This window comes from Mycobacterium liflandii (assembly GCF_022354805.1).
Taxonomy (GTDB): domain Bacteria; phylum Actinomycetota; class Actinomycetes; order Mycobacteriales; family Mycobacteriaceae; genus Mycobacterium; species Mycobacterium marinum.
In genome coordinates this window covers 4,265,144-4,322,814 of the sequence record NZ_CP023138.1, presented here as the reverse complement: position 1 = coordinate 4,322,814, position 57,671 = coordinate 4,265,144, and the positions used below count along the sequence as shown (strand labels likewise).

At 65.9% G+C, this 57,671-nt stretch carries 41 protein-coding genes and 6 pseudogenes (2 of these 47 running past the window's edge); 21 read left to right on the top strand and 26 right to left on the bottom strand.

Annotated elements, in window-relative coordinates:
- The 3 genes in view from CKW46_RS19215 to CKW46_RS19205 are tightly spaced (at most 13 nt apart) and all read left to right on the top strand, a layout consistent with a single transcriptional unit that may run on beyond the window.
- Positions 1–2,153, top strand: the 3' portion of a protein-coding gene (locus CKW46_RS19215; protein ID WP_015356201.1) for a bifunctional [glutamine synthetase] adenylyltransferase/[glutamine synthetase]-adenylyl-L-tyrosine phosphorylase. Its footprint begins 835 nt before the window's first position; the window shows 2,153 of its 2,988 coding nt (coding positions 836–2,988); its start codon lies off the left edge, out of view; it ends in the stop codon at positions 2,151–2,153.
- A 13-nt stretch (positions 2,154–2,166) separates the two neighbouring features.
- Positions 2,167–2,805 carry a PaaI family thioesterase gene (locus tag CKW46_RS19210; protein ID WP_015356200.1) on the top strand — a complete coding sequence of 213 codons (639 nt, stop codon included), beginning with the start codon at positions 2,167–2,169 and terminating at the stop codon, positions 2,803–2,805.
- Complete coding sequence (locus tag CKW46_RS19205; protein ID WP_015356199.1) at positions 2,802–3,662, top strand: TIGR03619 family F420-dependent LLM class oxidoreductase; 861 nt, start codon at positions 2,802–2,804, stop codon at positions 3,660–3,662. Before CKW46_RS19210 ends, CKW46_RS19205 begins: the two co-directional genes overlap by 4 nt.
- Before the next feature lie 44 nt (positions 3,663–3,706).
- Here CKW46_RS19205 and CKW46_RS19200 read toward each other — a convergent pair whose 3' ends face one another.
- Together CKW46_RS19200 and glnA are read right to left on the bottom strand one after the other, a co-directional pair.
- Positions 3,707–5,533 carry a PE family protein gene (locus tag CKW46_RS19200; protein ID WP_482052272.1) on the bottom strand — a complete coding sequence of 609 codons (1,827 nt, stop codon included), beginning with the start codon at positions 5,531–5,533 and terminating at the stop codon, positions 3,707–3,709.
- A gap of 262 nt (positions 5,534–5,795) precedes the next feature.
- A complete protein-coding gene (gene glnA, locus CKW46_RS19195) occupies positions 5,796–7,232 on the bottom strand; it encodes a type I glutamate--ammonia ligase (RefSeq protein WP_482052271.1) in 1,437 nt (478 codons plus the stop codon).
- Between the two features lie 242 nt (positions 7,233–7,474).
- Here glnA and CKW46_RS19190 point away from each other — a divergent pair, with 242 nt between their 5' ends.
- Positions 7,475–7,897 carry an RDD family protein gene (locus CKW46_RS19190; RefSeq protein ID WP_482052270.1) on the top strand — a complete coding sequence of 141 codons (423 nt, stop codon included), beginning with the start codon at positions 7,475–7,477 and terminating at the stop codon, positions 7,895–7,897.
- 50 nt (positions 7,898–7,947) lie between these two features.
- Here CKW46_RS19190 and CKW46_RS19185 read toward each other — a convergent pair whose 3' ends face one another.
- Genes CKW46_RS19185 through lipB form a run of 3 tightly spaced genes read right to left on the bottom strand, consistent with a single transcriptional unit; the run spans position 7,948 to position 10,423 of the window.
- Positions 7,948–8,700, bottom strand: a complete 753-nt coding sequence (locus CKW46_RS19185) for a DUF4191 domain-containing protein (RefSeq protein WP_117436611.1) — start codon at positions 8,698–8,700, stop codon at positions 7,948–7,950.
- Positions 8,701–8,726: 26 nt separating this feature from the next.
- A complete protein-coding gene (gene lipA, locus CKW46_RS19180; protein WP_011739517.1) occupies positions 8,727–9,701 on the bottom strand; it encodes a lipoyl synthase in 975 nt (324 codons plus the stop codon).
- On the bottom strand, positions 9,698–10,423 hold the full coding sequence (lipB, locus tag CKW46_RS19175) for a lipoyl(octanoyl) transferase LipB (protein WP_134428947.1): 726 nt from the start codon (positions 10,421–10,423) through the stop codon (positions 9,698–9,700). Before lipB ends, lipA begins: the two co-directional genes overlap by 4 nt.
- 160 nt (positions 10,424–10,583) lie before the next feature.
- On the opposite strand from lipB, the gene CKW46_RS19170 reads away from it, so the two are divergent.
- The 3 genes from CKW46_RS19170 (at position 10,584) to CKW46_RS19160 (ending at position 15,185) form a co-directional block, all read left to right on the top strand.
- Positions 10,584–12,425, top strand: coding sequence for an ABC transporter ATP-binding protein (locus CKW46_RS19170; RefSeq protein ID WP_482052269.1), 1,842 nt, complete (start codon positions 10,584–10,586; stop codon positions 12,423–12,425).
- A gap of 179 nt (positions 12,426–12,604) precedes the next feature.
- Entirely contained in the window at positions 12,605–14,680 is a 2,076-nt protein-coding gene (locus tag CKW46_RS19165; protein WP_482053447.1) for an ABC transporter ATP-binding protein, read from the top strand.
- A 112-nt stretch (positions 14,681–14,792) separates the two neighbouring features.
- Entirely contained in the window at positions 14,793–15,185 is a 393-nt protein-coding gene (locus tag CKW46_RS19160; protein ID WP_482052268.1) for a DUF1622 domain-containing protein, read from the top strand.
- A 24-nt stretch (positions 15,186–15,209) separates the two neighbouring features.
- Here the strand turns inward: CKW46_RS19160 and CKW46_RS19155 are convergent, their stop codons facing one another.
- The 6 genes from CKW46_RS19155 to CKW46_RS19130 form a co-directional block, all read right to left on the bottom strand.
- On the bottom strand, positions 15,210–16,886 hold the full coding sequence (locus CKW46_RS19155) for an acetolactate synthase large subunit family protein (RefSeq protein WP_499018096.1): 1,677 nt from the start codon (positions 16,884–16,886) through the stop codon (positions 15,210–15,212).
- Positions 16,886–17,545: an RraA family protein gene (locus CKW46_RS19150; protein WP_499018092.1), complete on the bottom strand. Its 660-nt coding sequence runs from the start codon at positions 17,543–17,545 to the stop codon at positions 16,886–16,888. Before CKW46_RS19150 ends, CKW46_RS19155 begins: the two co-directional genes overlap by 1 nt.
- A gap of 120 nt (positions 17,546–17,665) precedes the next feature.
- A complete protein-coding gene (locus CKW46_RS19145) occupies positions 17,666–18,415 on the bottom strand; it encodes a hypothetical protein (protein ID WP_499018091.1) in 750 nt (249 codons plus the stop codon).
- 32 nt (positions 18,416–18,447) lie between these two features.
- Positions 18,448–19,200 (bottom strand): flavodoxin family protein, encoded by a 753-nt coding sequence (locus CKW46_RS19140; protein ID WP_499018089.1) that lies wholly within the window; start codon positions 19,198–19,200, stop codon positions 18,448–18,450.
- Between the two features lie 525 nt (positions 19,201–19,725).
- Positions 19,726–20,010: a zf-HC2 domain-containing protein gene (locus CKW46_RS19135; protein WP_015356190.1), complete on the bottom strand. Its 285-nt coding sequence runs from the start codon at positions 20,008–20,010 to the stop codon at positions 19,726–19,728.
- Complete coding sequence (locus CKW46_RS19130) at positions 20,000–20,617, bottom strand: RNA polymerase sigma factor (protein ID WP_252872475.1); 618 nt, start codon at positions 20,615–20,617, stop codon at positions 20,000–20,002. Before CKW46_RS19130 ends, CKW46_RS19135 begins: the two co-directional genes overlap by 11 nt.
- A 187-nt stretch (positions 20,618–20,804) precedes the next feature.
- Between CKW46_RS19130 and CKW46_RS19125 the strand changes: the two genes are divergently transcribed.
- On the top strand, positions 20,805–21,323 hold the full coding sequence (locus tag CKW46_RS19125) for a carboxymuconolactone decarboxylase family protein (RefSeq protein ID WP_117436604.1): 519 nt from the start codon (positions 20,805–20,807) through the stop codon (positions 21,321–21,323).
- 137 nt (positions 21,324–21,460) lie between these two features.
- On the opposite strand, the pseudogene CKW46_RS19120 reads toward CKW46_RS19125, so the two are convergent.
- Positions 21,461–21,658, bottom strand: a pseudogene (locus tag CKW46_RS19120) (NAD-dependent epimerase/dehydratase family protein); the annotation flags it as partial.
- 439 nt (positions 21,659–22,097) lie between these two features.
- On the opposite strand from CKW46_RS19120, the pseudogene CKW46_RS19115 reads away from it, so the two are divergent.
- A pseudogene (locus CKW46_RS19115) lies at positions 22,098–23,300 on the top strand (ISAs1-like element IS2404/ISMul1 family transposase).
- Positions 23,301–23,321: 21 nt separating this feature from the next.
- Positions 23,322–29,969: pseudogene (locus CKW46_RS19110) on the top strand (amino acid adenylation domain-containing protein); the annotation flags it as partial.
- Between the two features lie 155 nt (positions 29,970–30,124).
- Here the strand turns inward: CKW46_RS19110 and CKW46_RS19105 are convergent.
- Complete coding sequence (locus CKW46_RS19105) at positions 30,125–31,699, bottom strand: fatty acyl-AMP ligase (protein WP_240275105.1); 1,575 nt, start codon at positions 31,697–31,699, stop codon at positions 30,125–30,127.
- 17 nt (positions 31,700–31,716) lie between these two features.
- A pseudogene (locus tag CKW46_RS19100) lies at positions 31,717–32,920 on the bottom strand (ISAs1-like element IS2404/ISMul1 family transposase).
- Between the two features lie 185 nt (positions 32,921–33,105).
- Here CKW46_RS19100 and CKW46_RS19095 point away from each other — a divergent pair.
- Positions 33,106–33,675, top strand: coding sequence for an ABC transporter permease (locus CKW46_RS19095; protein WP_499018085.1), 570 nt, complete (start codon positions 33,106–33,108; stop codon positions 33,673–33,675).
- Positions 33,676–33,821: 146 nt separating this feature from the next.
- On the opposite strand, the gene CKW46_RS19090 is transcribed toward CKW46_RS19095, so the two are convergent.
- Positions 33,822–34,733 (bottom strand): TIGR01777 family oxidoreductase, encoded by a 912-nt coding sequence (locus CKW46_RS19090; RefSeq protein WP_117436117.1) that lies wholly within the window; start codon positions 34,731–34,733, stop codon positions 33,822–33,824.
- 4 nt (positions 34,734–34,737) lie between these two features.
- Positions 34,738–36,486 carry a 2-oxoglutarate dehydrogenase, E2 component, dihydrolipoamide succinyltransferase gene (gene sucB, locus CKW46_RS19085; RefSeq protein ID WP_482052266.1) on the bottom strand — a complete coding sequence of 583 codons (1,749 nt, stop codon included), beginning with the start codon at positions 36,484–36,486 and terminating at the stop codon, positions 34,738–34,740.
- A gap of 228 nt (positions 36,487–36,714) precedes the next feature.
- On the opposite strand from sucB, the gene CKW46_RS19080 reads away from it, so the two are divergent.
- Positions 36,715–38,499 carry an SDR family oxidoreductase gene (locus tag CKW46_RS19080; RefSeq protein WP_482052265.1) on the top strand — a complete coding sequence of 595 codons (1,785 nt, stop codon included), beginning with the start codon at positions 36,715–36,717 and terminating at the stop codon, positions 38,497–38,499.
- A gap of 4 nt (positions 38,500–38,503) precedes the next feature.
- On the opposite strand, the pseudogene CKW46_RS19075 reads toward CKW46_RS19080, so the two are convergent.
- The 3 genes and pseudogenes from CKW46_RS19075 to CKW46_RS19065 form a co-directional block, all read right to left on the bottom strand.
- Positions 38,504–38,847 (bottom strand): annotated as a pseudogene (locus CKW46_RS19075) (aminopeptidase).
- A gap of 114 nt (positions 38,848–38,961) precedes the next feature.
- A complete protein-coding gene (locus tag CKW46_RS19070) occupies positions 38,962–40,521 on the bottom strand; it encodes a leucyl aminopeptidase (protein ID WP_482052264.1) in 1,560 nt (519 codons plus the stop codon).
- A gap of 11 nt (positions 40,522–40,532) precedes the next feature.
- A pseudogene (locus CKW46_RS19065) lies at positions 40,533–41,678 on the bottom strand (adenylate/guanylate cyclase domain-containing protein).
- Between the two features lie 44 nt (positions 41,679–41,722).
- On the opposite strand from CKW46_RS19065, the gene gcvT reads away from it, so the two are divergent.
- Together gcvT and CKW46_RS19055 are read left to right on the top strand one after the other, a co-directional pair.
- Complete coding sequence (gcvT, locus tag CKW46_RS19060) at positions 41,723–42,826, top strand: glycine cleavage system aminomethyltransferase GcvT (RefSeq protein WP_015356180.1); 1,104 nt, start codon at positions 41,723–41,725, stop codon at positions 42,824–42,826.
- Positions 42,827–42,880: 54 nt separating this feature from the next.
- On the top strand, positions 42,881–43,987 hold the full coding sequence (locus CKW46_RS19055) for a branched-chain amino acid aminotransferase (RefSeq protein WP_482052263.1): 1,107 nt from the start codon (positions 42,881–42,883) through the stop codon (positions 43,985–43,987).
- Here CKW46_RS19055 and CKW46_RS19050 read toward each other — a convergent pair.
- The 5 genes from CKW46_RS19050 to CKW46_RS19030 form a co-directional block, all read right to left on the bottom strand.
- Entirely contained in the window at positions 43,979–45,475 is a 1,497-nt protein-coding gene (locus tag CKW46_RS19050) for an MFS transporter (RefSeq protein WP_482052262.1), read from the bottom strand. The genes CKW46_RS19055 and CKW46_RS19050 overlap by 9 nt on opposite strands.
- 189 nt (positions 45,476–45,664) lie before the next feature.
- On the bottom strand, positions 45,665–46,423 hold the full coding sequence (locus tag CKW46_RS19045) for an adenosylcobinamide-GDP ribazoletransferase (protein WP_482052261.1): 759 nt from the start codon (positions 46,421–46,423) through the stop codon (positions 45,665–45,667).
- Positions 46,420–47,496 carry a nicotinate-nucleotide--dimethylbenzimidazole phosphoribosyltransferase gene (gene cobT, locus CKW46_RS19040; protein ID WP_012394910.1) on the bottom strand — a complete coding sequence of 359 codons (1,077 nt, stop codon included), beginning with the start codon at positions 47,494–47,496 and terminating at the stop codon, positions 46,420–46,422. Before cobT ends, CKW46_RS19045 begins: the two co-directional genes overlap by 4 nt.
- Complete coding sequence (locus CKW46_RS19035) at positions 47,493–48,053, bottom strand: bifunctional adenosylcobinamide kinase/adenosylcobinamide-phosphate guanylyltransferase (protein WP_117436108.1); 561 nt, start codon at positions 48,051–48,053, stop codon at positions 47,493–47,495. The genes cobT and CKW46_RS19035 overlap by 4 nt, the downstream gene beginning before the upstream one ends.
- Positions 48,054–48,081: 28 nt before the next feature.
- Positions 48,082–48,750: a DUF3043 domain-containing protein gene (locus CKW46_RS19030; RefSeq protein ID WP_482053445.1), complete on the bottom strand. Its 669-nt coding sequence runs from the start codon at positions 48,748–48,750 to the stop codon at positions 48,082–48,084.
- Between the two features lie 206 nt (positions 48,751–48,956).
- Here CKW46_RS19030 and CKW46_RS19025 point away from each other — a divergent pair, with 206 nt between their 5' ends.
- Together CKW46_RS19025 and CKW46_RS19020 are read left to right on the top strand one after the other, a co-directional pair.
- Positions 48,957–50,033 carry a glycerate kinase family protein gene (locus CKW46_RS19025; protein ID WP_085981928.1) on the top strand — a complete coding sequence of 359 codons (1,077 nt, stop codon included), beginning with the start codon at positions 48,957–48,959 and terminating at the stop codon, positions 50,031–50,033.
- Positions 50,034–50,118: 85 nt separating this feature from the next.
- On the top strand, positions 50,119–50,475 hold the full coding sequence (locus CKW46_RS19020) for an iron-sulfur cluster assembly accessory protein (protein WP_011741313.1): 357 nt from the start codon (positions 50,119–50,121) through the stop codon (positions 50,473–50,475).
- A gap of 40 nt (positions 50,476–50,515) precedes the next feature.
- On the opposite strand, the gene CKW46_RS19015 is transcribed toward CKW46_RS19020, so the two are convergent.
- Entirely contained in the window at positions 50,516–51,205 is a 690-nt protein-coding gene (locus CKW46_RS19015) for an Rv0361 family membrane protein (RefSeq protein WP_482052260.1), read from the bottom strand.
- A gap of 191 nt (positions 51,206–51,396) precedes the next feature.
- On the opposite strand from CKW46_RS19015, the gene CKW46_RS19010 reads away from it, so the two are divergent.
- Positions 51,397–52,371 (top strand): carbohydrate kinase family protein, encoded by a 975-nt coding sequence (locus tag CKW46_RS19010; protein WP_012394904.1) that lies wholly within the window; start codon positions 51,397–51,399, stop codon positions 52,369–52,371.
- Positions 52,372–52,383: 12 nt separating this feature from the next.
- Here CKW46_RS19010 and asnB read toward each other — a convergent pair whose 3' ends face one another.
- Positions 52,384–54,378, bottom strand: a complete 1,995-nt coding sequence (asnB, locus tag CKW46_RS19005) for an asparagine synthase (glutamine-hydrolyzing) (protein ID WP_020787102.1) — start codon at positions 54,376–54,378, stop codon at positions 52,384–52,386.
- Positions 54,379–54,774: 396 nt separating this feature from the next.
- Here asnB and ctaC point away from each other — a divergent pair, with 396 nt between their 5' ends.
- The 4 genes from ctaC to CKW46_RS18985 all read left to right on the top strand — a co-directional run.
- On the top strand, positions 54,775–55,878 hold the full coding sequence (gene ctaC, locus CKW46_RS19000; RefSeq protein WP_012394902.1) for an aa3-type cytochrome oxidase subunit II: 1,104 nt from the start codon (positions 54,775–54,777) through the stop codon (positions 55,876–55,878).
- Between the two features lie 8 nt (positions 55,879–55,886).
- The gene (locus CKW46_RS18995; protein ID WP_117436104.1) at positions 55,887–56,306 is read left to right on the top strand and encodes a cytochrome c oxidase subunit 4; all 420 of its coding nucleotides are present in this window, start codon (positions 55,887–55,889) and stop codon (positions 56,304–56,306) included.
- A 181-nt stretch (positions 56,307–56,487) separates the two neighbouring features.
- On the top strand, positions 56,488–57,435 hold the full coding sequence (locus CKW46_RS18990; protein ID WP_020787104.1) for an MmpS family transport accessory protein: 948 nt from the start codon (positions 56,488–56,490) through the stop codon (positions 57,433–57,435).
- On the top strand, positions 57,435–57,671 hold the start of the coding sequence (locus tag CKW46_RS18985) for a DUF2561 family protein (RefSeq protein WP_015356172.1). Its footprint extends 402 nt past the window's final position; the window shows 237 of its 639 coding nt (coding positions 1–237); its start codon is at positions 57,435–57,437; its stop codon lies beyond the right edge, outside the window. The genes CKW46_RS18990 and CKW46_RS18985 overlap by 1 nt, the downstream gene beginning before the upstream one ends.

Genomic DNA, 57,671 nt, shown 5'->3' with positions numbered 1-57,671 from the left:
TCGAATCGCACATCGCCTACTACCAGCGTTGGGCCAAGACCTGGGAGTTCCAGGCACTGCTGAAAGCCCGGGCGGCGGTCGGCGACGCGGAACTGGGCCAGCGCTACCTGGCCGCGCTGATGCCGATGGTGTGGACCGCCTGTGAACGTGACGACTTCGTGGCCGAGGTGCAGGCCATGCGCCGCCGGGTGGAACAGCTGGTGCCCGCCGATATCCGCGGGCGCGAGCTCAAGCTGGGGACCGGCGGGCTGCGCGACGTGGAATTCGTCGCGCAATTGCTGCAGCTCGTGCATGGCCGCAGCGACGAGTCGCTGCATGTCGCCTCTACCGTGGACGCGCTGTCGGCGCTCGGCGAAGGCGGCTACATCGGGCGCGAGGACGCGGCGAACATGATCGCCTCCTACGAATTCCTGCGCCTGCTCGAGCATCGCCTGCAGCTGCAGCGACTCAAACGCACCCACCTGCTCCCCGAATTCGACGACGAAGAGGCGGTGCGCTGGCTGGCGCGGGCGGCTCACATCCGGCCCGACGGCCGTCACGACGCGGCCGGGATGCTGCGCGAGGAACTCAAGCATCAGAACGTGCGAGTGTCGCGGCTGCACGCGAAGCTCTTCTATCAGCCGCTGCTGGAGTCGATTGCCCCGGCCGGGCTGGAAATCGCCGGGCGGGGCATGACGTCGGAGGCGGCTGAGCGCCAGCTGGCGGCGCTGGGCTACGAGGGCCCGCAGACTGCGTTGAAGCATATGGCGGCGCTGGTCAATCACAGCGGCCGGCGCGCGCGTGTGCAGTCGGTGCTGTTGCCCAGGCTGTTGGACTGGCTGTCCTATGCCCCAGACCCCGACGGCGGGCTGTTGGCCTACCGCCGGCTCAGCGAGGCGCTGGCCCCGCAAAGCTGGTATCTGTCGACCCTGCGCGACAAGCCGACCGTGGGTAGGCGGCTGATGCACGTGCTGGGCACCTCGGCTTTCGTGCCAGATCTTTTGATGCGCGCACCCGAGGTGATTCAGAACTACGGTGACGGCCGGACCGGACCCAAGCTGCTCGAGACGGAGCCCGCGGCGGTTGCCCGGGCACTGATCGCCTCGGCGGGCCGATACTCCGATCCGTTGCGCGCCATCGCCGCCGCCCGCACGCTACGACGCCGCGAGCTCGCCCGCATCGGTTCCGCGGACCTGCTGGGCCTGCTCGAAGTCACCGAGGTGTGCCGTGCGCTGACCTCGGTGTGGGTGGCGGTCCTGCAATCCGCGCTGGAGGCGATGATCCGGGCCAACACCCCCGAGGGGGGACGGCCCCTGGCCCGCATCGCGGTCATCGGCATGGGCAGACTGGGCGGCTCCGAACTGAGCTACGGATCAGATGCCGATGTCATGTACGTCTGTGAACCGGCCAGCGGTGTGACCGATGCGCAGGCGGTGAAATGGTCCACCGCGGTGGCCGAGCAGGTTCGAGCAAAACTGGGCACCCCCAGCGTCGATCCACCGCTGGAGGTGGATGCCAACCTTCGGCCGGAAGGCCGCAACGGTCCACTGGTTCGCACGTTGGCGTCCTATGAGGCCTACTACGCACAGTGGGCGCAGGCCTGGGAGATTCAGGCGTTACTGCGCGCGCACGCGGTCGCCGGCGATGCGGAGCTGGGCCAGCGGTTCTTGCTGCTGGTAGACCACACCCGCTATCCGCCCGACGGCGTCTCCGCCGAGGCGGTGCATGAAATCCGCCGCATCAAGGCGCGGGTCGAGTCCGAACGGCTGCCGCGCGGCGCCGACCCCAATACGCACACCAAGCTGGGCCGCGGCGGGCTGGTCGACATCGAATGGACCGTGCAGCTGCTGCAACTGCAAAACGCGCACGAGATCGAGGCCTTGCACAACACCTCGACGTTGGAATCACTGGATGCGATAGCCGAGGCGAAACTGGTCGCCGAGGACGAGGTGAAGCTGCTGCGGCAGGCTTGGTTGACTGCGACCCGGGCGCGCAACGCCTTGGTGCTGGTGCGTGGCAAGCCCACCGACCAGCTGCCGGGACCGGGACGTCAGCTCAACGCGGTGGCGGTGGCCGCCGGCTGGCACAACGACGACGGTGGCGAGTTCCTGGACAACTATCTGCGGGTAACCCGGCGCGCGAAAGCCGTCGTGCGCAAGGTGTTCGGAAGTTAGGGGCTGGTCCGGGTTGGGCGCCGCGTTCGAGGGCTCGAGCGACGACGCTGAGCTGGATCGGGTCGAGGCGACCTACGCACCCCTGGCCGAGGCCGTGCGCGATCTCATCGACGCCACCATCCAAACCCGGGCAGACGAAGAGGGGATCCTGCAAGCGAGGGCCGTGATCGAGGCGGTGACACAATCGCTGCGCCGCGAGCAGAGCCGGCCCTGCGAGGTCAGCTACCGCGGTGACGCGCGCCCGATTCCGCTGGCAAATGCGGTAATCGGCCAGTGCAATCCGATAGCACCGCCGGTGGTTGTCCATCACGATCCCGACGCCGCAGACGGCCGGTGCTGGGCCGAGTTCGTGCTGGGCGCGGCCTACGAGGGTCCGCCCGGCCTGGTGCACGGCGGGGTGTGCGCACTGGTGCTGGATCATCTGCTTGGCGAGGCGGCCAGCCAGGGACGGACCCAGCCCCTGTTCACCGGCACCATCACGGTGAAATACCTGCGCGGCACCCCACTGGGGCCGCTGCGCTGCGAAGCCTGGGTGGACCGGACCGAAGGGGTCAAAGCCTTTGCACGCGGATTTCTGTCCGACGCCGAGGGAGTCACGGCGCAGGCCGAGGGGGTCTTCATCAAACCGGCTTGGGCGCGGGAGGTCCCGTGAAGTTCTACGTCAGCAGCGCCTTCCTCAACACCCCGGAGATCATCGAGATCGCCAAGGCCGCCGACGAGCTGGGCTATGACGGCATCGGGATCCCGGACCACGTGGTCAACCTGGAGACCTTGCAGACCCCCTACCCCTATACCAAGGACGGGCAGCGGCGATGGCAGCCGTTCACCGACTGGCCCGACCCCTGGGTCCTCGTGGGTGCGCTTGCGCAGGTGACGCGGCGGCTGAAGTTCGTCACCACCGTGTACATTCCCGCGATGCGCAACCCCTATTCGGCGGCGAAAGCCATTGGCACTGGCGCACTTCTGGCGTCGGGACGGGTCGAGCTGGGCGTCGGCGTCGGCTGGTGCGCCGAGGAATTCGCTCTGATGGGGGAGCAGTTCGCGGCCCGCGGCAAACGTACCGACGAAATGCTCGCCCTGATGAAGCGGCTGTGGGAACCGGGCTGGACGGAATTCGAGGGTCGGTTCTACCAAACTCCGCGCCTGGAGATGCAGCCAACTCCGCCGCCCATTCCGATCTACGTCGGGGGGCTCAGCGACATCGCATTGCGCCGCGCCGCCCGCTACGACGGCTGGATCGGAGACTTGATCAAGACCGAACGGGCCATCGAGGCGGTGGGCAGGTTACGCGAACTGCGTGCCGAAAACGGCTTGCCGGTAGATGATTTCACCATCCTGACGCCGCTGACCGATGCCTTCACCCCCGCCGACTACCAGCGTGCCGAGGATGCCGGCATCACCGGGATCATCACCATGCCGTGGATGTTCTACACCGGGCCGGACGCCGGGTTGGACGCGAAGATCGACGGCATGGCGCGATTCCGCAAGGACCTTTCGCTCGACGGCTAGCCCTGGCGCGGACGGCCAATCCGGCTTTTTGGGTCGGTCGCCGGTCAGGGCAGCCCAGCCACCCCATCCGAGCCGAACACCGCGCCGCCGGCGCCACCCGTGCCGCCGGCGGCCGGCGTCGCGCTGAATCCGCCGTTGCCGCCGTTCCCACCACTGCCGACCAGCCGGGCGTCGCCGCTGCCGGCGTCGCCGCCGGCGCCACCGCTTCCGCCGTCACCGATCAAAGCCGCGTTGCCGCCGTTGCCGCCATTGCCGCCGTCGCCGGTGTTGCCGCCCAGGCCGCCCTGGCCCCCCGCGCCGCCGGCCCCCAGCAGCAACCCGGCGCCGCCACCGTCGCCGCCGGCCCCGCCGTTGTTGCCGTCGGCGCTGACGATTAGCCCGCCCTGGCCCCCGGCGCCGCCGGCCCCGCCATTGCCGACCAGCCCGGCGCTGCCGCCATTGCCGCCGGCCCCGCCGTTGCTGCTAACGATTACGGTATCGAGAAAGCTGGTTCCGCCGGCCCCGCCGCTGCCACCGGCTCCGGCATCTCCGAACAGACGCCCGCCGTTGCCGCCGGCCCCACCGGAGCCGCCGTCGTTGATGGCGCCGGCCCCGCCGCCGCCGGAGCCGCCGCTGCCGAACAGCCAGGCGTCGCCGCCGGCCCCGCCGGAGCCGCCTCGTCCACCAGCGCCGAACCCGCCGTTGCCGCCGTCACCGGCCGCGCCGAAGAGCAACCCGCCGGTACCGCCGATGCCGCCGGTACCGCCGCTGGCGAACCCGCTGGCCCCGCCAGCGCCGCCCGCTCCACCGTCACCGAGCAGTCCGGCGGAGCCCCCGGTCCCGCCGGTGCCACCGGCCCCGCCGGCGGTGATGGGGCCACTGAACCCGCCGTTACCCCCGACCCCGCCGTTGCCGTAGAGCCTGCCGCCCTGGCCACCGGCGCCGCCGTGGCCACCGACCCCAGAGTTCCCGACGGCGTTGCCACCGGTGCCGCCGCTGCCACCATTGCCGATCAGCCCGGCCCCGCCGCCGTCGCCGCCGGCCCCGCCTTCGCCGAACCCGCCCACACCGCCCTGGCCCCCGACGCCGCCGGTTCCGGAGATCAGGCCCGCGTTGCCGGCGGCGCCACCGGCCCCGCCGACCCCAAAGAAGCCGGTGCCGCCCAGACCGCCGTCCCCGCCCAAACCACCGATACCGGAGGTCCCCGATCCACCCGCCCCGCCGGCACCGCCGGCCCCGAACAACAACCCGCCGACCCCGCCGGCACCACCGGCACCCCCGTTGAGGCCACCGGAGCCGCCCGGACCGCCGGCGCCACCGTTGCCGAAGAACAGGCCGCCGGCCCCGCCGGCGCCCCCTTGGGTCTGGCCCGTCCCGCCGGCACCGCCGGCGCCACCGTTGCCGAAGAGCCGGGCCCGCCCACCGGCTCCACCGTCTTGACCGCCAGCGCCGGACCCACCGGCTCCGCCGCTGCCGAACAATATTCCGCCGTCGCCGCCGGGTGCCCCGGTTCCTGGAGCGCCATTGCTGCCGTTGCCGATCAGCGGCCGCCCAAACAACGCCTGCGCGGGTGCGTTGACTGCGGCAGGCATGCTCTTGAGCAGGGACGCAGCGGTGAAATCGGTAGTTGTGTAGCTGGCCGCAGCCGCGTTGACGGTCTGCACAAACCGGTCATGAAACGCCGTCGTCTGCTGGCTGATCGACTGATATCCCAAGCCGTGCGAATTGATCAGTGCGGTGATCGCAGCCGACACCGCATCGGCGCCGGGCTGGATGACTTCGGTGGTCGCGAGGATCGCATTGGCGTTGGCGGCGTTGATCGTCACGCCGATATTCGCCAAATTCCTTGCCGCCGAGGCAAACTCTTCTGGTGCCGCAATGACATACGACATGTGCCCCCCGGTTCGGTTAGGAACAGTCAGAATTCAGCAAGCCAGAGTCGACGAGCCGTGCTGAGCAGAGCCTAATCGATGGCGTGGATCCGCAAGCGCGATTGCCGGCTGTCGCCGGCCCTTGCGACGCACGTCTCGCGAGGGTGGCACCGCGCGACTCCGGCGCGAAAAACAGACAACCCGCTTGGCGACCGGTGAGGGTCGCCAAGCGGGTTGCTGTACCCGGTGTGTGTTACACGACTTGGAAGCGCGCTAGACGTCTCTAGCAGTCATAGTAGAGCGCGAACTCGTACGGGTGCGGCCGCAGGTTGACCGGCTCGATCTCGTTCTCGCGCTTGAAGCTGATCCACGTCTCGATCAGGTCGGGGGTGAATACGTCACCCTCCGTGAGGTATTCGTGGTCAGCCTCGAGCCGGTCGATCACCGCAGCCAGCTGGGTCGGGGCCTGCGGGATGTTTGCGGCTTCCTCCGGCGGCAGCTCGTAGAGGTCCTTGTCGACCGGCGCCTGCGGCTCGATCTTGTTCTTGATGCCGTCCAGGCCGGCCATCAACATCGCCGCGAACGCCAGGTACGGGTTGCCCGACGAGTCGGGGCAGCGGAACTCGAGGCGCTTGGCCTTCGGGTTGCTGCCGGTGATCGGGATACGCACACAGGCCGAGCGGTTGCGCTGGCTGTAGACCAGGTTGATCGGGGCCTCGTAGCCGGGCACCAGCCGCTTGTAGGAGTTCACCGTGGGGTTGGTGAAGGCCAGCAGCGAAGGCGCGTGGTGCAACAGGCCACCGATGTAGTGGCGAGCCGTGTCCGACAGGCCGGCGTACCCGGTCTCGTCGTACATCATCGGGGTGCCGTCCTTCCACAGCGACTGGTGGGTGTGCATACCCGATCCGTTGTCACCGAAGAGCGGCTTGGGCATGAAGGTCACGGTCTTGCCGGCCTGCCATGCGGTCTGCTTGACGATGTACTTGTAGAGCTGCATGTCGTCCGCGGCGTGCAGCAGCGTGTTGAACTTGTAGTTGATCTCGGCCTGCCCGCCGGTGCCCACCTCGTGGTGACCCTTTTCCAGGCTGAAGCCGGCGTTGATCAGGTTGGTCAGCATCTTGTCGCGCAGGTCGACGTAGTGGTCGACCGGCGCCACCGGGAAGTACCCGCCCTTGGGGCGGACCTTGTAGCCGAGGTTGGGGCCGCCGTCGGCTTCGTTGGCTGCGCCGGTGTTCCACCACCCGGAGATGGCGTCCACCTCGTAGAACGACCCGTTGGTGCGCGAGTCGAAGGCCACCGAGTCGAAAATGTAGAACTCGGCCTCGGCGCCGAAGTAGGCGGTGTCGGCGATGCCGGTGCTGATCAGGTAGTTCTCGGCCTTGCGGGCGACGTTGCGCGGGTCGCGGGAGTAGGGTTCGAGGGTGAACGGGTCATGCACAAAGAAGTTCAGGTTCAGCGTCTTGGCTTCGCGGAACTGGTCGATGATCGCGGTATCGGGGTCCGGGAGCAGGAGCATGTCGGACTCGTGGATCGACTGGAATCCGCGGATCGAGGAGCCGTCGAAGGCCAGGCCCTCCTCGAAAACGGCCTCATCGAAGAAGGAGATCGGAATCGTGAAGTGCTGCATGACACCGGGCAGATCGCAGAACCGCACATCGACAAACTCGACGCCGTCGTCTTTGGCGAGTTTGAAGACGTCGTCGGGCGTCTTATCCGTCACTGAGTGCTCCTTTGCTTAGGTGATTCGCGGCCGACGCTATGGAGGTGTTGTTGCCCGCCAGTCAACCCCGTGTTGCGCGGACGTTACGCGACCATCAGCCCCGGCAACAGCCCCCGGCTTCTGGCCGAGTCCTATTGTGAAGCCATGGCCCGCAAGATCGTAACTGGTCCGTCGATGACAATATCCCCGCCAGCCGTCGGCCGGCTCGCTGGGAAGCACAACCATGCGAGCGGACCGGGCCGATGACCACAGAATCGTCCACCAGCTATCCGGGTAAGACGCTCGGGTTCCCGAGAACCGGGCCGGGATCGCTTGCTGGAACGGGGCGCCGGCTGGCGGCGCTGTGCGTCGACTGGCTGCTGGCCTACGGTCTGGCCCTGCTGGGCGTGGGAGTCGGTGCCTGGCCCCAGGCGATATTGTCGACGGTGGTCCTGGTGATCTGGCTGTTGATGGGTGTATTGGCGGTACGCCTGTTCGGATTCACGCCAGGCCAGTTGATGCTCGGTCTGGCGGTGGTGAGGCTGGATGGGCGGATGCCCGTCGGGGTCGGCCGTCTGGCCGGACGCGGACTGCTGATCGCCCTGGTGGTCCCGCCGCTGTTCACCGATGCCGATGGGCGCGGGATCCACGACCGGCTGACGGCCACGGCGGTGGTGCGGCGCTGAGACCGCGCCCCGGTCCGTGGCGGTCTGGCCCGGGCAGAGCGTGTGTGCAGCTACCTGCGGCGCACCGAGCGCTGGACACCGCGCATCTTGCCGGCGTTGGGCAACGGCCCCTTCGGCAGCGCGCCGGCGCCGGCCCGTGACCCCAGCGCGGCCAGTCGCGACTCCAGCGAGTCCAGCTGCTTGACCGTGATGTTGGCCGGAAGGCGGGTGAGGTGGCGTTCCAACTTGGCCAACGGAATTTCGCCGTCGCCGTTGCCCACGATGATGTCGTAGATCGGTACCTCGCCGACCAGGCGAGCGGTGCGCTTCTTCTCCTGTGCCAGCAGCGGTTTGACCCGGGCCGCGGATCCCTCGCCGACCAGAATCACGCCGGGCCGGCCCAGCACCCGATGTACGGCGTCAAAGTGGCCGGTCGCGGCGACCCCGGGGCTCACGCGCCACTTGCCGCGCAGGTTCTCCAACGCCCAGGCGGCCGCACCGGTCTGGCTTTCAGCTTTGCTGTAGACCGCCCGTTGAGCGCGGCGGCCGAAAATGATGAACGCCACCAGACCGCCCAGCAGCAAGCCGAACGGGATCATCGTGATCATGGTGAGCCCGCCGGCCCACACCCCGACCGCCACCGAGATGCCCACGATCAGGACGAAAGCCCCGATCATGTAGGGCAGCAGTCGCTTGTCTTCCTTGCGCTGCAGGTTGAACGCCTGCCAAAGCTGGGTGCGGCGTTCCCGGGCGGCGGCCTTACGGGCCGCCTTTGCCTCGGCCTTGGCGGCGTTGTTTTCAGCGGAATTTCGGGATCTGGCCATAGTTGTCAAGAATACGTAGGCACTGGCTAGCCTGAGTTCGAGGCTCCCGAGGTGTTGCGGGACCGGGCCTGCTCGTAGAGCCGGCCCGCCCGGTAGGACGAGCGCACCAGCGGACCGGCCAACACCCCGGCGAAGCCCAGCCCCTCGGCGTACTGGGCGAACTCGACGAACTCCTCGGGCCGTACCCAGCGCTCGACCGGGTGGTGGCGCGGCGACGGGCGCAGATATTGGGTGATGGTGATGATGTCGCAGCCGGCATCATGCAGATCGACCAGCGCGGTGCGCACCTCCTCAGGGGTTTCCCCCATACCAAGAATGAGGTTGCTCTTGGTCACCAGGCCGAACTGGCGGGCCGCGGTAAGCACGTCCAGGCTGCGCTGATAGGTGAAGGCGGGCCGGATCCGTTTGAAAACCCGTGGCACGGTTTCGACGTTGTGCGCCAATACCTCCGGGCGGGCCTCGAAGACTTCGCCAAGCTGATCAGCTTTGCCGTTGAAGTCCGGGATCAGCAGCTCGACGCCGGTGGACGGGTTGAGCTCCTTGATGGCGCGCACGGTCTCCGCGTAGAGCCAGGCGCCGCCGTCGGGCAGGTCGTCGCGCGCCACGCCGGTGACGGTGGCGTAGCGCAAGCCCATGGTGTGCACACTCTCGGCGACGCGGCGCGGCTCGTCGCGATCCAGCGGGGCCGGTTTTCCGGTGTCGATCTGGCAGAAGTCACAACGTCGGGTGCACTGGTCCCCGCCGATCAAAAACGTGGCTTCCCGGTCTTCCCAGCATTCGAAGATGTTCGGGCAGCCGGCCTCTTCACACACCGTGTGCAGGCCCTCGCGCCGAACCAGGTTTTTCAGCTCGGTGTATTCGGGCCCCATGCGGGCGCGGGTGCGGATCCACGGGGGTTTGCGTTCGATAGGGGTCTGCGCGTTGCGCACTTCCAGGCGCAGCAGCTTGCGGCCCTGCGGAGCCGCAGCGCCGGCGGCACCGGGCTCCGGAGCGACATTCACGTTGATGATGCTACGCGGGCGCCCGGGTGGTCGCGGACCGGCAGGGCTCCGTCCAACGCATTGCAGACGGCGTCGGCGACCGCGCCGCGGACCTCCTCGACGCCAACGGTGCGGCCAAGCTCGGCCGACAGCGAGGTCACCCCGGCATCGGAGATGCCACACGGCACGATCGCGGTGAACGCGGCCAAGTCGCAATCGCAGTTCAGCGCGAAGCCGTGCAGCGTTGTCGCCCGTGACACCCGGACACCGATGGCGGCGATCTTGCGCTCCGGGCGCCCGGATCCGGCCGGTATCCACACCCCGGACCTGCCCTCGACCCGTCTGGTCTCCAAACCCAAGTCGAGACACACCTTGATCAGCGATTCTTCGAGGCGCCGAACGTAATTGACCACGTCGAGTGGCTGGGCCAAACCGATGATCGGATAGCCGACCAGCTGGCCTGGGCCATGCCAGGTGATCTTTCCGCCGCGGTCTGTGTCTACGACATCTATCGCCTCGTCCCCGGCAGCGCCCGCAAAGACGGGGCCGGGCCGTTCGTGCGGCTCGGTCCGTCGTCCGGCGGTGTAGACCGCGGGGTGTTGCAGCAGCAGCAACGTGTCGGGGCCGCCGGCGACGCGGGCGTCGGCCAGGTCGCGTTGCATCTGCCAGGCGGTCTGGTAATCGACGCTGCCAAGTTGGCGCACGTCGATTCCAGCCGTGCTGGAGCGGATTGACCCGGTCACAGATGCGACGTTACCCGTAGCAGCCGGTCACCCGCGGGCGTGGTGTGCCAGGTCCCGGCCCTGGCTGTCGACCGTCTTGAGAATCCTTTCAGAATCCGCCAGGGCGCGCCGCTGACGCTGTGGTTGACCGCACCACTGGATGCATCGGAAGGACGCCGCAGTGATCGCTGCCCAACCCGGACCGGGCGTGCCAGCCAGCGATACGGCGCTGCGGCGCCTGGTCAGCCACGCCGCGCGGCGCAGTCCTACCGCGACCACCGCGCTGAGGCTGGTGCGGCGGTGCGTCGCTGGTAATCCCCGCCTTTTGGCGGCGGTCACCGCGGTGCAGCTGGTCGGCACCCTGGCGGCGTTGTACTTGCCGGCCGTCGACGCCAGGATCATCGACCGCGGCATCGCCCAGGGGGACACCGCCACAATCATCAGGCTGGGGGCGGTGATGCTGGCCGCCGGCGGAATTCAGCTGCTCTGCTCGGTGGCCGCGGTCTACCTCGGCTCGCTGGTCAGCATGGGGTTCGGGCGTGCCCTGCGCCGGGAGCTGTTTGACCGGGTGACCGGTTGGTCGATGCTCGAGGTGTCCAGGTTCGGAGCCTCCTCGCTGCTGACGCGCACCACCACCGACGTACAAACGATCGAGTCGACGCTGCAGCAGTACATCACGACGCTGATCGCAACCGTGATAACCGGCATCGGCGGGGTCGTGATGGCGGCGCACGAAGACGCCGCCCTGTCCTGGGTGCTGTTGGTGGCGGTTCCGGTGTTGGCGGCGCTCACCTCATGGATCATGTCGCACCTGATCGCCCACGAGCGCGGCCTGCAGAAACTCTTCGATCGAATGAACCAGGTTGTACGCGAACAGCTTTCGGGCACCCGGGTGGTCCGCGCCTGCGCTCGCGACGGGTTCGAACGGGGCCGGTTCGGCCAAGTCAGCGCCAGCTACTCGCGGACCGCGCTGGCCGCCGATCGGTGGCAGGCCCTGCTGGCGCCGGTTGCCACCCTGGTGATCAGCTTGTCCAGCGTTGCGCTGGTCTGGTTCGGCGCGACGGCCATCGACGCCGGCCAGATGCGGGTGGGGCAGCTACTCGCTTTCATGCTGTATGCGATGCAGATCTTGGCCGCGGCGTCGATGCTGTCGAAAATACTGGCCAACATGCCGGCGGCGGCCGCCAGTTTTGAGCGGATCAATGAGGTGCTATCGACCGACGCCGGCCTGGCCTCGACACCGGCCCGAGCCGACCATGGTGGGGGCGCGCCCGCCCGCAATGATGCCGTCATCGGATTGCACAACGTGAGTTTCGGCTATCCCGACGCGGACCGGGCCGTGCTGCGTGACGTGTCGTTCACCGCCGCGCCGGGCAGTGTGACGGCGATTGTCGGCGCCACCGGTTCGGGCAAGTCGACGATGATCTCACTGCTCACCGGGCTCTATGACGTTACCGGTGGATCGGTACGGGTGAACGGAGTCGACGTGCGCGACTGCGATCCCGAACAGCTGCGCTCGATCGCGGTGGTCCCTCAGGGCGGATACTTGTTCGCCGGGTCGGTTGCCGACAATCTGCGCTACGGCAAGCCCGACGCCACGAACGCCGAGATGTGGGAGGCGTTACGCATCGCGGCCGCCGACGGATTCGTGGCCGCCCACCCCGACGGCCTGCAGATGCCGGTTGCGCAGGGCGGTGTCAATCTCTCCGGTGGCCAGCGACAGCGACTGGCCATCGCCCGCGCCGTCATCCGCCGGCCCTCGGTGTATCTGCTCGACGATGCCTTCTCGGCGCTGGATGTGCGCACTCAGCGCGATGTGTGGGCCGCACTGCGCGCCAGTTGCCCCGACGCGGCGGTCATCACGGTGTCGCAGCGAGTTGACGCGGCGGCCGAAGCGGACCAGGTGATTTTCCTGCACGGCGGCTCGGCCACCGGCTCACGCGCCCCAATGGACGCCCACGAGTCGCTGCTGGCCGATTGCCCGCGCTACGCCGAGTTCGTCGCGGCCCAGGCCCCGGCATAACCCGGACACGTCCCTGAACCGTCTTGAACCGGCCTGAACCGGTGTCGAGCCGGTCCAAGGGGATCTGCCACGCGAAACCCGGCGTCTCAAGAATGCATGCAGAAGCCGACAAGGGACACGTTCGACGCTGGTGGCGGCGATAAGCGAATTCGGTCATCGAGCTGGGGAGGGACGTGACAGTGATCGGCCACCAACATTGGCCCCGGTTCCGGCGGGGGTGTGCCGCCGTACCGGCACGGCGCGCCGGGACCGCCGCACTTCTGTGCAAACGGCTGCTGGCCAGTCGGGGCCTGATGGCCGCCGTCGTCGTGCTGGCCATCGCGGGCGCCGCGATCGATGTGATTGCGCCACGGCTGCTCGGGCACGCCACCGATCTGCTGTTCGCCGGGATGATGGGTCGTCAGCTGCCCGCCGGCACGACCAAGGAGCAGGCGGTGTCGGCGGCATACGCGCGGGGCGACGGCACCGTCGCGCACCTGTTGTCCACGATGGACGTGGTGCCGGGCGTGGGTATCGACTTCACCGCCATCGCCCACACCCTGCTGGTGGCCGCGGCCCTGTTCTGCGTTTCCGCATTGCTGGTCTCGGTCCAAGCCCAGCTGCTGAAGATCGCAATCCAGAAAATGATGGAGCGCCTGCGCACCGAGCTCGAGGAGAAGCTACACCGGCTCCCACTGTCCTATGTCGACGCGCACCGGCACGGCGAGCTGCTCAGCCGGGTCACCAACGACATCGATACCGTTCAGATGGCTCTGAAGCAGACCGCGAGCGCGCTGCCCACCACGGTGCTGACCGTGCTGGCGGTACTGGTGATGATGGTGACCATTTCCCCGCTCCTGGCGGTGCTCACGATGGTCACCGTGCCGATATCGGTGCTGGCGAGTCGCTTCCTCCTGCAGCGCTCCAAGCAACTACGGGTGGCCCGGGCCGCCGATATCGGTCGGCTCAACGCGGCGGTCGAAGAGATCTACAGCGGGCTTGCCGTGGTCCAGGCTTTCGGCCATCAGACACCCGTGCGCGAACAATTTGCGCAGATCAACGACGATGTCTACCGCACCAGCTCGGGTGCGCAGTTCATCTCGGGGCTGATCTCTCCGGCCACCACGTTCGTCGGCAATCTGGGCTACCTGGTGGTGGCGGTGGTGGGCGCACTGCAGGTGACGTCGGGCAGCCTCAGCCTCGGCACCATCGAGGCGTTCATCCAGTACGTGCGCCAGTTCAACCAGCCGGTGACCGACGTCGCGACCAGGTACGACGTGTTGCAGGCCGGGTTTGCTTCCGCGGAAAGGGTTTTCGAGCTGCTCGATGCGCCTGAACAGCAAGACGACCCGGGCCTTGAGTTGCCCGCAGTCGGTGCTGGGGGTGGCCGGGTCGAATTCGACCAGGTCAACTTTGGCTACCAGCCGGGCAGGCCGGTGCTCGAGGATCTGTCCCTGGTGGCCGAGGCGGGCAAGACGGTCGCGATCGTTGGGCCCACCGGGGCGGGCAAGAGCACGCTGGTGAATCTGTTGATGCGGTTCTACGAGGTGGACTCCGGACGGATCCTGATCGATGGAGTGGACATCGGCACCGTCGACCGCGATTCGCTGCGCTCTCGGATCGGCATGGTCCTGCAGGACACCTGGCTGCTGGCCGGCGCCATCGCCGAAAACATCGACTACGGACGTCCCGAAGCCAGCCGCGAGGAGATCATCGCGGCGGCCAAGGCGGCACATCTGGACGAGTTCGTCTGTGGCATGCGTGACGGCTACGACACCTGGGTGAGCGAGGACGGCGGCAACCTCAGCGCCGGCGAAAAGCAGCTGATCACCATCGCTCGGGCATTTCTGGCGGGTCCGCAATTTCTCATCCTCGACGAGGCCACCAGTTCGGTCGACCCGGGCACCGAGGCCCTGATTCAGCAAGCGATGACCGAACTTCGGCGTGGCCGAACCTGTTTCGTTATCGCCCACCGTCTGTCGACGATCCGCGACGCCGACGCGATCCTCGTCATGGAGGCAGGGCGGGTCGTCGAACAGGGGACTCACCGACAGCTGGTGGCCCGGCGCGGCAGCTACTTTCAGATGATGCAGGCCGCCGGCATGTGCGTGGCGCCTCGGCCGGGACGGGCCGACGATGGCGGTGCACCGTGTTGCGACGGTGGGCGTCGGCACCCCCGGTCCCGGGTGAGCGAGGCGCATCACCGGCCGGTGAACATACCCCGGACCGCCCTGGGCCCCGGATTGCGTCGCGCACCAAGACGTCACATGTTCTGATCGGCGATTCCGTCAGGTGCCGAACGTGATTCGGCGCGGCAGGAATTCGGCGGACCGCGTGGGTAGTTGATGTGCTGTCACAACACCGGGCTACAGCGATACCCTGCGTGTAATGAGCTTCATCGAAACTGTCAGTCGGATAGGCATGGCCATCGACGGCATGGGCGTCGCGGTGATCATGCTGGGCGCGGTGGTCTCATCGGGGCTCTTCGTCGCCCACCTGCCGCGCAGGCCGGACCGCGCCTATCGGGAGTTCCGGCAAAATCTCGGGCGATCCATCCTGATCGGCCTGGAGCTGCTGGTGGCCGGCGACATCATCAACACGATCCTGGTGACTCCCAACGGGGAAAGCGTTGCCGCGCTAGCCGGTGTCGTGGCGATCAGGACCTTTCTGAGCATCTCGCTCACCGTCGAGATGACGGGTCGATGGCCCTGGCGGCAGCCGATGGTGTCACCGGAGACCACCGCCGCTGGGGGCCAACTCGACGCGGCTGCCGACAGCTAGCCAGCACGCCGGCGTGGCTGCCCGCTATCGTTGGCTGCCGGCCAGCAGCTTTTCGCAGTCCACCGAACGCATCTCCATCATCAGCGCCATGTTCTGCTGTGGGTCCACCGGCGCATCGATGATGTGGACACCGCCGGCCGCGGCGGCCTGATCGAGCACCTCGCGGAACCGGGCTGGATCATCCAACCGGTGACCCGTCGCCCCGTAACTGTGGGCGAAGCCGACAAAATCCGGATTGGTGAAGTCCACCCCGTACCTGCCGAAGCCATCGGACATCTGCTTGAGGGCGATCATGCCCAGACCATTGTCGTTGAACACGACGATGATCAGATCCAGCCCGAGGCGAACCGCCGTTTCCAGGTCTTGACTGTTCATGGCGAATCCGCCGTCACCGGTCACCACCACCACCTTGCGATCGGGATGAACCAGCTTGGCGGCGATCGCGGCGGGCAGGCTGATGCCCATGGACCCCAGCGCATGGTCGATCAGCATCGTGTTGGGCTGGCGCGCGTTGAAGTTGCGGGTCGCCCACATCATGTGGATGCCGTTGTCGAGCGACAGAATGTCATCGTCGGCCATGAAGTCACGCAGCGTGGCGATCAGGTACCCCTGTTTGGCCGGGAAAGACGTGTCGGTCGAGGCGCGTTTGATGCTGTCCTGCATCGCCTTTGCGAGTCGGTGGAAGCCAGCGTGGTCCCACGCCGGATTGGGGCAGAGTTGCTCGGTCAGCCGGTGCAGCGCGTCTGCCATGTCGCCGACGACCTGCGCCTGCGGGAAGTAGCTGTTGTCGCCCTGGGCGGCGAACGGATTGAGGTGGATGACCGTGCGCCCGTCGTCGGGTTGCATGAAGAAGGTCGGCTTCTCCAGGACGTCGTGACCAACGTTGAGAATGACATCCGCCGTCGTGATGGCGCAGTTGGGATAGTCACCCGGCATGATCGAACAACCGAGATAGCGTGGATCGTCCTCGTTGGCGACGCCCTTGCCCATCATGGTTGCCACGAAGGGGATCTGGGTCTTCTCGATGAGCGCGCGCACCGCCGCCGCCACCGCGGGCCGATTGGCGCGGGTGCCGCCGCCGACCATGATCAGCGGCCGGCGGGCGTCACGGATCAACCGGGCCGCGGTCTCAATGCTGTCCTGCGTGGCTACCGGAATGTCGCCGTGCCAGCATGGGACCAGTGGCCCGAGTTCGGTTTCTCTGGCCACGTCGTCGGGAAGTTCCAGGTGCGCGGGCCCCTGACGCTCACCCAGCGCCGACATCATCGCCTGGCGCAGCAACGATCCGGCCATTGGTCCGGACGGGATCTTGGCGGCGAACTTGGTGATGGGCCGCATCACATCGACGACGTCGACAATTTGATACTGCCCCATGCGGTTGTCGCGCACCGCCTTTTGGCCGGTGATGACGAGCATGGGCATGGCCGTCAGATAGGCGTGGGCCACCGGGGTGGTCAGGTTCATCGCGCCCGCGCCAAGTGTTGACATCGCGACAGCCAGCTTGCCGGTGAGGCGCCCATAGGCGGCGGCCGCAAAGCCCGCCGCCTGCTCGTGGGGGAACAGGATGAACTTGATCCGCCCGTCGTTGCGCAGCGCCTCCATGAAATGCAGGTTCTCATCGCCCGGGATCCCGAACACGTACTCCACGCCCTCGGCCGCAAGCGCCGCGACGATCTGTTCGCTGGTGTTCGACGGCGCCATCAGAGTTCACCGCTGCCCTGACGCAGCACCGTCTCGGGATCTTCGGATTTCAGGCTTTCCTTGACCTGGTCCATCTTCTTCATGATGTTGTGTGCCTTGGTCAGGATTGCCTCGGCCTGATCGCCGGGGATCACCACGGCCGTCGAACCCTTGGCGAAGATCACATCGCCGGGAACCACGGTGACGCCGCCGATCGCTACCGGAACGTCGGCCAGGTAGGGCTGGATCTCGTTACCGCCCCCGCGCGCCGTTTCCCCGTGACAGTAGGTCGCGAAGTTGTAGGTGCTCAGCTCCTCGAAATCACGCAGCATGCCGTCAGCGAGAATGCCTGCCATGCCGAGGTTTTCGACCCGACTGAGCTTGGTGCCGCCGCCGAGTGAAGTCTGGTGGTAGCCGTTGGATGCCATCACCAGCACGGCGCCGGCAGGGTCATGTTTGGCGACGGCACGGTAGATCGCCGGACCGAGGCTGTGCTTCTCCGGGTCCATCAGGTCCTTGCGTACCGGCAGAAAGGAAATGGTGACCGCGGAGCCGACGAGCACTCGGTCCGGGTCTGGGCTGTCAAGTTCGATGATGTGGGCGCGATGCGCATAGGTCATCATCATGGCGTCGACGACGTCGGCGACCCCGAGGCCATCCACCAGTTCGGTCAGCTGCATGACTTCGTCCTACCCTTCTATTCGAAAGCGGCTATTCGGTGGGCATCATGTTCAGCAATAGGCTCACCACCGGAATCATCCGCCCCATCGCGTTGGGGACCAGGTTTTCCAGCGAATCCTTCACTGCTGCCGCGATTTCGGGGTCAGGCGGCTCGGTCGGCCCGAGTGCACCACTGACCGTGACCCCCGGCGTCGGCCGTCGGCGAGCACCGCGTCGATCGCCGTCAGCAGTGACCCGTCATCGTGCAGCGGGCGCAACGCGGCGTAGTAGAGCACCAAGAAGCCTGGCCAGTGCGCCAGGTTTCGCGGCAGGCTGACCTGCACGTCTTTGGCCTTGCCGCGGGCGCCGATCAAGTTGACCGTGCGCACCATCTCGGCCACGTGTGAGGGCATCTGATCGAAATTCAACCTCGTCGGGGCGGGCGTGCCGGCGCCGTGCCGCGGCGGTTGCTGGGCCGGGGGAGCGGCCGGTTGGCCTTGTCCGTCCAATCGCGCCATGATGGCCGAAAAGGAAACGATGTTGAGCGGATTGCCGCGGTCGTAGCCGATCAGCGCGGCACGGATCGCCGACTCACCCTCAGCGTTGATGCCCACCGACCGCAGGGCGGCCCGGCTGAACCGGGGGACTGTCGGCAGATCCTGCGCCTCGCGCAAGGCGTCCGCCTGCCCGTACACCGCGCCGTTGGTGTAGAGCGGTTTCATCGTTTCCCAGGTACAGCGCAACCCACCCGGAATGGACGCGATGTTGCGCCAGATCAGATTGACGAATGACATTCCAAGCGTCTCGCGGATGTCCGCGTAGAGCTCGGCAATTTCACCCGTCGCCTCGGCCTGGCCGACGCTTGGAACCGGATCTCCGGACGGCTGCATGGCAAATTCCCTTATCTCCCAGGGATAGAAGATCAGTCCGGCATGTTCGCACGCATGTAGTCGATCGCAAGCTTCATCGCAGCCATCTTGACCTTGTTGCGTTCCATCATCTGTGCGTTCAGCTGCGCGATGTTGACGGAATATGGGTTCTCCCGCAACAGCTTTGCCGCGAAAAGCAAATTGGTGGCGGTCAGCTCGGCATTGCGGCGCACATAGGGCGACAGCTCGCCGCCGGCCTCGATATAGCTCGCGCCCGGACCTGCGTCACCGACCCAATACAGATCGGTGTTGGGTGGCACCGTCGCCCCGAAGTGCAGCAGGTTACCGAAAGTGTTGGCCACACAATCGTGGCTGCCGTCCTCATTGCCCGTCACCACGATGCCGGTCACCGACCCGTAGAGCGGGAACTGCCCGGTTTTTTCGCACATCACCGTCTTCGTGGTGCCGTCGAGGCGCTCGATCACTCGCTGCATGACCGACGATCGCACACCCATCCAGATCGGCATGGCGGGCACGATGATGTTGGCACGCTTGACCTTTTCCAGGATCAGCGGCCACTCGTCGCCGTCCCCCTCGTCATTGCCGACTCCCGGCTTGACGTCGTAGTCGACGACTCGGACTATCTCGGTCTCGATGTCGGGCTCGTGGGCCTTGAGCCGGTCGATAAGCAGATTGCACAATGCTTCGGTATTCGATACTTCCGGGCCCTTTTTCAGGGTGCAGTTTAGAAAGAGCGCGTAGAGCGGCCCTTCCTTTTTCATCTCGTGGAAAATCGAGGATGCCACGCGCGTCTCCGTTTGTTCATTTAGCTGGCCACAGGGATGCGTACCGAGAGCGAAGATTACACGATTTGGGGCCTTGCAGGGCCGTCGTCAACCAATTAAATTTTTGGCGCACAGCAACGATGATGCCCCGTGGTCCACCGGGAAGTGAGGCCCCCGGCGGGCGGGTGCGGACCAACTCCATCTGGGTCGGCCGCGCGCCGCGGCGCTGCCGGTCGCAGCAGTCAAAGCCGTTGGACCATAGCGTGATTAGAACTCCGTTCTGGAGCACATCCATCAGTGGATGCTCGGCGCTGCGGCGTGATCGCCCGGCCGGCGAACCGCTCACCGATGCCAGCGCACTTTGGAGATGGCGAACGGTCCGCCCCTCGGTGGTCCGGACAAATCCCGCCCAGGCTGGATCCCCGCACCGAGGCGGCTGGATTGAACGACGTTTCACCGTCAGTTGACGGCCGGGACCACAATCGCGGGGTGACCGTGGCAGTCGGCGAGATCCGCGAACCCGGTCACCGCACAGCGGGGGCCACGCTACAACGTTGAATCCCGACCGAGGCGGTCGAACTCGGCCAGCAACGCGTCGAAGTTGGCCGGCCGCACCTCTACCGACTCATCTCGCGTGGTTGCGGCGATTCGGATAGTGCGCCGGATCTGGTCCACATAGACGCGGCACGCCTGGCACCCTCTGGTGTGCTGTTCGAACCGGTCCAGGTCAGACTCGTCGAGCGCATCCTCGAGATAGTCGGTCACCAGAGCCACCGCGTCCGAGCAGGTAATACGTAGTTCGTTGGAGATGAAGTCGCCATCAGTGGTCATGGAAATACTCCTCCAGTATTGCGCGCAGGGCGGTGCGGCCACGGTGCAGCAGGACCCGCTGATTGACCGCTGAAATGCCCAATGCCTCACAGGTTTCCTCGCTCGACCACCCCTCGAGATCGCGCATCGCTACCACCTCGCGTTGAGCGCCGGGCAGCTTCTGCAGCGCTTCGACTACCACGGAGCGAACCTCTGCCGACAACAGTCTCTGCTCGGGCAGTAGGTCCCATCGGACCGGCACATCACGCCAATGGTTGGGTCCTAGTTCGGGATCGATCAGCCGCTCGGGATCGACGGATGGACGTGGGTCGACCTCGGGTCCGGCGTTCGCGAAGGGCACCGTATTGGCTTCCTTACGGGCCAGCGTGTGCACCTGGTTGAGCACGACCCGGAACATCCAGGTTCGAATGCTGGCCCGACCTTCGAACTTGCCGATGGAGCGCACCGCCGAGACCCACGCGTTCTGGACCGCGTCCTCGGCTGTCGCCCGCGATACATAGATGCTGGCCAGCCTGACCAGCGGTGCGTGAAGTGTTTCGACCAGGCGCGAAACGCTCGCCCGTCGCCGGCCTGCAAAGCAGCGATCAGATCGCTTTCGGTTGCCCATCGATCATCGACGATGGTTCGTTTGGGTACCGTCACTGGTGTCGAATCCTCACTCCGCCGACAGAACCTTGCGCCTGCGGTGTAACGCCGCAGGGGTTGTCGGTGTCGAAACAGTACCCGTCGTGCTTGCGGCGGCGGGCCGGAAACAAATCGACACCCATGGAGGAATAGTGAGCACTCTGCCCCTCGTGACTGAGGCCGACGCAACACCCGAACAGGCGACAGCGCTTGCGGCGGTGAAGCAAGCGTTGGGTTCGGTCCCCAATCTGACTCGCGCGATGGCCAATAGCCCCGCACTTCTGCATGGCTATCTCGGGCTTGCCGGAAGCCTCGATGGCGGCACTTTGCCCAGGTCCACCCGTGAGCACCTGGCAATTGCCATCGCCCAGTCCAATACCTGCTCGTACTGCTTGTCGGCGCATACCTACACCGGACAGAGACTGGCGGGTCTGAGCGCCGAGCAGGCGGCGGCAGCACGCAAGGGCGACGCGGACGACCCAAAGGTGGCGGCCATTCTCGCGTTCGCCGTGGCGGTCAATGAGCAGCGCGGCCGGATCGATGAGTCCGAGCTTGCCGCGGTGCGTCATGCTGGAGTCAGCGACGCCGAGATCGCCGAGGTCCTCGGTCATGTGGCGCTTAACGTGTTGACCAACTACGTCAACAACGTTGCGGGCACCGAGATCGATTTTCCGCGGGTGTTGGCGTAGTTGATTGGGCGGCTTGGCGGTAGCCCGCCCTGTTGGTGGGTTCCGCCGAGCGTGCTCGCGGTGTTCGGAGTTGTGCTAGATCTGGTCGCGGTGGGCTGTGGCGTGGCTCAACGTTTCACCAATTATGTTGTGGTGGAACTGATGACGACGTCGACATCGGCGAGTGCGTCACGATCGAACTCGCCGCTCTCGGGGCTCCATTGCAGCTCTTCGGAATTGGCTGGTGCTCGGTGGACGATCCGAAGCACGCGGTGATCGGCCACGCGTAGTGCCGCTGCCAACGCCGAGCCGATCAAGCCGGACGAACCCGTAATGGCGGCAACGGCTTTGCCCACGCTCTCGGAGCCCCAGGTTGGCCTCGAAAGCTCCCTTTGGCAGGCGGTGCTGTCCTTGGACCGAAGCCGATGAGGAGTTGTCTCGTCGACGATCTCCGCCTCGGGCAGTGTCGCCAGTCAGGTCACGCGCAGCGACGGGAGCGAGCATCGTGATGTGTTCGGTGATTTCGGTTTTGAGGCCAGCAATCTCGGTGGTCAGCATCCGCTACGGGTGGCCGATGAGTCGGGCTGACATCGTCGCTGGCCCGGGGCCGGACACCGGCAGAAACGGATACGCTTTGATCCCATCGGCGGGCCAGGGCTACGGCGTTGTTGATTAGCAGGCTTGTGAGCTGGGTTGATGATCTTTGGTGCCGCGCTATTGGGGCCGGAGTGTAGGCACGGGCTATCTGGAGAACGATCGAGTTGGTTACTGTTCGTCGTTGGTCTGGAGTTGCCCGTGCCTACCGTTTCAGTATTGCCTGTGTCGTCGGTTCCAGAGGTGTTCGACCGCTGGAGTCCTGGTGAGCGCAGTGAGCTCATCGGATCGGAGTTTCTCGGTGTGTTGGCCTCGGTGCCAGACCCGAGGGACCCACGCGGTCGGAGGTATTCGCTGATGGCTTTGTTGGCGATCGCGGTTCTGGCCACTGCCGCGGGGATGCGCGGCTATGCTGGTTTTGCCACATGGGCGGCCACCGCTCCCGATGATGTGTTGGCCTAATTAGGGGTCCGGTTCCGGCGGCCCAGTGAGAAGACCTTCCGCGCTGTTTTGTCTCGGCTAGACCCCGCCGACCTCAACGCCAGGATGGGCAGTTACTTCACTGCACACGTGGCCAGCAGCGACCCCAGTGGATTGGTGCCGATCGCGTTGGACGGCAAGATGCTGCGTGGTGCTTTACGCGCCAAAGCGACAGCCACGCATCTCGTGTCGGTGTTCGCCCACCGTGCCCGATTGGTGCTCGGTCAACTCGCTGTCGCCGAGAAAAGCAATGAAATTCCCTGCGTACGTGCCCTGCTCACGCTGCTGCCGGGTAGCTTGCGGTGGCTGGTCACCGTGGATGCGATGCATACCCAGGTCGTCACCGCGAAGTTGATCTGCGCCACCTTGAAGTCGCACTACCTGATGATCGTCAAGTCCAACCAAGCCAAAATACTTGCGCGTATCACCGCGCTGCCCTGGGCCGAGGTGCCCGCAGCCGCTACCGACGACTCCCGCGGCCACGGCCGTGTCGAGACCCGCACCCTGCAAATCATCACCGCTGCACGAGGAATCGGCTTCCCCTACGCAAAACAAATCATCCGGATCACTCGTGAACGCTTGATCACCGCCACCGACCAGCGCAGCGTGGAGGTGGTCTATGCCATCTGCAGCCTGCCGTTCGAGCACGCCCGCCCTACCGCGATCATGACCTGGATGCGTCAACACTGGGGAATCGAGAACAGCCTGCACTGGATACGCGACGTCACCTTCGACGAAGACCGTCAAAGGGCACATACCGGAAACGGCGCACAGGTCCTAGCAACGCTACGCAACACCGCGATCAATCTGCACCGCCTCAACGGCGCCGACAACATCGCCGAAGCCTGCCGGATCACCGCTTTGACCGCCAACCGCCGCCTAGACCTCCTCAATCCACAATTCCCCAGCTCACAAGCCTGCTAATCAACAACGCCGGAGCCCTGCTTCCACCACCTCGTCTGCGATGGATTCGGGGCGATGGTCCACTGCAACCGGCTTGGGATGATCTACTCCGCCCTGGTCGCCGAGGAGCCGGTTCCCCCGAATTTTGTCGGTTCACTGCAGGACCTCATCGCCCACGAGGCCGCCTACGAGAACTCGCCGTCCTATCACCGCGATCACAATTACTGGGCCGAGCATCTGCCCACAGACACCGACGTCGATTACCGCTTCATCAACACCAACAACCCCAGCACCGTCAGCGGTGGCGTCTCCATGCCAGTGCGGTTAAATCCCGCAGTCGTTGCCGCAGTCCAACAATCATGCCGAACCTTAGGGGTGCGCCGATCGGCGATATTGACTGCCGCGTGCGCGCTGCTGGTTGGGAAGTGCTGCGGTCACGGCTCCAACATTGTGCTCGATTTCCCGGTGAGCCGACGAGTTCAGCCCGAGTCGTTGACCTTCACCGGATTGATGGTGGGTACCGTCCCGCTGACGTTGGCCGGCACGCCCGCAGAAAGTGTGGCCCAGTTCTGCAGACACACGCATTCCCAGATCCAGGCCGCGGTAGGACATCAGCGGTTCCCGGTGGAAACCCTCACGAGACACCAGCATTCGCCTGCACCGGGACACACCGCCTCCAGAGTGGCAGTCAACTTCATCCCAAGCACCGCCTCACACCCGTTCGGGCAAGCCCCCGCATCAGCGGTGTGTGTCGCCTTTGGTGGGGCCAGCGGCTTTAGCGTCTACTTCCAAAACAACGGCCACGAGCTACTGGTGAGCATCGAGGGTGCCGCCGACTCAGAATCAGACTTTGCAACTACCCACATATTCGTGCGACGTTTGGAACAGGTCTTGGTGGCGATGACCACCGATACTGATCAGCTGGTGTCCGGCATCGATCTGCTCACCGACACCGAACACACCCAACTGCGCACCTGGGGCAACCACCCCACCGTCACCAACCCGCCGGCGACCACGGCGGCGGTGTCGATTCCCGCCGCCTTCACCACCCAAGTCGCCGCTTGCCCTCACGCCCCGGCCCTCACCTTCGAGGACCACACCTGGACCTACCAGCAACTCGATACCGCCAGCACCCAACTCGCCCACCACCTCACCACCACCCACGGGGCTCGCGCGGGTGCGGTCGTTGCGCTGTTGCTACCGCGTAGCGACCACGCCATCCTGGCTGTCCTGAAAACCGGGGCCGCCTACCTGCCCATCGACCCCCACCACCCCCCAACGCGTATCGCGTTCATGCTCACCGACACCACCCCCACCGCGATCATCACCACCACCGAACTGACCACCCACCTCCCCACCAGCAGTGGTGTTCCGGTGATCACTCTCGACACCCTCACCAACCTCGATGACTACCCCACCACCCCACTACCCCCACCCAGCCCCCACGACCTGGCGTATCTGATCTACACCTCCGGCACCACCGGAACCCCCAAAGGCGTGGCCATCACCCACCACAACGCCACCACCCTGACCACCACCCTGACCCCACAACTGGGACCCACCACCAACCAGGTCTGGTCACAATGCCACTCCTACGCCTTCGACTACTCCGTCTGGGAAATCTTCGGCGCCTTACTGGGCGGCGGCCGTCTGGTAGTCGTGCCCGAACACGTCGTCACCTCCCCCACGACCTCCACCACCTCCTCATCAACGAGCAGGTCACCGTCCTCAGCCAAACCCCCTCAGCATTGGCGATGTTGGCGCCGACGACTTTGGATATTGAGACGGTGATCGTCGCAGCCGAGGCCTGCCCAGCACAGCTCGTCGATCAGTGGGCGCCGGGACGCGCCCTGCTCAACGCCTACGGCCCCACCGAAACCACTATCTATGCGACGGCCAGCGTCCCCCTGCACGCCGGCGAGACGGTGGTGCCCATCGGCGCACCCGTGCCCGGGGCCGGGGTGTTCGTCCTCGACAGGTGGCTGCGTCCGGTGCCACCCGGGGTGGTGGGTGAGTTGTATGTCGCCGGTGCCGGTGCCGGTGCCGGTGCCGGTGTGGGTGTCGGCTATTGGCGCCGCGGCGGGTTGAGTGCGGCCCGGTTTGTCGCCTGCCCGTTCGGGGCAGCCGGGTCGCGGATGTATCGCACCGGCGACCTCGTCTGTTGGGGCCCTGATGGGCAACTGCAATATCTGGGCCGCGCTGATGACCAAGTCAAAATCCGTGGCTACCGCATCGAATGCGGAGAAGTCACGGCCGCCCTGACCGCACTCGATGGGGTGGAGCAGGCGGTGGTGATCGCCCACACCGACACCGGCCAACCCCAGCTGGTGGCCTACTACACCACCATCGGTGGCGGTGGGATCGATACGGCGTGGCTGCGGGACCGGTTAAGTGAGGTCCTGCCGGCGTATATGGTTCCGGCCGCCTTCGTGGTGATCGACGAACTACCGTTGACGGTCAACGCCAAACTCGACCGCCGCGCCCTGCCCGCCCCCGACTACACCACTAGCGCGCAGGCTTATGTGGCGCCGCAAGGCCCGGTGGAAGAAACCCTGGCCAGCCTCTACACCCAGATCCTCGGCGGTAGTGACCGGGTCAGCGCCGCCGACTCCTTCTTTGACCTGGGTGGAGACTCCGTCTCAGCCATGCGTTTGGTCGCCGCCGCCAACACCACCCTGCACGCCGGTCTGCGCGTTGCTGATGTGTTCGAAGCCCCCACCATCACCGGGCTAGCCCACCGTGTCGGGGCCGACCCGGTCGCTCAGCTGCCATTGATCGCCGGTGAGCGCCCGCCACGGGTGCCGTTGTCGTTTGCCCAGTCCCGGCTGTGGTTTCTTGAACAGCTTCAAGGCCCCTCGGCGGTCTACAACATCCCGGTCGTCCTGCACCTGGACGGCCCGCTGGACACCGAGGCACTCCGAGCCGCACTCGACGATCTGATCACCCGCCACGAAACCCTGCGCACCCGCTTCAGCACCACGAGCGAGGGGATCGGCTACCAAGACATCCTCACCCCCAACCAAGCCGAAGTCTTCTGGCAGGTCGTGGATGCCCGCGGGTGGACACCCCAATACCTGCACACCGCCATCGACGAAGCCACCAACTACCACTTCGATCTAGCCGCCGAGATCCCGATCCGCGCCACCATCTTGCACACCGCCGACCACCAGCACGTGCTGGTACTGCTGATCCACCACATCGCCGCCGACGGCTGGTCGCTGGGCCCGCTGGCCCGCGACCTCGACACCGCCTACACCGCCCGCACCGCCGGGCACCCGCCGGTGTGGGTGCCGTTGCCGGTGCACTACGCCGACTACACCCTGTGGCACCACCAACTCCTCGGCGACCCCCACGACCCGGCCAGCCTGCTGGCCACCGACCTGGCCTACTGGCAGCACACCCTGGCCGGACTCCCCGAACACCTGCCCCTGCCCACCGACCACCGCTACCCCCCGATCGCCGACTACCGCGGCGCCAGCCACTAATTCAGCTGGCCCCCCGAACTAACCACCGCAATCCACACCCTGGCCCACACCCACCACGTCTCGGTCTTCATGGTCATCCACGCCGCCCTGACCGTGGTCCTAGCCACCCTCGCCGACACCAACGACATCGCCATCGGCGTCCCGATCGCCGCACGCACCCACCCCCACCTCGATGAACTGATCGGGTTCTTCGTCAACACCCTGGTGCTACGCACCCACACCCACCCCGCAGACACCCCCACCGACCTACTGGCCCACATCCGCGAGGACAGCCTGACCGCGTTCGAACACCAACACGTGCCCTTCGAACTCCTCGTCGAACACCTCCAACCCACCCGCTCCCGCACCCACCACCCCCTCATCCAGGTCATGCTCGCCTTCCAAAACCACCCCTGGACCCAACACACCAACGACGGTGCCGAAATGCGCCTGGGTCAGGCCCGGATCAGCCCGTATCCGGTCGCCACCCACACCGCCCGCATGGACCTGGTCATCTCCGTGGGCGAACACCCCACCAGCCCCGACACAGCACCGGCCCTGACCGGCACCATCGAATACCGCACCGACGTCTATAACCCCACCACCATCGAAACCCTGGCCACCCGCCTGCACCACACCCTCACCACCTTCACCACCCACCCCGACCAACCCCTGCACCACCTCGACCTACTCACCGACACCGAACACACCCAACTACACACCTGGGGCAACCACCCCACCCTCACCGCTCCCACCACCACGGCGATCTCGATTCCCGCTGCCTTCACCAACATCGTCGCCACCCACCCCCACGCCCCGGCCCTCACCTTCGAAGACCACACCTGGACCTACCACGACCTCGATACGGCCAGCACCCAACTCGCCCACCACCTCACCACCACCCACGGGGCTCGAGCGGGTGCGGTCGTTGCGCTGCTGCTACCGCGCAGCGACCACGCCATCCTGGCCGTCCTCAAAACCGGGGCCGCCTACCTACCCATCGACCCCCACCACCCCCAACGCGTATCGCGTTCATGCTCACCGACACCACCCCCACCGCAGTACTGACCACCACCGAACTGACCACCCACCTCCCCACCAGCACCGGCACCGGCAGTGGTGTTCCGGTGATCACCCTCGACACCCTCACCAACCTCGATGACTACCCCACCACCCCACTACCCCCACCCAACCCCCACGACCTGGCGTACCTGATCTACACCTCCGGCACCACCGGAACCCCCAAAGGCGTGGCCATCACCCACCACAACGCCACCACCCTGACCACCACCCTGACCCCACAACTAGGACCCACCACCAACCAGGTCTGGTCACAATGTCACTCCTACGCCTTCGACTACTCCGTCTGGGAAATCTTCGGCGCCCTGCTCACCGGAGGGCGGGTCGTGGTCGTGCCCGAACACGTCATCATCTCGCCCGAAGACCTGCACCAGCTCCTCGTCACCGAGCAGGTCACCGTCCTCAGCCAAACCCCCTCAGCATTGGCGATGTTGACGCCGACGACTTTGGATATAGAGACGGTGATCGTCGCAGCCGAGGCCTGCCCAGCAAAGCTGGTCGATCAGTGGGCGCCGGGACGAACCCTGATCAACGCCTACGGCCCCACCGAAACCACCATCTACGCCACCACCAGCGACCCCCTGCACGCCGGCGAGACCGTGGTGCCCATCGGCGCACCCGTACCCGGGGCCGGGGTATTCGTCCTCGATGGCTGGCTGCGCCCGGTCCCACCCGGGACCGTGGGTGAGCTGTATGTCGCCGGTACCGGGGTCGGCGTCGGCTACTGGCGCCGCGGCGCGTTGAGCGCGACCCGGTTTGTCGCCTGCCCCTTCGGGGCAGCCGGGTCGCGGATGTATCGCACCGACGACCTCGTCTGTTGAGGCCCCGACGGGCAACTGCAATACCTGGGCCGCGCCGACGAACAAGTCAAAATCCGCGGCTACCGCATCGAATGCGGAGAAGTCACCGCCGCCCTAGCCGCCCTCGACGGGGTCGAGCAGGCGGTGGTCATCGCCCGCGACGACACCCCCGGCCAACCCCGCCTGGTCGCCTACTACACCACCACCAGCGGGACCGGGCTCGACACCACCGACATCCGCGCCTCGCTGAGCCAGGTGCTGCCGCCGTACATGGTTCCGACCGCCTTCATGCTGATCGACGAACTACCGTTGACGGTCAACGGCAAACTCGACCGCCGCGCTTTGCCCGCCCCCGACTACACCACTAGCGCGCAGGCTTATGTCGCGCCGCAAGGCCCGGTGGAAGAAACCCTGGCCAGCCTCTACGCCCAAATCCTGGGTGTGGAGGACCGGGTCAGCGCCGCCGACTCTTTCTTTGATCTGGGTGGAGACTCCCTGTCGGCGATGCGCCTAATCGCCGCCACCAACACCACCCTGCACACCGACCTGCGCGTCGCCGACATCTTCGACACCCCCACCATCACCACCCTCGCCCACCGAATCGACACCCAAGCCCAACCCGCCACCATCCCCCCATCCAAACCCTGCACACCGGCACCGGCACACCCCTGTTCTGCATCCACGCCACCAGCGGCATCAGCTGGCCCTACCAAACCCTCGCCACCCACCTCACCAACCCCCTCATCGGCATCAACCAAACCCTCAACGCCGACGAAACCCCACCCCACACCCTCCAAGCCATGGCCCGCAACTACGCCACCCGCATCCAAAACACCCACCCCACCGGCCCCTACCACCTCCTCGGCTGGTCCTTCGGCGGCGTCCTCGCCCACCAAATCGCCATCGAACTACACCACCGCGGCCACACCGACACCCGACTCATCCTGCTCGACTCACTACCCACCCTCGACACCAACACCGACCCAACAATCACCCCCCGCAACAACCGCCAAACCCTGCAAACACTGCTCGGCCACCACCACACCACCATCCCCGACGACCAGCTACACCACCTCACCACCAACCACAACATCACCCTCTACCAACACCACCAACCCCACACCTACACCGGCCCCACCCTGCTCATCGCCGCCGAACACACCCCACCCCCCAACCACCCCACCTACGAAAGCACCCACACCAAAGCCGCATACCTCCTCCACGCCTGGCAACCACACCTCACCGGCCCCACCACAACCCACTCAACCAACTGCACACACCACCAACTCCTCCACCCCAACCACACCCCCACCTACACCAACCACCTCAAAAACTTCCTCCACTGACACACACAAATCACCCAAGAAGAGTTCTGCGGAGCCGGTCTGCCCCGGCAAGCTTGCCGAGCCACCGGCCGCCCCTCACTACCGACGCATCCGGACGTGATGCCCACGCGCCGTTGTGCGCATACACCTGGCGGCACCAGCCGCGACAGCTGCCGTTACATCAGTGCGCGCGCGCCTTCCCGACGCAGCTTGCCCGACGTCGTCTTCGGCAAGCTACCCGGAGCCAGCAACCGCACCTCACGCGGCGCATGACCGACGTGACTGCTGACGCGCGCTGCGATCGCTCGTCGCAGTTGGGTCAGCTCAGATTCGTCGAACCGATCGTAGACTTCGGCCAGTACCGCGAAACCTTCGCGATCGGTGTCCAGCCGCAGGGCCGCTACGCATCCTTTGCGTACGCCCTCGACACTTGCGGCGGCACGTTCGATGTCGTGGGGATAGAGATTTCGGCCAGCCAGCACAATCATGTCCTTGGCACGACCGCAGACATAAAGCCGTCCCAGCTCATCGAGATAGCCGAGATCTCCCGTATCAAACCAGCCCGCGTCGTCGACCAACGGTATGGTGCCGTCCACGGTGACGTAGCGCTTACCGATCGAGGGACTGCAGAGTTCGATGACGCCTACCTTTCTGGCGTCTTGCAGCTGCCCATCTCTGGTGATGCGGATTTGCATGTCGGGAATGGGCAGCCCAACGCAAACCACAGGTTGCGCGCCCTGGGCATCTGCGGCGACAGGTTCTGCGAAATGATCTTCCGAAAGACGCTGCCGGGAAACGTAATCCACGACGGCCGGCGCGCCGAATGCACCAGCCGAAACCGTTAGCGCGGCTTCTGCTAGCCCATAGAATGGCGTTGGCACGCCCGAACCCATACCGAACCGCGCCCCCACGGTCGCCAAGTTCTCCAGATCACGGTGATCGATCGGCTCAGCTCCGTTGACCGCCACGCGAAGGGCCGACAGATTGATCGATTCTGGGTCGGCCCGTTCGAGCACGCGCGCCAACACCGAATACGCGAAGTTGGGCCCGGCGGTGACATTGGCCCGGAACTTGCTCAGCATCTCGGCCCAGACGATGGGTCTGCGCAGGAACTCGTCAGTTCGGATCACCACCACCGTGTTTCCCGTTTTCATCGGTATGCAGATGAACCCGACCATCCCCATGTCGTGACACAGCGGTAGCCAGCTGGCCATCACCGTATCGACGGTGATACCGACTGCCTGACATGACGCGTCGATGTTCGCGACAAGATTGCCGTGGCTGATTTCCACCGCCTTCGGGATCCCGGTCGATCCCGAGGTGAGTTGGCGCATCGCGATGTCGTTGTCGTTGGTATCCACAACAGCGGCTGGACCCGTGCCACGCAAGGAGCCCACAGCGCAGACAAGGAGTCCCTCCGCGGCCAGAGCATCCGCGGCCATCTCAAACGGATCACCCACGACCACCAGCGCGGCACCTAGCATCCGGCATGCACGTACGGTATCGGCGATCCACACCGCGAGATCACTCCGCGGAGTCGGCTGCTGCAGCATTGTCAGTGCGGCACCACGAAGCCACAGTGCCTGAGCCAGCGGCGCCACATCGCAGGCCTCCGCCGCCAGCACCGCGACCGTGTCGCCACGACCAATCCCCCTGGCTGCCAAACTGTTTGACATGCCATGGGCCTGTTCCTCAACCGCACGCCAAGTTATCTCTCGGGGAGCATCGACCGAACCGACATAAAGAGCCAGGGCTCCGGCGTTGTTGATTAGCAGGCTTGTGAGCTGGGGAATTGTGGATTGAGGAGGTCTAGGCGGCGGTTGGCGGTCAAAGCGGTGATCCGGCAGGCTTCGGCGATGTTGTCGGCGCCGTTGAGGCGGTGCAGATTGATCGCGGTGTTGCGTAGCGTTGCTAGGACCTGTGCGCCGTTTCCGGTATGTGCCCTTTGACGGTCTTCGTCGAAGGTGACGTCGCGTATCCAGTGCAGGCTGTTCTCGATTCCCCAGTGTTGACGCATCCAGGTCATGATCGCGGTAGGGTGGGCGTGCTCGAACGGCAGGCTGCAGATGGTATAGACCACCTCCACGCTGCGCTGGTCGGTGGCGGTGATCAAGCGTTCACGAGTGATCCGGATGATTTGTTTTGCGTAGGGGAAGCCGATTCCTCGTGCAGCGGTGATGATTTGCAGGGTGCGGGTCTCGACACGGCCGTGGCCGCGGGAGTCGTCGGTAGCGGCTGCGGGCACCTCGGCCCAGGGCAGCGCGGTGATACGCGCAAGTATTTTGGCTTGGTTGGACTTGACGATCATCAGGTAGTGCGACTTCAAGGTGGCGCAGATCAACTTCGCGGTGACGACCTGGGTATGCATCGCATCCACGGTGACCAGCCACCGCAAGCTACCCGGCAGCAGCGTGAGCAGGGCACGTACGCAGGGAATTTCATTGCTTTTCTCGGCGACAGCGAGTTGACCGAGCACCAATCGGGCACGGTGGGCGAACACCGACACGAGATGCGTGGCTGTCGCTTTGGCGCGTAAAGGCACCACGCAGCATCTTGCCGTCCAACGCGATCGGCACCAATCCACTGGGGTCGCTGCTGGCCACGTGTGCAGTGAAGTAACTGCCCATCCTGGCGTTGAGGTCGGCGGGGTCTAGCCGAGACAAAACAGCGCGGAAGGTCTTCTCACTGGGCCGCCGGAACCGGACCCCTAATTAGGCCAACACATCATCGGGAGCGGTGGCCGCCCATGTGGCAAAACCAGCATAGCCGCGCATCCCCGCGGCAGTGGCCAGAACCGCGATCGCCAACAAAGCCATCAGCGAATACCTCCGACCGCGTGGGTCCCTCGGGTCTGGCACCGAGGCCAACACATCGAGAAACTCCGATCCGATGAGCTCGCTACGCTCACCAGGACTCCAGCGGTCGAACACCTCTGGAACCGACGACACAGGCAATACTGAAACGGTAGGCACGGGCAACTCCAGACCAACGACGAACAGTAACCAACTCGATCGTTCTCCAGATAGCCCGTGCCTACACTCCGGCCCCAATAGCGCGGCACCAAAGATCATCAACCCAGCTCACAAGCCTGCTAATCAACAACGCCGGAGCCCTGCCGGGTATCCAGGCGCAGGCGATAGTAGCGACAATAATACTTGTGGGGGCGGCGATCTCTGCGGATGTCGAAAATGACGTCTTTATCAGATTCCGTTCGCTTCCAATATCTAATTCCGCGCCGTTGATCGCGCGCGGCCTGGTCTCGCTGCTCTACGCGGCGATCGTATACATTCTGATCGGTATTAGTGGCATGCTCATTGGGTGGCGGATGCACGGCAGCCTGGCCGATGCTGTGCTGGCTTTCGTGCTGGTACTAGTTTTCGGTGTCGGGTTTATGTGGCTGGGCATGGTGGTTGGCTTGATGGTCAGGACTGTGGAGGTAGTTGGTGCTGCGGTGTTCTTGATAACGCTGCCAATTATTTCCATATCGAACTGCTTTGTGCCAACACAGCCTATGCCGCACGCGCTGCGCGTGATTGCCGAATGGAATCCGCTCTCATCCTTGGCGCTGGCATTGCGCAAGCTCACCATCGATGAGCCAATGGCGCCGCCAAGCGCGCAATTGCCACTGCATCATCCGGCATTGTCCACGCTGATCTATTTGATAGTTCTGACCGCACTATTGGCTCCTATCGCCATTCGCGCCTATATCCGCCGCGCTTCCCTTTAGCCCTGCTGTTGAGCTGGTTGTGTGTCTTCGGCATGACGCGCAGGGGCCGATCGGTCCGTTTGCGCAGTAGTCGGTGGGGCGACTTGGCGCCTGGCCCGCCCTGGTGGCGGGTTCCGCCGAGCATGCTCGCGGTGTCCGGAGTTGTGCTAGATCTGGTCGCGGCGTGCTGTGGCGTAGCTCAACGCTTCACCAATTGTGTTGTGGTGAAACCGGAAACCGGCTTGCTCGAGTGCGGTGGGGATGGCGCGTTGGCCTATCAGCAGGCCTTCGTCGGCGAACTCGCCGAGGGCGGCGCGCGCCGCGAAACCGGGCAGCATCAACGGGGTTGGGCGGTTTAACGCGCGTCCGAAGGCGGTGGTGAATTCGGCATTGGTTACCGGCGCGGGCCCAGCCATGTTGACCGGGCCTGACAACGTCGGGTTGGAGATGGCGAACAGCAGCGCGCGCACCTCGTCTTCGAGGCTGATCCATGCCATGTACTGGCGGCCGCTGCCCAGCCGGGCGCCGAGTCCCACTGAGAACGCCGGGCGCAACGGGCGTAGGGTGCCTCCCGCCGGGGCCAGCACCAGGCCGGTGCGCGCCAATACGACCCGGGTGCCGGCGTATTGGGCGGGTAGCGTGGCGGCTTCCCAGTCCACGCACAGCTGGGCGAGAAATCCCATTCCGGCTGGGTCGTTTTCGTCGACCACCCGGTCGCGGGTGTCCCCGTAGTAGCCCACCGCGCTGGCGTTGATCAAGGTGGGCACGCCGGCGTCGGCGACGGCGCTGGAGAGCACTTCGGTGGGTGTGATCCGGCTATCGCGCAGGCTCTGTTTGAAGGCGCCTGACCAGCGGCGGCGGCCGATGCCGACGCCACACAGGTTGATGACGACGTCGACATCGGTGAGTGCGTCGGGATCGAACTCGCCGCTTTCGGGGTTCCAGTGCAGCTCTTCGGAATTGGCCGGAGTTCGGCGCACGATCCGAAGCACGCGGTGATCGGCCGCGCGTAGTGCCGCTGCCAACGCCGAGCCGATCAATCCAGACGAACCCGCTATGGCGACAACGGCTTTGCCCACGCTCTCAGAGCCCCAGGTCGGCCTCGAAAGCTCCCTCTTCGAGGCGGTGCTTGATGGTGGTGAGGAAACGTCCCGCATCAGCACCATCGACCAGGCGGTGATCGTAGGTCAGCGGGTGGTAGCACACGGAGCGGACGCCGATCGATTCGTTGCCGGTGTCGTCGACGACCACTCGCGGTCGTTTCACGATCGCCCCGGTACCCAACATGGCGGCCTGCGGCGGCACTAGAATCGGGGTATCGAACAAGGCGCCCTGGCTGCCGATGTTGGTGATGGTAAAGGTGCCACCGGACAACTCGTCGGGCTTGAGGTTGCCCGATCGAGCGCGGGCGGCGATGTCGGCGATCGCCCGTGCCAGCCCGGCCAACGACAGATCGCCGGCGTTGTGGATCACGGGGGAGAGCAGGCCCTGGTCGGTGTCGACGGCGAACCCGAGGTGCTCGGCGTCGTAGTAGGTGATCTCCTTGGTTTCCTCGTTGTAGCTGGCGTTGATGTTCGGGTGGATCTTGAGGGCGTCGATCACGGCACGGGCGATGAACGGCAAGAAGGTCAGGTTCACACCCTCCCGCTCGGCAAAGGACCCCTTGGCCCGGGCCCGCAGCGCCACGATCCTGGTCATGTCGACCTCATGGGTCTGAGTGAGCTGCGCGGTTGCCTGCAGGGATTCGCGGGTCTTGATCGCGGTGATCTGCCGAATCCGGCTGGCCTTCTGCTTGGTGCCCCGCAGGTGTGCCAGCGCCGCGGCCGCAGCCGGGGCTGCCGCCTTCGAAGGCGAGGCGGGAGCCGAAGCCTGAGCAGCCGCTGGCTTGGCCTCTGGTCGCTCTTTCTTCTTCTCGGCAGCGGCAAATACGTCTTGCTTGCGGATGCGACCGCCGACACCGGTGCCGGTCACCGAGTCGAGGTCGATGTTGTTCTCCTCGGCCAGTTTTCGGACCAGGGGAGTCACGTAGGGGGTGCCGTCGCCCGCACTTGGTGCCGGGGCGGCCGCGGGCTGCGGCGTTGCCGCGGGCGCAGGCTTGGGCTCGGGAGCCGCCTTGGGCTCGGGCGCGGCCTTGGGCTCAGGAGCGGCCTTGGTTTCGGGGGCCGCCTCGGGGGCGGGGGCCGGCTTGGACTCGGGCGGTGCGGCGGCCGCAGATCCGGAGCCGATCCGTGCCAACTCTCCGCCGACCTGGACGACGTCGTCCTCCTCGGCGGTGATGCTGAGCAGGACGCCGGCCACCGGTGACGGGATCTCGGTGTCCACCTTGTCGGTAGACACCTCCACCAGCGCTTCATCGACCTGAACCGAATCCCCGACCTTCTTCAGCCAGCGAGTTACGGTGCCCTCCGCCACCGACTCGCCCAGTTCGGGCATTAGCACCGGGGTCGCGTCGCCACCAGCAGCCGACGAGCCTCCGGATTGGGGTTTGGCTTCGGGTTGCGGCTCGGGCTCGGCCTCCGGTTCGGGCTGAGCCGCCGCGGCGGGCTCGGCCTCGAGCTCCGGTTGGGACGGCGCATCGCCGCCGCCACTCTCGGCCGCATCGCCGATGATGGCGAGCTCACCGCCGACCTCGACCGTGTCGTCCTCCTTGGCGACGATCTTGGTCAGCACGCCGGCGGCCGGCGAGGGAATTTCGGTGTCGACCTTGTCGGTAGAAACCTCAACGAGTGGCTCGTCGATCTCGACGGTGTCGCCCTCCTGCTTGAGCCACCGGGTGACGGTTCCCTCGGTGACGCTCTCACCGAGTGCCGGCATCTGGACTGAGAAGGCCATCGTTTTTGACTCCTAGATCGGTCGTCGGTAGGCATAGGCCGACCTCTGGCTTACCACACAGTCGTGCACCAGGTACGGAACCCAAGTTGATCTCGAAACCTATCCTGTCACTGTCGCTTGGTCGGCTCGCACCCAGGGCGTGGCGCTTGGCCCGCGGGGCTTGTGTATGGCGCTTGCTACGGTGTGGCGACTGATTGGCATAACAAGTCGCAGGTGGGCGGAGGTCCGATGCCGGCAACAAAACAAGCACCCCAGCAGTTCGTCGACAGCGCTGGTGGCGTGCGGATCGATGTCTATGAAGAGGGCAACCCCGACGGCCCGACGGTGGTGCTCGTGCACGGTTTTCCCGACTCTCACGTGTTGTGGGACGGGGTCGTTCCGCGTTTGGCCGAACGGTTCCGGATTCTGCGCTATGACAATCGCGGTGTCGGCCTGTCGTCGGCCCCCAAGGCCGTTTCTGCCTACACCACAGCGTGTTTGGCCGACGACTTCGCCGCCGTCATCGAAGCGCTCAGCCCCGGCCAGCCGGTACACGTACTGGGTCACGACTGGGGTTCGGTGGCGATTTGGGACTACTTGACCCGCTCCGGCGCGGCCGATCGGGTCGCGTCGTTCACGTCGGTGTCCGGCCCGAGCCAGGACCAGCTGGTCAACTACATATTCGGCGGTCTGCGCCAGCCGTGGCGGCCAAAAACCTTTGCTCGCGCACTCACCCAGGCGCTGCGGTTGAGCTACATGGCGCTGTTCTCGGTGCCGGTGTTGGCCCCGCTGGTGTTGCGGGCGACGCTGTCGCGTGCCTCGGTTCGGCGCAACATGGTCGACAACCTTCCCCTCGACCAGATTCACCATTCCGACAACTTGGCCAGCGATGCCGCCAACTCGGTGAAGACCTATCCGGCTAACTACTTTCGGGCCTTTTCTCGGCAGTCGCGCACACGCGGCGTGCCGGTCATCGACGTGCCGGTGCAACTCATCGTCAACACCAAGGACCCCTACGTGCGGCCCTACGGGTACGACGAAACCGCGCGCTGGGTGCCGCGGTTGTGGCGCCGCGACATCAAAGCAGGTCATTTTTCGCCGATGTCGCATCCGCAGGTGATGGCGGCAGCGGTGCACGACTTCGCCGACCTGGTTGACGGCAAGCCGCCGAGCCGCGCTCTGCTGCGGGCCCAGGTTGGCCGTCCCCGCAAGTACTTCGGTGACACCCTGGTGGCGGTCACCGGGGCGGGCAGCGGAATTGGCCGGGAAACCGCCCTCGCGTTCGCGCGCGAGGGCGCCGAAGTTGTGCTCAGCGACATCGACGAGGCCACCGTGAAGGACACCGCCGCCGAAATCGCCGCGCGCGGTGGTGTTGCCCACCCCTATGTGCTCGATGTATCCGACACCGAGGCGGTCGAGGCGTTCGCGGATCAGGTCAGCGCCACGCACGGGCTGCCCGACATCGTCGTCAACAACGCCGGCGTCGGCCAGGCGGGGAGGTTCTTGGACACTCCCGCAGAGCAGTTCGACCGGGTGCTCGACGTCAACCTGGGTGGTGTGGTCAACGGCTGCCGAGCCTTTGGTCAGCGTCTGGTTGAGCGCGGTACCGGAGGCCACATCGTCAATGTGTCGTCGATGGCCGCATACGCCCCGCTGCAGTCATTGAGCGCCTACTGCACCTCAAAGGCGGCGACGTTCATGTTCTCGGACTGTCTGCGTGCCGAACTCGATGCGGCCGATGTCGGCCTGACCACCATCTGTCCCGGCGTCATCAACACCAATATCGTCAACACCACCCGCTTCGACGCGCCGCCCGGCAAAGGCGGCGACCAACTGGACGGCCGGCGTGGACAGATCGACAAGATGTTTGCGCTACGCAGCTATGGGCCGGACAAGGTCGCCAAAGCGATTGTGTCCGCCGTCAAGAAGAACAAGCCGATCCGGCCGGTAGCTCCGGAGGCCTACGCGCTCTACGGCATCTCCCGAGTGCTGCCCCCGGCGCTGCGAAGCACCGCACGCATGCGGGTCATCTGACGCGTCAGACGCTCGCCGCTGCACCTTCGGACCGCCGCGCGAGCACCGCGCCGGCTATTCCGCCGGCCCCGATGACCGCCAGCGGTATCGCCCACATGCCCCTGCTGGACACCGCCGACTGACATTGCGCGACGACGTCGGTGTGCGGGATGACCTGGTTGGGGATCGGTATGTTGGCGCCATTGCTGTTGTTTGCGTCCCCGCTGCGGACAGGTCAGCCGCCAGGCCGCTGCCGCAAGACACGGAGCCGCCGTCGCCCTTGGATGCCGTCACCGGCACCAACAGCCCAATCGCGCCAGCCACCAAGAGCACGGCGGCTACGGCGATGATCAACCGTCGCACAGTCACAGTCCGGCCATGGGCCGCAGTATCGCCGTCGGTGACCGGACTAACCGCTGTGCTCCTTGGCTAAACCGGCGGTATTTGCGGTGGCAGGAGTTTCGCGATCTTCGCGCTGCGGGTTCAGCCGTTAGCCGCGATGTCCTCGAGCACCGCGAACATGGTGCGGGTCGGCACGCCGGTGGCTCCCTTGGGCGTGTAGCCCCAGGCGCTACCGGTGTTGTACGCCGGGCCGGCCACATCGATATGTGCCCAGTCCACCGCATCGGCGACGAACTCCCGCAAGAACACCCCAGCGACCAACATGCCGGCAAAGCGCTGCCCACTGACATTGGCCAGGTCGGCCACCGTGGATTTCAGGTCGTCCTTGAGTTCGTCCGGCAGCGGCATGGGCCAACCGTTCTCACCCACCTGTTGGGAGATCGCCGCGACCCGGTCGCGGAACTCGTCGCTGCCCATGACTCCGGGGATACGCGCACCCAAGGCCACGGTCTGGGCTCCGGTCAACGTCGAGGTCTCGATCAGATAGTCCGGGTTGTCCTCACACGCCCGAACGATGGCATCGGCCAGGATCAGCCGGCCCTCCGCGTCGGTGTTGAGCACCTCGACCGTGGTTCCGCCGTACTGCGTCAGCACGTCGCCGGGCCGCTGTGCCGTGGCCGAAGGCATGTTTTCGGCGATCGGCACCGTGGCGATCACGTCGATCGGCAACTCCAGCTGGGCCGCCAGCGCGACGGTCGCGATCACCGCGGCCGCGCCACCCATGTCCGAGGTCATGTAATGCATCGACGCGGCCGGCTTGATCGAGATCCCGCCGGTATCAAAGGTCACTCCCTTGCCGACCAGGGCGACCTTCTTGGCCCGTCTGGGGTTCTTGGCCAGCCGCGATCCCCGGTGGGTCAACCGCACCAGCCGCGGCGGGCGGGACGAGCCCTGACCGACACCGACCAGCCCGCCGTATCCGGCTTTTTGCAGTGCCTTCTCGTCGAGCACTTGGACTTCGAGTCCGACCGACTCGCCCAGAACTTTGGCCCGTCGCGCCAACTCGGCGGGATAGAGGTGGCTGGGCGGCGTGTTCACCAGGTCGCGGGCGGTGGCGACGGCGGTTGCCACGGCTGCACCGTGCGCGCAGTGCTTCCGGGCGTCTTTGGCCGTCGTCAGCACGGTGATCTTGTGCAGCCCGGCATCTTTGGGTGCCGTCTTGGCGCTACGGAAGGCGCTGAACCGATAGCTGCCCAGGATCAGACCCTCGACGGCCGCGGCGCAGACACCGTCGCCGGGCAAGTCCGCCAACGTGGTCACCACTGCCTTCGCAGTGCCGAGCGCACGCGCGGCAGCGCCGGCGGCACGACGCACCGCGTCCGGTGTCCACTCATAGCGGGGTTTGCCCAGGCCCACCGTCAGCACGCTGCTCACCGGAAGCGACGACACCACGAGCCGGTGCACCTGGTCACTGGCGCCGGTAGCGTCCAGGGCCCGCAGGCCCGCCTCGATCTCGGCGATCGTATCCGCGCTCAGGAATGGCTCCGCGGAGGCGACGACGGCGCCTGGCCGCTCGCCGGACTGCTCATCGTCGCCGGTCGAGACGACCGGCACGATCAGCACGGATGAACTCACACCACGCTTCGGCAACGAGGTGGCGACATGGACGGTGGGGATTTGGTCACCCGATTCGGCGGTCACGGGCAATTACCCTAGTCACCGCAGCGCGGGCCTGCTTGCCCACCGTCTGGTCGATCGGCGTTGCCTTGCAGTTCGAATGCATTCACCGGGTCGTCAAATCGCTTGAGCGTCAATGGGCCCTGGGGGATCGTGGGCCAATCCGGCAGTTGGTCATGCAACGCCGCATCGGCGAGGACTTGTCCCGGCGCCGCGGCCGCCACCAGACGCGCGGCCAAGTTGACCGGCGTGCCGAAGTAGTCCCCGTTGATGGCCAGTGCGGTGCCGTAGGCAAGTCCGGCCCGCACCTGCAATCCTTCTTCGCGTGCTCTGGGGTGGTGGACCAGGTCGACCGCCGCCTGCGCGAGCCGTTGTGGTGTCGAACTAACCCACATCACCGCGTCACCGATGAACTTCACCACCCGGCCCCCGTCGGCGTGCACCACGTCGGCTACGGCCGCGCCAAACTCGTTGAGCAGGCCCTGTAGCTCCGTCGGCGTCAGCGTTTGGGTCAATACCGTGAAGCTCGACAGATCGGCAAAACCGATGCCGCACACCACGCTGGCCGATGCATCACGAGTGACGCCTTCGAAGTGAGTCCGGGCGCTGGTCAGGTGATGGCGGTGCACGATGTCGATCAGGGTGCCGATGCGGGGGACAAACTCGGCGACCGCGCGGTAGGCCTGCGCCGTGGCCAGTTCGTCATTGGTGTACGTCATTTGGATGTCCGGTGTCCCCGCGCGGATCATCGTCGATTCGGCCTAGGCCAGCCGGGCCATGGCCGCGCCGAGCACCCGCAACAGCCCGAACGCGCCGTCCTCACCCACCACCGATTTCACGGCGAGCCAGGTTGCCAGCGCATCGACGTCGGCCTGGCTCAGGGTGGGTACGTCGGGACCGGCGACGGTGAGACCTAGCAGGGCCCAGATGTGAGCGATGTCGTCGGCAGATAGCCCGAGTTGCTCGCCGGCGGCCGTCAGGGTGTAGATCGGGGGGCCTGGCCATTGCAGGACATCGCCGGCGAGGCCGAATAGCCGTCCCCGCCGTTCGGCCTCGGCCATTTCCTCGAGGGTGAAGCCAAGGTCATCGAGGTACTTGATCAGATCGGCCCGCTCCCGGGGGTTAGCGATTCCGGCAGCTTCGAGCGCCTCGAAGTCGAGGGGGTCGGGAGAACCGGACACCTGCCCAAGTGTGCCAGCAGCCGGACCGATTAGGGTGAGACGCCGTGAGTGACGCGCCAGAGTTGATGCAGGGACCGTTGGAAGACCGCCACCGCGCGCTGGGCGCAAGCTTCGCCGAATTCGGCGGCTGGCTGATGCCGGTGTCCTACGCCGGGACGGTCAGCGAGCACAATGCCACCCGCAACGCCGCCGGCTTGTTCGACGTCAGCCACCTCGGTAAGGCACTGGTTCGCGGGCCGGGTGCGGCGGAGTTCGTCAACTCCGCGCTTACCAACGATCTACGCCGCATCGGGCCGGGCAAGGCGCAATACACCTTGTGCTGCAACGAATCCGGTGGCGTGATTGACGACTTGATCGCCTACTACGTTGCCGACGACGAAATCTTCCTGGTGCCCAACGCCGCCAACACCGCCGCGGTGGTCGCAGCCTTGCAGGCGGCGGCGCCGAGCGGTTTGACCATCACCGACCTGCATCGCTCCTACGCGGTGCTGGCGGTGCAGGGGCCGCGTTCGACCGAGGTGCTGGCCGCGCTCGGCCTGCCCACTGAGATGGATTACATGGGCTATGCCGACTCGTCGTACAACGGGGTATCGGTTCGGGTCTGCCGCACCGGGTACACCGGCGAGCACGGCTATGAGCTGCTACCGCCGTGGGAGTCCGCCGGCGTGGTCTTCGACGCCCTGGCGGCCGCCGTTTCCGAAGTGGGCGGCGAGCCGGCCGGCCTGGGCGCGCGCGACACGCTGCGCACCGAAATGGGCTACCCCCTGCACGGGCATGAACTGTCGCTCGACATTTCGCCGTTGCAGGCCCGATGTGGGTGGGCGATCGGCTGGAAGAAGGACGCGTTCTTTGGCCGGGAAGCGTTGTTGGCGGAGAAAGCGGCCGGCCCGCGCCGCTTGCTCCGGGGGTTGCGTATGGTCGGCCGCGGTGTGTTGCGTCCGGGCCTGACGGTGCTCAACGGCTCCACCCCGGTCGGGGTCACCACATCGGGGACATTCTCGCCAACCTTGCAGATCGGTATCGCGCTTGCGCTGATTGACACCGACGCGGGTGTGGAAGACGGCCAGCAAATCACCGTCGACGTGCGAGGCCGTGCCGTCGAGTGCGAAGTGGTGCGTCCGCCCTTCGTCGAGGCCAAGACGCGGTAGGGCGCCCAATCACGTGGCAAAAACCAGTTGGCACAGCGATATACAATCGTGGCCATGACCAGGGGGTCCCAACAGTTCACCGTGACGCGCGCGACAACTCCGGCCACCGAGGCTGAGCGCGTATCAATTCTGGCTGACCCCGGCTTCGGCCGCTATCACACCGACCACATGGTGTCGATCGATTTCGACGAGGGTGTGGGCTGGCACAATCCGCGGGTCATCGGCTACGGCCCGATCGAGTTGGACCCGTCGGCGGTCGTGTTGCACTACGCGCAGGAAGTTTTCGAAGGTCTCAAGGCCTATCGCTGGGCGGACGGCTCGATTGTGTCGTTTCGGGCCTGGGCCAATGCGGCGCGCTTGCGCTCCTCGGCCCGGCGGATGGCGATTCCCGAGCTGCCCGAAGAGCTGTTCATCGAATCGCTGACCCAACTCATCGCCGTCGATAACGTCTGGGTGCCGCCGGCCGGTGGCGAGGAGGCGCTCTACCTGCGGCCATTCATCATCGCCACCGAGCCGGGACTCGGGGTGCGCCCGGCCAAGCAGTACCGGTACCTGTTGATCGCCTCGCCGGCCGGCGCGTACTTCAAGGGCGGTATCAATCCGGTCAGTGTCTGGGTGTCGACCGACTACGTGCGTGCTTGCCCCGGAGGAACCGGCGCCGCCAAGTTCGGCGGCAACTACGCCGCGTCGCTGCTGGCTCAGGCCGAAGCCACCGAGAACGGTTGCGACCAGGTGGTGTGGCTGGATTCCGTGGAACGGCGCTACGTCGAGGAGATGGGTGGGATGAACATCTTCTTCGTGCTCGGCAAGGGGGGGTCGGCCAGACTGGTAACCCCAGAGCTATCCGGCTCGCTGCTGCCCGGCATCACCCGGGATTCGTTGCTGCAGTTGGCGCTTGACGCCGGATTCGCGGTGGAGGAGCGCAAGATCGACATCGCCGAGTGGCAGAAGAAGGCGGCGGCAGGCGAGATCACCGAGGTTTTCGCGTGCGGTACCGCAGCCGTGATCACCCCGGTCTCGCGGGTGAAGTACGGCGACGGCGAGTTCACCATCGCCGACGGTCAACCTGGCGAGGTGACGATGGCGTTGCGTGACACGTTGACCGGGATCCAGCGGGGTACTTTTGCCGACACCCACGGCTGGATGTCGCGGCTAAGTTAGAACTGTTGCGAGGTTGCCGGGCTCGGGCCGGTGCGCGCTGGCGTGGCAGCCCGGCCGGATCGGGGATGGCGCGGGCCGGCGATGTGCCGGGTGCAGGCTTGGGTACCGGCCGCGGCGGTCTGCCGCCGTGTGGCGGGTCAGTGCCAGACCCAGCCCCGGAGCGGTGCCGGTGACCAGGCGGTGTGCACCCCGCCTGGCCCGACTCAGCCGGCGCATCGGGGCCTTCTCGACGAGCTGACTCTGCGCTTCGATCGTTTGGCTTAGTCCCGGGGCGCGCAGGCTGGCGACGGCGGCGATGATGGCCAAGGTCAGCGAGACGAGGACTGGGCCGATGGTTGCGTGCCGCTGCGCGAGTTCACCCAGTACGGCTCCCAGCAGCGTGGACACCACCGCGGCCAAGGTCGCTCCAAAGCAGATCAGCGTCGCGCGGTGTTGTTCGGGAGCAAACATGCTGATCCACGAAATGGAGGCCGCGACCACGGTTTGGGCGGCGACGGTCGCCAGGAGGAACGCCGTGCCGTATGCCCACATCTGGGTCCACTGGCCGCACAGCTCGGCGACGATGCACACCAACGCGGCGGCGATGCTGAACAGTGAGCTACCCAACAGCATGCCGCGCACGCCGAACCGGCGGTTCACCGCTCGCCACAGCAGCGAACCGATAACCAACGCGATGCTCGAAAGGATCACCAGGACGTGCAGGCTGCCGCTCGACTGGGCGGCGCGCAGGCTGAAGAACGTGGTACCCAGGCTGATGGGAGCGAACAACAGATAGGTGGTCGCATACCGACGGAACCATGGCTCGCGGCGGGCGATCTCGAAGCCCTGACGGTAGATATCGCGCAGCGGCAACCGGACGGTGGGTGCGCTGGACGCTGACCGCATCGGACCGACGAACAGCGCCGCAACGCCGGCGACAATCATGCTCGCGGCACCCAGCCAGAGCAGATCGTGGTAGCGCGCCATCTCGTCACCGTGGGCCAGTCTCGGCACAATCACCAACGTGACGCCGGTGGCCAACAGCGATCCGAAGGCCCCTTGGGTGCGCAGTAGCTCGCCGCGGCGCAACACGGACAACTTGTTGGAGATCATGTCGGTGTAGGCGACACCGGAAACCCCGGCGACGACACCGCTGGCGGTCGCGGTCACGAAGAAAACCGCGGCGACCAGCGCGCCGGTCCAGGGAACTGCGGCGTTGGCCAGGATCAGGGTTGCGGCACTCGCCGATATCGCGGCCATCAGCAAGTGCCGGTACTGGCCGAAGCGCTGCAAAATCAACGGGGAGACCGAGTTGCCCAGAATCGCGCCGATGCTGAATGCCGGAAATAACAGCCCGGCCACCCAAGTAAGTCCCTGATGCGCACAAATGACCGGCAGAACCACGGCGCCGCTGCCCATCTGCATCCCCGCCGAGTAGAAGCTACCCTGGGTTACCAGTCGTCCGAACGGGGTTCTGGGGTTCGAGCCGACCAGCCGTGATGCGGTCATGTCAAGAGACTTTACGTCCGCGTGATCCAAAATAGGGTCCACTAATCGGACATTAATCAGATATTGCCGGTGCAATCCCGTGTCCACCGATCGGAGGAATCTCCATTAGTCCTGCGGACCGGCTCAAAAAATGCTGGTTGGTCGGAATCTGACCAACCCAACTTGGCACCAATCTAGCGTTTTCAGCTTCTACAAACGTACCAGAGCCGCCAACACCACGGCAGTCACCGTGGTGGCTAGCTCAATCGCGCAACCCAGCACGTCGCCGGTGATGCCGCCGAACCGTCGGACACAATGCCTGATCAGCAGGGTGCCGGCGCAGACCGCGGCCACCACCGCGGCAGGGCCCTGCCATGGCCGCGGAGCCGCGGCCAGCGAAGCGAACAGCAGCACAGCAAGCCACGCCACCAGCACCGATATGGGCTGGGTGCCGGCGACCCGAGAGCCCAAGCTACTGCCCGCGGCCGCCGGTACCGACCGCCGGCAGCCCAGTACCGCGGTGACCCGGCCGGCAAAGACCGCCACGGCGATGCCCGCGATTCCGCGGCTGCCTGCCGCGCTCAGTGTCGAAAACGCCGACCCCTGCACGGCAATGACCAACACGACCGCGGCCACCCCGAACGGTCCGGTCGAACCGTCGCGCATGACGGCCAAGGCCCGTTGTGGTGGCCGGTAGCAGCCGAGCCCGTCAGCCGTGTCGGCGACGGCGTCGATGTGCAGACCGCGGGTGGCCAGCAGTAGCACCGCCACCGCGAGCAGTCCGGGCAGCGGGCTGACCGGGCCGAACACCAGCGATGCGGACCACGTGACGCCGGCGGCAAGTCCGCCCAGCACGACGCCGACAACCGGCAGTGCCGTCATCGCCCCGCGCCCCATCGGTGCGGCGACCGAGGCAGGGACGGGTATGACCGTGCCAAAGGAGAGAGCTGTTGCCAGCGAACGAATCACGATTCAGGTGGCTCGGTGGCGCCGGCGTCGTCGCACGCCGTGGACACCCCGGCTTCGGCGAAGGTCGCCATCGATGACAGCGCTGCCACGGCGGCGCGCAGCACCGGTAGGGCAACGGTGGCGCCGGTGCCTTCGCCCAACCGCATTCGCAGATCCACCACTGGGTCCAGCGCCAGCGCCGTCAGTGCCAGCTGATGGCCGGGTTCGGTGGAGCGGTGGCCGGCTTGCCACCATTGCCGGGCGCCGGGGGCCAGGCGTTCGGCGACCAGCGCTGCCGCGGTGACTGCCATGCCGTCGAGCAGCAGCGGGGTACGCCGGACCGCGGCCTGCGCGCAGAAGCCCGCCATGGCGGCCAGGTCCGCGCCGCCGCAGCAGCGCAGCAACGCGACGGGGTCAGGCAACACTCGCGCGGACCGAAACAGCGCATCGCGTACCGCCGCGGTCTTGCGTGACCAGGTCGCATCGTCGACTCCGGTTCCGAAGCCGACCACGGCAACCGGCTCGGTGTTGGTCAGCGCCGCCACCAGGACCGCGGCCGGGGTGGTGTTACCGATTCCCATGTCACCGGCGATCAGCAGGTCGGCGCCAGCGTCGACCTCGGCATCGGCGATCTGCTGACCGGCCGCGATCGCGGCGGCGGTCTGGTCGTCGGTCAATGCGTCCTCGGTGGCGATATCACCACTGCCGCGCCGCACCTTGTGGGCGCCGATCTGCTCCGAGAGCGCTTCCGCGTCGACAGCCAGATCCACCACCCGTACCGTGGCGCCCGCGACGTCGGCAAGCGCGTTGATGGCGGCTCCGCCACCGTCGATATTGGCGACCATCTGGGCGGTGACATCCGGGGGATAGGCCGACACCCCGGACCGGGTGACACCGTGGTCACCGGCGAATACCACCACGCGGGCGCGCTGGAACTGCCGCGGCGGGCACTGGCCCTGGCACGAGGCGACCCACGCAGACAGGTCCTCGAGCCGCCCCAGCGCACCCCGCGGCTTGGTCAGCGCGTCCTGGCGAGCCCGCGCTGCCGCCTCGGCGAGGGCGTCGGGTGCTGAGATTGGTGCGAACCCGATCATGCGCGCGACGGTTTGATCGGGACGGCTTGGCCGGCCACCACCAGCACCACGCGGTCACACAGTGCCGCCATTCGCTGGTTGAGGGTGCCCAACTCGTCGGTGAACCGGCGCCCGGATGCGGTCGCCGGCACCACGGTCAGCCCCACTTCCGGGCTGACCAGGACCAGCGTCGATCCGAATTCGCCGACGGCGGCCAGCATGTCGTCGATGGTGTCTTGCAGGGCGGCCGGTGGGGAGCCGCCCTCCCAGGCGCGGTGGCTGTCCATGGCGCTGGTCAACCACGTACCGAGATCGTCGACGAGAGTGGGCGTGTCCGGCACTTGCCGCAATTGGGTCGTGATGTCGTCAGTTTCGACCGTTGACCAGTGTCCGGGCCGGCGATCGCGGTGCCTGGCGACGCGCTGATCCCAGTCCTGCGATGCGGCTGAGTCGGAGTCGGTGGCCGGTCCGGAGGCCAGATAACGGACCGGCTGTTCGGGCGTAAGCGAGTCCGCAATGGTCTCCTCTGCCCAGCGGGACTTGCCCGACCTGATCCCACCGAGAACCAGTGTGCGCATGAGTGGTCAAACAGCTTTCCGGTGAGTACTAATCGACACTGGCGCCGCGCTCGACCTTGGGCCGGGGCGCCCGCATCCTGCGCATTTGAGACGCGCGGCCGGCCGCGTACAGGCCCAGCTTCCAACGGCCTTCGGTGTTGTTCGGGAACTTGACGTCGACCAGGTTGCTGACTTTGCGGGCCAAAATGATGCCGTCAATGGTCATCAGCGGCATCAGCGCCATCAGCACCAGCATTGCCGGCGACATGTAAAGCTGCAGCTGCGGGACGGCGAACATGGCGAAGAGCAGCGCCAGCGCAGACGGCATGAACAGACCGAGCAGGTTGCGCCGGGCATCCACCACATCGCGGACGTACCGGCGTACCGGCCCTTGATCGCGGGGCAACAGGTATGCCTCGTCGCCGGCCATCATGCGCTCCCGGCGTTCGGCCATCCGGGCCCGGCCGGCCGCCTTTTCCGCCTTGCGCTCCTCGCGACTGAGTTTGGGCCGGGCCAGCTTCTTACGCCGGGCCCGCGCCTCTGCGCTGGTCATAGGCGCCGGAACGACCGGGCCCTTCTTGGATCGCGTGGCGTCGTTGCGTTTCGGTGTGGGCCGGCCCTTGGGGCCGGTCGTCTTCGGTCCGCGAGAAGTTGCCGATGATGAGGTATCCCCGGAGTTCGCCGCCGACTCGTCGGCGTGGTCGGATGCGGCCGAAATGTCGGCGCCTTCGTCATGGTCTTTCTTGCGGCCCAGCAGCTTCACAACCGACAGGTTACTTCGCGAGAGCCCAGTCCCCGGAATTGTGCCGGTGTTACCCAGCGCCGGTGTAGCGGTTGGCCCTACTCTTGCTTGTGATGAACGGCTCCCTCGCCTCGGATGCTGCCGCCGATGGCCTCGGGCCCGGCCGGATCCAGCTGCCCGCGATGCGGGTCCTGGTGGCCCCGGACTGCTATGGCGAAAGCCTGTCGGCTGTTGAAGCCGCGGCGGTCATTGCCACCGGCTGGACCCGCTCACGACCCAATGACTCCTTTATCGTGGCCCCACAATCCGACGGTGGTCCGGGGTTCATCGATGTGCTGCGCAGCCGGCTGGGTGGCGTCCGGAAGCTGCAGGTGTCCGGGCCACTGGACACCGCGGTCAGTGCGGAGTGGGTGTTTGAGCGATCTTCGGCGACCGCCTACCTGGAATGCGCCCAAGCCTGTGGTCTCTCGTTGCTGGGTGGTCCGCCGTCGCCCGAAACCGCGTTGGCGGCCCACAGCCGCGGAGTGGGCCAGCTCATTGATGCGGCGCTGGCCGCGGGAGCGCGGCGCATCGTGGTGGGGTTGGGCGGCAGCGCGTGCACCGACGGTGGCCACGGCATGATTACCGAGCTCGGCGGCCTGGATGCGGCCCGTGATCGGCTGGTCGGAATAGAGCTGATTGCCGCCTCTGACGCCGAGTACCCGCTGTTGGGCCCGTGGGGTTCGGCAAGGGTGTTCTCGCCGCAGAAGGGTGCTGACGCGGCCACCATCAGCGTGCTGGAGGGGCGCCTGGCGGCATGGGCGGTTGAGCTGGACGCGGCGGCCGGACGCGCGGTCAGTGCCGAGCCAGGGGCCGGGGCCGCCGGAGGAATCGGGGCGGGGCTACTTGCACTGCGGGGTCGATGCGAGTCCGGAGCCGCGATCATCGCTGAGCTCACGCATCTTGCCGACGACCTCGCCGACGCCGAGCTCATCGTCACCGGGGAGGGGCGGTTTGACGAACAATCGCTGCACGGAAAGGTGGTCGGTGAGATTGCTGCCGCGGCGCGGCCGCTGGGCATTCCGGTGATCGTGCTGGCGGGACAGGTGGACCTGGACAAATCCACGATCCGCCTGGCCGGGATCATGTCCGCGTTGTCCATCGCCGACTATGCGGGTTCGGTACGCCTGGCACTGGCTGACGCGGCGAACCAGCTGATGGGTTTGTCATCTGAGGTTGCCGCACGACTCGGGAATCGGGGACCTGCGGGGTACCGTTAATAGGACTGGGCTTCCCCCTGTGGCAGACCCCGGTTGGATTTCAGCCGGGCGGGCCCACCCAACGACGAAGCATGTAGGAGAAGCAATGACCGTGCAGAACGAGTCGGACGCAAAGACCCACGGCGTAATCCTGACCGAGGCTGCCGCCGCCAAGGCAAAATCCCTGCTCGACCAGGAGGGACGTGACGACCTGTCGCTGCGGATCGCGGTGCAGCCGGGCGGGTGCGCGGGCTTGCGCTACAACCTTTTCTTCGATGATCGGGCCCTCGACGGCGACCTGACCGCGGAGTTCGGTGGCGTGACCTTGACGGTGGACCGGATGAGCGCGCCCTACGTCGAAGGTGCGTTGATCGACTTCGTGGACACCATCGAGAAGCAGGGCTTCACCATCGACAACCCCAACGCCACCGGGTCCTGCGCCTGCGGGGATTCCTTTAACTGAGCAGCTAGTCGCAGCTGACCGGGCCGCCGCTGCGGCCCGGTCAGTACTGCCCGGCAGTGCGCAGCACGTACGAGCACACCATGATCTGGCCACGCTGAAAGAGCAGCTGTGCGATGCCTTGTACCTGGCCCTTGGGCGGGCCACCGGTGGCCGGCGTCACCTGCATCGTGAACAGCACCTGTGCCTGATACTGCGACCAATAGACGATCTTGTCGATCGACGTCACGTCGGCCTGGGAGAACTGCTTGCGAAAGGCGTCACTGCTGAGTTTGGCCAGCGCCTGATCGGAGCGCTTGTCCTTGACCCCGTTGTAGATCCCGCACAAGGCGTTACGGACGATGACATCAACGTCGCGGTGTTCGAGGGCGTTCAGGTAGCCCTGAATCGCGGTCTTGGCTGCGCCTTCGGACAACGTGCCGCTGCTGTTGCTCCCGTTGGTGCGAACCCCGTAGACAATCGTCGCGGTGAGCGCACCCACCAGCGCCAGCGCCAGCAACGTGCCGATCAGCAGCCGTTTGGGACGTCGATTCCGGTATCCGCCCGGCGCCGGGGGCAGGCCTGGGTAGCTAACCGGCAGTCGCGGCGGGCCATCGGCTGGCGGAACACCGAATGCCGGTTCGGCGCCGCCCAGGTCATGGGGGTACTCAAGGGGCTCGTTGGGCCCGTTCTCCGGGTATGGCATCGGTCCCTCCGTGCTGACGGCGGGGTTCGACGGGTGCGGACCGGCCATCGTGGTTCTCCTACGGTGGTGGACGGGACGACAGGCGGGGCTGCCGCCAGCGCGGGATTCCGGCAAAGCCGATGAGCTCCCTAGGCAGGCTAGCGCAATACTTGCCGACGGCTTTCGACGCGACGGGGCGGGTCCCGACGCCGATAATTGTGAGAGGCTAGACGACCTCGCGTGAATAGGACGGAGATTTTGTGACGATTGCGGTAACCGGTTCGATTGCGACCGACCATCTGATGCGGTTCCCAGGCCATTTTTCCGAACAGCTGCTGCCCGAGCATCTGCACAAGGTGTCACTCAGCTTCCTCGTCGACGACCTTGTCGTGCACCGCGGCGGGGTGGCCGGAAATATGGCTTTTGCCATCGGTGTGCTCGGAGGTGACGTGGCGCTGGTCGGCGCCGCAGGCGCCGACTTCGCCGATTATCGCGATTGGCTCAAAGCCCACGGCGTCAACTGCGACCATGTGCTGATCTCGCAGACCGCGCACACGGCCCGATTTACCTGCACCACCGATGTCGACATGGCGCAGATCGCGTCGTTCTACCCGGGCGCCATGTCTGAGGCGCGCAACATCAAGCTCGCCGACGTGGTATCGGCCGTCGGTACCCCGGAGCTGGTGATTGTTGGCGCCAACGACCCCGAGGCGATGTTCTTGCACACCGAGGAATGCCGCCAGCTAGGACTGGCATTCGCCGCCGACCCCTCGCAGCAGCTGGCACGGCTGTCGGGCGATGAGATCAAACGGCTCATCAACGGTGCCACCTATTTGTTCACCAACGACTACGAGTGGGACCTGCTGTTGTCCAAGACCGGCTGGTCCGAGGCCGACGTGATGGCCCAGATCGGCTTGCGAGTGACGACACTGGGCCCCAAGGGCGTGGATCTGGTGGAGCCCGACGGCACCAGCATTCACGTTGGCGTCGTCCCCGAAACCAGCCAGACCGACCCCACCGGCGTCGGTGACGCGTTCCGCGCGGGCTTCTTGACCGGCCGCAGCGCGGGTTTGAACCTGGAGCGCGCCGCGCAGTTGGGTTCGCTGGTGGCCGTTCTGGTGCTGGAATCCACCGGCACCCAGGAATGGCAGTGGGACCGCCAGGTCGCGACCGCCCGGCTGGCCGAGGCCTACGGTGACGACGCCGCCAACGAGATCACTGCTGTCCTGGCTTAGCGCCGCGAGGAGCTAGAGCTCGACCGGATACTGGGGCTCGCTGATCTGTGGTGTGATGCTGCGCTCGATGAAGATCGCGTGCCACAGCATGAAGATCAGCAGGGTCCACAGCCGGCGGCTGTGATCGCTGGCGCCGGTGCGGTGCTCGTCGAGCATCCGGTTGACCGCTGCCAGGTCGATCAGGTGACCCGCCTGCGACGTGGCCACCATCGCATAGGCCCACTCCAACAGTTCGCCGGCGCGCAACCAGTGCCGGATCGGGACTGGGAACCCGAGCTTGGGTCGGTGCAGCACATGTGCCGGGACAATCGGCTCCAATGCGCGCCGTAGCGCGTACTTGGTGGTGGTGCGGGTGATTTTGGCCTGCAGCGGCAATCGGGCGGCGACGGCGAACACCTCGGGATCCAGGAATGGCACCCGCAGTTCGAGCGAATTGGCCATCGTCATCTTGTCGGCCTTCACCAGAATGTCGCCGCGTAGCCAAGTGAACAGATCGATGTGCTGCATTCTGGCTACCGGGTCCCAGCCCGCTGACCCGGCGTAGACCGCAGCGGTCACATCGGTGTGTGTCCACTGCGGCCGGAATCCGGGCAGCACGTCTTGCAGTTGGGCGTCGGAGAAGCTTCGGGCGTTGCCGTAGTAGCGCTCCTCGAGCGTCAGCGAGCCGCGATGGAGCAGGCTTTTTCCGCGCATACCCTCGGGCAGGGGTTTGGAGACCTTACCCATCGACCGTCGCAGCGGTCGGGGTAGATAGTCGAAGGGTTTCAGCGAGAGCGGCTCGCGGTAGATCGTGTATCCGCCAAACAGCTCGTCGGCGCCCTCCCCGGAGAGCACCACCTTGACGTGCTTGCGGGCCTCGCGGGCCACGAAGAACAGTGGTACCAGCGCCGGGTCGGCGACCGGCTCGTCGAGATACCAGACAATTTCGGGCAATGCGGCCACAAATTCCTCCGCGCTGACCACCTTGGCGATGTGGCGGGCGCCGATGGCTTCGGCCGAGGCCACCGCCACGTCGAGCTCGGAAAAACCCTCGCGTTCGAAGCCGGTGGTAAAGGTGATCAGCCGCGGATTGTGCCGGATGGCCAGCGCCGCGATGGCCGTGGAGTCGATCCCGCCTGACAGAAACGAACCGACAGTGACGTCGGCGCGCATGTGTTTGGCCACCGAGTCCTCTAGCACCGCGGTGATCTCGTCGTAGCGCGCCCGCTCGGTGGCGCTGGTGATCGGTGTGGCGGCAAACCGCGGCACAAAGTAACGGGTGACTACGGGGTTGCACCCGGGCCGGATGCGCGCGTAGCAGCCCGATTCGAGCCGTCGGACTCCGCGATGCAGTGTCTCGGGTTCGGGGACGTACTGCAGGACTGTGTAGTGCTGTAGCGCCCGGTGGTCGATTTCAGTGTCGAATCCCACCAAGTCGACCAGGCCCAGTAGACACTTCTTCTCACTAGCCAGCGCGGTGCCGCCCGGTCCGGTCGCCATGAACAGCGGTTTGATGCCGAACGGATCGCGGGCACAGAACAGTTCGCGGGTGACCGTGTCCCACAGCGCGAAGGCGAACATGCCGCGGAGTCGCCGCAGCACGTCGGCACCCCAGTGGTGGTAACCGGCGACGATGGCCTCACCATCACCATCGGTGGCGAAGGTGGCGCCGTGCTCGGCACGCAGTTCCTCGCGTAGTTCGAGGTAGTTGTAGATCTCGCCGTTGAACACCAAGACATAGCGGTCAGGAGCTTCGGGTGGCCCCCATCGCAGCGGTTGGTGCGAATGCTCGATGTCGATGATGGACAACCGGTTGAATCCGAAGACCACCGAACCGTCGGCATCGGGGTCTGCCCAGGTGCCGGGCTCGTCGGGGCCGCGGTGGCGCATCAGGTGCGACGCGCCCGCGATTGCGCTGTCGGCTCGCGCGGCCAGCGCGGCTTGGTCGGCCTGGGCGAGTTGAGTATCGGTGCCTTGCGTCTCGGCAGCGCCGGCCGGGGCCGCAACGAAGGCCAGCAGTCCACACACGGCGCCCCAGTATGCCGCAATTGGCGAAGCTTGTGGGGGTCGAGCCCGGCGGGTCGCCATCTGCGGGTGGCGGGCCCGGATGGTTGCCGCCCATTCACGGTGCCCGACGCGCACCCACGCGGGCGGTCTCGCGTGGAGTCCTCGCTCGGCCACCGGTGCCGCGCGCCGGGGCCGGTGGCGTCGGCCACTCGCCGCGCCCATGCGCGTCCACCGTGGCAAACACAGGTTTCGACCCGGTTGGAGCACAGCGCGCCGGACGAGTTTTGGCCCGCATCGTCGCCCGCGCGAGCGGCGTGGTCTACGCTGCGTAGTATTCGAATCCGAGTGAGCCGACGAATTCCGCCAGACGCGGCGTCCAGCACCGGTCGGCCCAGCTTGTGATACAGGAGGCGCAACGTGACACCTCGCGAGCCAGGTCGTTCGCAAAGCTTGTCGCCGTGCAATTCTCAGAGCAATTCCGTTGGTCGCAGCGGTGCCGCGCGGCGGATCGCTCGGCTAGCGGGGCTGGCCGGCGCGCTGGGTTTGCTGGCCGTCACCCTGAGCGGTTGCAGCTGGTCTGAAGCGCTGGCCCTGGGCTGGCCTGAGGGCATCACACCGGAGGCACACGTCAACCGGGAGCTGTGGATCGGCGCGGTGATCGCCTCCCTGGTGGTCGGTGTCATTGTGTGGGGCCTGATCTTCTGGTCGGCCACCTTCCACCGGAAGAAGAAGACCGACACCGACTTCCCGCGCCAGTTCGGCTACAACATGCCGCTGGAGCTGGTTCTCACGGTCACGCCGTTCCTCATCATCTCGGTGCTGTTCTACTTCACCGTTGTGGTGCAGGAAAAGATGCTGCACCTGGCCGATGACCCCGAGGTTGTTGTCGACGTCACGGCGTTCCAGTGGAACTGGAAGTTCGGCTACCAAAAGGTCGACTTCCACGACCACACCCTGACCTACGACGGTGCCGATGAGGCGCGTAAGCGTGCCATGGAATCCAAGCCGGAAGGCAAGGACGAGCACGGCGAGGAACTGGTCGGGCCGGTGGCCGGACGTAACACCGAGGACCGCACCTACCTGAACTTCGACAAGGTCGAAACGCTGGGAACCACGTCCGAGATTCCGGTTCTGGTGTTGCCCGCCGGCAAGCGGATCGAATTCCAGCTCAACTCGGCCGACGTGATCCACGCTTTCTGGGTGCCGGAATTCCTGTTCAAGCGCGACGTGATGCCCAACCCGGCCGCCAATAATTCGGTCAACAGGTTCCAGGTCGAGCAGATCACCAAGACCGGAGCGTTCGTCGGGCACTGCGCCGAAATGTGTGGCACCTACCACTCGATGATGAATTTCGAAGTCCGCGTTGTGGCCGCTAACGATTTCAAGGCCTACTTGCAGCAGCGTATTGCCGGAAAGACCAATGCCGAGGCGCTGCAGGCGATCAACCAGCCACCGCTGGCGATTACCACCCACCCGTTCGAGACCCGGCGCGGCCAACAGGCCCCGATGCCCGTAGGTTAGGACACTCAATGCACATTGAAGCCAGGCTGTTTGAGTTCGTTGCCGCGTTCTTCGTCGTCACGGCGGTGCTGTACGGTGTCGTGACCTCCATATTCGCTACCGGTGGGGTCGACTGGGCCGGCACCACGGCGCTGGCGCTGACCGGTGGTATGGCCTTGATCGTGGCCACCTTCTTCCGCTTCGTGGCTCGCCGGCTCGATACCCGGCCTGAGGACTACGAGGGCGCTGAAATCAGCGATGGGGCAGGGGAATTGGGTTTCTTCAGCCCGCACAGCTGGTGGCCGATCATGGTGGCTTTGTCCGGTTCGGTGGCCGCGACCGGCATCGCATTGTGGCTTCCGTGGCTGATCGTCGCCGGCGTGGTGTTCATCCTGGGATCGGCGGCCGGTCTGGTCTTCGAGTACTACGTGGGTCCTGAGAAGCACTGATTCGAGCCGGGAAGGTCACAATCAGAGCATCAGTTGATCAGTGGCCAGTTAGCCAAGACTTCTGTGAGCTACCCGGTTGGGTAGGGTTTTGATGCACAGTGAGAATGCACGAGCGGGCGTGCACAGATGCAGCTGCGGAGCACCGCGCTTTGGTGAGTCAGTTTGGACAGGGTAGGCAAACATGAGCGGGCCGAATCCGCCGGGATGGGAACCTGACGAACCCGACCCAGCTGGCGATTCCAGCGCTGAACTGGAACCCTTTGGCGACACCGACGATGAGCCAGACGACGCTCTTGCAGGCGGCGAACTCGAACCCGTCAGCGAGAGCGGCCAGATTGAGCCGGTAGACTCCGCGCAGGAATCGGAAGCGTATTCACGGGCCTATTCGGCGCCGGAGTCCGAGCAATTCATCAGCGGGGCCTACCTGCCGGCAGATCTCAGTCTTTACGACTATGACGGCTACGACGACTCGCTCGACGAAGAGGATGAGCCAAGCACGCCACGCTGGCCCTGGGTGGTTGGGGTGGCGGCGATAATGGCCGCCATAGCGCTGGTGGCATCGGTGTCGCTGCTGGTGACGCGCACCGATTCCACGAAGCTCGCCAATCCCGCAACCACGTCATCGGTACCGCCGGTACAGGACGAAATCACGACGACCAAGCCGCCGCCCCCTCCGCCTCCTCCGCCGCCACCGCCTAGTACCGAGATTCCGACAGCGACGGAGACGCAGACAGTGACGGTGACACCTCCACCCCCGCCGCCTCCGCCTCCGGAGACCTCTGCGGCGCCGCCACCGGCGGCTACTACTCCGACGACACCGGCGGCTGCGCCGCCCCCCACCACGACGACTCCTGCGGGGCCGCGGCAAGTTACCTATTCGGTGACCGGTACCAAGGCACCCGGTGACATCATTTCGGTGACTTATGTGGACGCTTCAGGCCGGCGAAGGACCCAGCACAACGTGTATATCCCCTGGTCGATGACCGTCACTCCGATTTCGCAGTCCGATGTGGGCTCTGTGGAGGCCTCCAGCCTGTTCCGGGTGAGCAGGCTCAACTGCTCGATCACCACCAGTGACGGGACGGTGCTGTCGTCCAACAGCAACGACGCACCGCAGACGAGCTGCTGATGCTCGGTAAATACTCCGCGGACCGGCGTGGACCGGAAGGCGTTGTCGCTCCCGAAGTCGTCGACCGAATTCTCATCGGGGCGTGTGCGGCGGTCTGGCTGGCGCTGGTGGGCGTAGGTGTGGCCGCCGTGGTCGCGTTGGCCGATCTTGGCCGGGGCGTACAGAAGATATCGAAGGACTCGCACAGCAGTTGGGTGTTGTACGCGGTCATCGTCGTCTCGGCATTGATCATCGTC

Excerpts from the sequence above, each read along its gene's own strand:
- CKW46_RS19200 (WP_482052272.1), bottom strand. The coding sequence starts at position 5,533 with ATGTCGTATGTCATTGCGGCACCAGAAGAGTTTGCCTCGGCGGCAAGG.
- CKW46_RS19190 (WP_482052270.1), top strand. The coding sequence starts at position 7,475 with ATGACCACAGAATCGTCCACCAGCTATCCGGGTAAGACGCTCGGGTTC.
- CKW46_RS19185 (WP_117436611.1), bottom strand. The coding sequence starts at position 8,700 with ATGGCCAGATCCCGAAATTCCGCTGAAAACAACGCCGCCAAGGCCGAG.
- CKW46_RS19160 (WP_482052268.1), top strand. The coding sequence starts at position 14,793 with ATGAGCTTCATCGAAACTGTCAGTCGGATAGGCATGGCCATCGACGGC.
- CKW46_RS19155 (WP_499018096.1), bottom strand. The coding sequence starts at position 16,886 with ATGGCGCCGTCGAACACCAGCGAACAGATCGTCGCGGCGCTTGCGGCC.
- CKW46_RS19150 (WP_499018092.1), bottom strand. The coding sequence starts at position 17,545 with ATGCAGCTGACCGAACTGGTGGATGGCCTCGGGGTCGCCGACGTCGTC.
- CKW46_RS19145 (WP_499018091.1), bottom strand. The coding sequence starts at position 18,415 with ATGCAGCCGTCCGGAGATCCGGTTCCAAGCGTCGGCCAGGCCGAGGCG.
- CKW46_RS19135 (WP_015356190.1), bottom strand. The coding sequence starts at position 20,010 with ATGACCACTGATGGCGACTTCATCTCCAACGAACTACGTATTACCTGC.
- CKW46_RS19130 (WP_252872475.1), bottom strand. The coding sequence starts at position 20,617 with ATGGGCAACCGAAAGCGATCTGATCGCTGCTTTGCAGGCCGGCGACGG.
- sucB (WP_482052266.1), bottom strand. The coding sequence starts at position 36,486 with ATGGCCTTCTCAGTCCAGATGCCGGCACTCGGTGAGAGCGTCACCGAG.
- CKW46_RS19080 (WP_482052265.1), top strand. The coding sequence starts at position 36,715 with ATGCCGGCAACAAAACAAGCACCCCAGCAGTTCGTCGACAGCGCTGGT.
- CKW46_RS19055 (WP_482052263.1), top strand. The coding sequence starts at position 42,881 with ATGACCAGGGGGTCCCAACAGTTCACCGTGACGCGCGCGACAACTCCG.
- CKW46_RS19050 (WP_482052262.1), bottom strand. The coding sequence starts at position 45,475 with ATGACCGCATCACGGCTGGTCGGCTCGAACCCCAGAACCCCGTTCGGA.
- cobT (WP_012394910.1), bottom strand. The coding sequence starts at position 47,496 with ATGATCGGGTTCGCACCAATCTCAGCACCCGACGCCCTCGCCGAGGCG.
- CKW46_RS19035 (WP_117436108.1), bottom strand. The coding sequence starts at position 48,053 with ATGCGCACACTGGTTCTCGGTGGGATCAGGTCGGGCAAGTCCCGCTGG.
- CKW46_RS19025 (WP_085981928.1), top strand. The coding sequence starts at position 48,957 with ATGCGGGTCCTGGTGGCCCCGGACTGCTATGGCGAAAGCCTGTCGGCT.
- CKW46_RS19020 (WP_011741313.1), top strand. The coding sequence starts at position 50,119 with ATGACCGTGCAGAACGAGTCGGACGCAAAGACCCACGGCGTAATCCTG.
- CKW46_RS19015 (WP_482052260.1), bottom strand. The coding sequence starts at position 51,205 with ATGGCCGGTCCGCACCCGTCGAACCCCGCCGTCAGCACGGAGGGACCG.
- CKW46_RS18995 (WP_117436104.1), top strand. The coding sequence starts at position 55,887 with ATGCACATTGAAGCCAGGCTGTTTGAGTTCGTTGCCGCGTTCTTCGTC.
- CKW46_RS18990 (WP_020787104.1), top strand. The coding sequence starts at position 56,488 with ATGAGCGGGCCGAATCCGCCGGGATGGGAACCTGACGAACCCGACCCA.